The sequence below is a fragment of the Qipengyuania sp. ASV99 genome, from assembly GCF_047872805.1.
GTDB lineage: Bacteria > Pseudomonadota > Alphaproteobacteria > Sphingomonadales > Sphingomonadaceae > Erythrobacter.
Map to the genome: position 1 here is coordinate 1 of NZ_JBLQUK010000004.1, position 56,929 is coordinate 56,929.

Annotated in this window: 50 protein-coding genes and 1 tRNA gene (1 of these 51 cut by a window edge); 15 read left to right on the plus strand and 36 right to left on the minus strand. The window is 60.7% G+C overall.

All coding sequences use genetic code 11. The annotated features are described in order from the left end of the window. Positions 1-231: 231 nt before the first annotated feature. The gene (locus tag ACM64M_RS06530) at positions 232-453 is read left to right on the plus strand and encodes a hypothetical protein (RefSeq protein ID WP_416227869.1); all 222 of its coding nucleotides are present in this window, start codon (positions 232-234) and stop codon (positions 451-453) included. A gap of 1,227 nt (positions 454-1,680) precedes the next feature. On the opposite strand, the gene ACM64M_RS06535 is transcribed toward ACM64M_RS06530, so the two are convergent. Together ACM64M_RS06535 and ACM64M_RS06540 are read right to left on the minus strand one after the other, a co-directional pair. Beyond that, on the minus strand, positions 1,681-2,253 hold the full coding sequence (locus ACM64M_RS06535) for a septal ring lytic transglycosylase RlpA family protein (protein WP_416227870.1): 573 nt from the start codon (positions 2,251-2,253) through the stop codon (positions 1,681-1,683). A gap of 1,053 nt (positions 2,254-3,306) precedes the next feature. After that, entirely contained in the window at positions 3,307-4,530 is a 1,224-nt protein-coding gene (locus ACM64M_RS06540) for an argininosuccinate synthase (RefSeq protein WP_416227871.1), read from the minus strand. Between the two features lie 154 nt (positions 4,531-4,684). Here ACM64M_RS06540 and ACM64M_RS06545 point away from each other — a divergent pair, with 154 nt between their 5' ends. Continuing rightward, on the plus strand, positions 4,685-6,052 hold the full coding sequence (locus tag ACM64M_RS06545) for an acyltransferase family protein (RefSeq protein WP_416227872.1): 1,368 nt from the start codon (positions 4,685-4,687) through the stop codon (positions 6,050-6,052). Between the two features lie 6 nt (positions 6,053-6,058). On the opposite strand, the gene ACM64M_RS06550 is transcribed toward ACM64M_RS06545, so the two are convergent. Then, positions 6,059-7,363 (minus strand): class I SAM-dependent methyltransferase, encoded by a 1,305-nt coding sequence (locus ACM64M_RS06550; protein ID WP_416227873.1) that lies wholly within the window; start codon positions 7,361-7,363, stop codon positions 6,059-6,061. A 92-nt stretch (positions 7,364-7,455) separates the two neighbouring features. On the opposite strand from ACM64M_RS06550, the gene ACM64M_RS06555 reads away from it, so the two are divergent. Then, positions 7,456-7,908 (plus strand): DUF1801 domain-containing protein, encoded by a 453-nt coding sequence (locus ACM64M_RS06555; protein WP_416227874.1) that lies wholly within the window; start codon positions 7,456-7,458, stop codon positions 7,906-7,908. A 6-nt stretch (positions 7,909-7,914) separates the two neighbouring features. Here the strand turns inward: ACM64M_RS06555 and ACM64M_RS06560 are convergent, their stop codons facing one another. The 13 genes from ACM64M_RS06560 to ACM64M_RS06620 all read right to left on the minus strand — a co-directional run bounded on the left by ACM64M_RS06560 (position 7,915) and on the right by ACM64M_RS06620 (position 18,300). Continuing rightward, positions 7,915-8,664, minus strand: coding sequence for a molybdopterin-dependent oxidoreductase (locus ACM64M_RS06560; protein ID WP_416227875.1), 750 nt, complete (start codon positions 8,662-8,664; stop codon positions 7,915-7,917). Further along, entirely contained in the window at positions 8,651-9,337 is a 687-nt protein-coding gene (locus ACM64M_RS06565; protein ID WP_416227876.1) for a cytochrome b/b6 domain-containing protein, read from the minus strand. The genes ACM64M_RS06560 and ACM64M_RS06565 overlap by 14 nt, the downstream gene beginning before the upstream one ends. Next, positions 9,334-10,125 carry an SDR family oxidoreductase gene (locus ACM64M_RS06570; RefSeq protein ID WP_416227877.1) on the minus strand — a complete coding sequence of 264 codons (792 nt, stop codon included), beginning with the start codon at positions 10,123-10,125 and terminating at the stop codon, positions 9,334-9,336. The genes ACM64M_RS06565 and ACM64M_RS06570 overlap by 4 nt, the downstream gene beginning before the upstream one ends. A gap of 108 nt (positions 10,126-10,233) precedes the next feature. Next, on the minus strand, positions 10,234-10,749 hold the full coding sequence (locus ACM64M_RS06575; protein WP_416227878.1) for a glycine zipper 2TM domain-containing protein: 516 nt from the start codon (positions 10,747-10,749) through the stop codon (positions 10,234-10,236). Between the two features lie 153 nt (positions 10,750-10,902). Further along, positions 10,903-11,541, minus strand: coding sequence for an MOSC domain-containing protein (locus tag ACM64M_RS06580; RefSeq protein ID WP_416227879.1), 639 nt, complete (start codon positions 11,539-11,541; stop codon positions 10,903-10,905). Positions 11,542-11,713: 172 nt separating this feature from the next. Further along, a complete protein-coding gene (locus tag ACM64M_RS06585; protein ID WP_416227880.1) occupies positions 11,714-12,331 on the minus strand; it encodes a class I SAM-dependent methyltransferase in 618 nt (205 codons plus the stop codon). Next, positions 12,328-13,035 (minus strand): hypothetical protein, encoded by a 708-nt coding sequence (locus ACM64M_RS06590; RefSeq protein WP_416227881.1) that lies wholly within the window; start codon positions 13,033-13,035, stop codon positions 12,328-12,330. Before ACM64M_RS06590 ends, ACM64M_RS06585 begins: the two co-directional genes overlap by 4 nt. Then, the gene (locus tag ACM64M_RS06595; RefSeq protein ID WP_416227882.1) at positions 13,032-13,604 is read right to left on the minus strand and encodes a hypothetical protein; all 573 of its coding nucleotides are present in this window, start codon (positions 13,602-13,604) and stop codon (positions 13,032-13,034) included. The genes ACM64M_RS06590 and ACM64M_RS06595 overlap by 4 nt, the downstream gene beginning before the upstream one ends. Before the next feature lie 68 nt (positions 13,605-13,672). Further along, complete coding sequence (gene rlmN / locus ACM64M_RS06600; protein ID WP_416227883.1) at positions 13,673-14,920, minus strand: 23S rRNA (adenine(2503)-C(2))-methyltransferase RlmN; 1,248 nt, start codon at positions 14,918-14,920, stop codon at positions 13,673-13,675. A gap of 53 nt (positions 14,921-14,973) precedes the next feature. Beyond that, positions 14,974-15,375, minus strand: a complete 402-nt coding sequence (locus ACM64M_RS06605) for a VOC family protein (RefSeq protein ID WP_416227884.1) — start codon at positions 15,373-15,375, stop codon at positions 14,974-14,976. Next, the gene (locus ACM64M_RS06610; RefSeq protein ID WP_416227885.1) at positions 15,372-15,848 is read right to left on the minus strand and encodes an invasion associated locus B family protein; all 477 of its coding nucleotides are present in this window, start codon (positions 15,846-15,848) and stop codon (positions 15,372-15,374) included. Before ACM64M_RS06610 ends, ACM64M_RS06605 begins: the two co-directional genes overlap by 4 nt. Beyond that, complete coding sequence (locus ACM64M_RS06615; RefSeq protein ID WP_416227886.1) at positions 15,841-16,335, minus strand: GreA/GreB family elongation factor; 495 nt, start codon at positions 16,333-16,335, stop codon at positions 15,841-15,843. Before ACM64M_RS06615 ends, ACM64M_RS06610 begins: the two co-directional genes overlap by 8 nt. Positions 16,336-16,344: 9 nt before the next feature. Then, positions 16,345-18,300: a lytic transglycosylase domain-containing protein gene (locus ACM64M_RS06620; protein WP_416227887.1), complete on the minus strand. Its 1,956-nt coding sequence runs from the start codon at positions 18,298-18,300 to the stop codon at positions 16,345-16,347. A 105-nt stretch (positions 18,301-18,405) separates the two neighbouring features. Between ACM64M_RS06620 and dapA the strand changes: the two genes are divergently transcribed. Then, complete coding sequence (gene dapA, locus ACM64M_RS06625; protein ID WP_416227888.1) at positions 18,406-19,287, plus strand: 4-hydroxy-tetrahydrodipicolinate synthase; 882 nt, start codon at positions 18,406-18,408, stop codon at positions 19,285-19,287. A gap of 414 nt (positions 19,288-19,701) precedes the next feature. Here dapA and ACM64M_RS06630 read toward each other — a convergent pair whose 3' ends face one another. Both ACM64M_RS06630 and ACM64M_RS06635 read right to left on the minus strand, forming a co-directional pair. Continuing rightward, on the minus strand, positions 19,702-20,772 hold the full coding sequence (locus ACM64M_RS06630; RefSeq protein ID WP_416227889.1) for a succinylglutamate desuccinylase/aspartoacylase family protein: 1,071 nt from the start codon (positions 20,770-20,772) through the stop codon (positions 19,702-19,704). Positions 20,773-20,897: 125 nt separating this feature from the next. After that, positions 20,898-22,871 (minus strand): alpha/beta hydrolase family protein, encoded by a 1,974-nt coding sequence (locus tag ACM64M_RS06635; RefSeq protein ID WP_416227890.1) that lies wholly within the window; start codon positions 22,869-22,871, stop codon positions 20,898-20,900. 154 nt (positions 22,872-23,025) lie between these two features. Here ACM64M_RS06635 and smpB point away from each other — a divergent pair, with 154 nt between their 5' ends. The 6 genes from smpB (at position 23,026) to ACM64M_RS06665 (ending at position 31,675) form a co-directional block, all read left to right on the plus strand. After that, a complete protein-coding gene (smpB, locus tag ACM64M_RS06640) occupies positions 23,026-23,508 on the plus strand; it encodes an SsrA-binding protein SmpB (RefSeq protein ID WP_416227891.1) in 483 nt (160 codons plus the stop codon). A 254-nt stretch (positions 23,509-23,762) separates the two neighbouring features. Continuing rightward, complete coding sequence (locus ACM64M_RS06645; RefSeq protein ID WP_416227892.1) at positions 23,763-24,296, plus strand: DUF2062 domain-containing protein; 534 nt, start codon at positions 23,763-23,765, stop codon at positions 24,294-24,296. 129 nt (positions 24,297-24,425) lie between these two features. Continuing rightward, positions 24,426-26,861 (plus strand): response regulator, encoded by a 2,436-nt coding sequence (locus ACM64M_RS06650; protein WP_416228058.1) that lies wholly within the window; start codon positions 24,426-24,428, stop codon positions 26,859-26,861. Positions 26,862-27,009: 148 nt separating this feature from the next. Further along, the gene (gene recA, locus ACM64M_RS06655) at positions 27,010-28,074 is read left to right on the plus strand and encodes a recombinase RecA (RefSeq protein ID WP_416227893.1); all 1,065 of its coding nucleotides are present in this window, start codon (positions 27,010-27,012) and stop codon (positions 28,072-28,074) included. Positions 28,075-28,250: 176 nt separating this feature from the next. After that, complete coding sequence (alaS, locus tag ACM64M_RS06660) at positions 28,251-30,905, plus strand: alanine--tRNA ligase (protein ID WP_416227894.1); 2,655 nt, start codon at positions 28,251-28,253, stop codon at positions 30,903-30,905. Between the two features lie 116 nt (positions 30,906-31,021). Further along, positions 31,022-31,675, plus strand: a complete 654-nt coding sequence (locus ACM64M_RS06665) for a hypothetical protein (RefSeq protein WP_416227895.1) — start codon at positions 31,022-31,024, stop codon at positions 31,673-31,675. Positions 31,676-31,690: 15 nt separating this feature from the next. Here the strand turns inward: ACM64M_RS06665 and ACM64M_RS06670 are convergent, their stop codons facing one another. From ACM64M_RS06670 to cpdR, 5 genes are all read right to left on the minus strand, one after another. Next, positions 31,691-33,454: a cation:proton antiporter gene (locus ACM64M_RS06670; protein WP_416227896.1), complete on the minus strand. Its 1,764-nt coding sequence runs from the start codon at positions 33,452-33,454 to the stop codon at positions 31,691-31,693. 31 nt (positions 33,455-33,485) lie between these two features. Then, on the minus strand, positions 33,486-35,126 hold the full coding sequence (locus ACM64M_RS06675) for a GNAT family N-acetyltransferase (protein WP_416227897.1): 1,641 nt from the start codon (positions 35,124-35,126) through the stop codon (positions 33,486-33,488). A gap of 23 nt (positions 35,127-35,149) precedes the next feature. Next, positions 35,150-36,370: an NADP-dependent isocitrate dehydrogenase gene (locus ACM64M_RS06680; RefSeq protein ID WP_416227898.1), complete on the minus strand. Its 1,221-nt coding sequence runs from the start codon at positions 36,368-36,370 to the stop codon at positions 35,150-35,152. A gap of 298 nt (positions 36,371-36,668) precedes the next feature. Continuing rightward, a tRNA-Val gene (locus tag ACM64M_RS06685) sits at positions 36,669-36,743 on the minus strand. Positions 36,744-36,883: 140 nt separating this feature from the next. After that, complete coding sequence (gene cpdR / locus ACM64M_RS06690) at positions 36,884-37,273, minus strand: cell cycle two-component system response regulator CpdR (RefSeq protein WP_416227899.1); 390 nt, start codon at positions 37,271-37,273, stop codon at positions 36,884-36,886. Positions 37,274-37,409: 136 nt separating this feature from the next. On the opposite strand from cpdR, the gene ACM64M_RS06695 reads away from it, so the two are divergent. After that, positions 37,410-38,456: an N-formylglutamate amidohydrolase gene (locus ACM64M_RS06695; RefSeq protein ID WP_416227900.1), complete on the plus strand. Its 1,047-nt coding sequence runs from the start codon at positions 37,410-37,412 to the stop codon at positions 38,454-38,456. Between the two features lie 230 nt (positions 38,457-38,686). Here ACM64M_RS06695 and ACM64M_RS06700 read toward each other — a convergent pair whose 3' ends face one another. Together ACM64M_RS06700 and ACM64M_RS06705 are read right to left on the minus strand one after the other, a co-directional pair. Beyond that, the gene (locus ACM64M_RS06700; RefSeq protein WP_416228059.1) at positions 38,687-39,484 is read right to left on the minus strand and encodes a SapC family protein; all 798 of its coding nucleotides are present in this window, start codon (positions 39,482-39,484) and stop codon (positions 38,687-38,689) included. 134 nt (positions 39,485-39,618) lie between these two features. Then, positions 39,619-41,067 (minus strand): FAD-binding oxidoreductase, encoded by a 1,449-nt coding sequence (locus ACM64M_RS06705; RefSeq protein ID WP_416227901.1) that lies wholly within the window; start codon positions 41,065-41,067, stop codon positions 39,619-39,621. Positions 41,068-41,236: 169 nt separating this feature from the next. Between ACM64M_RS06705 and ACM64M_RS06710 the strand changes: the two genes are divergently transcribed. Next, entirely contained in the window at positions 41,237-41,848 is a 612-nt protein-coding gene (locus tag ACM64M_RS06710) for a hypothetical protein (RefSeq protein ID WP_416227902.1), read from the plus strand. Positions 41,849-42,005: 157 nt separating this feature from the next. Then, positions 42,006-43,517 carry a DEAD/DEAH box helicase gene (locus ACM64M_RS06715; RefSeq protein ID WP_416227903.1) on the plus strand — a complete coding sequence of 504 codons (1,512 nt, stop codon included), beginning with the start codon at positions 42,006-42,008 and terminating at the stop codon, positions 43,515-43,517. On the opposite strand, the gene ACM64M_RS06720 is transcribed toward ACM64M_RS06715, so the two are convergent. Both ACM64M_RS06720 and ACM64M_RS06725 read right to left on the minus strand, forming a co-directional pair. Further along, positions 43,514-44,932 carry a serine hydrolase domain-containing protein gene (locus ACM64M_RS06720; protein ID WP_416227904.1) on the minus strand — a complete coding sequence of 473 codons (1,419 nt, stop codon included), beginning with the start codon at positions 44,930-44,932 and terminating at the stop codon, positions 43,514-43,516. The two genes, ACM64M_RS06715 and ACM64M_RS06720, sit on opposite strands and share 4 nt — an antisense overlap. A gap of 24 nt (positions 44,933-44,956) precedes the next feature. Beyond that, positions 44,957-47,263, minus strand: coding sequence for an ATP-dependent helicase (locus ACM64M_RS06725; RefSeq protein ID WP_416227905.1), 2,307 nt, complete (start codon positions 47,261-47,263; stop codon positions 44,957-44,959). Between the two features lie 294 nt (positions 47,264-47,557). Here ACM64M_RS06725 and ACM64M_RS06730 point away from each other — a divergent pair, with 294 nt between their 5' ends. Then, positions 47,558-47,920 carry a hypothetical protein gene (locus ACM64M_RS06730; protein ID WP_416227906.1) on the plus strand — a complete coding sequence of 121 codons (363 nt, stop codon included), beginning with the start codon at positions 47,558-47,560 and terminating at the stop codon, positions 47,918-47,920. 57 nt (positions 47,921-47,977) lie between these two features. Here ACM64M_RS06730 and rsmD read toward each other — a convergent pair whose 3' ends face one another. Genes rsmD through ACM64M_RS06745 form a run of 3 tightly spaced genes read right to left on the minus strand, consistent with a single transcriptional unit; the run spans position 47,978 to position 50,506 of the window. Further along, positions 47,978-48,538 carry a 16S rRNA (guanine(966)-N(2))-methyltransferase RsmD gene (gene rsmD, locus ACM64M_RS06735; protein ID WP_416227907.1) on the minus strand — a complete coding sequence of 187 codons (561 nt, stop codon included), beginning with the start codon at positions 48,536-48,538 and terminating at the stop codon, positions 47,978-47,980. Further along, positions 48,538-49,341: a pseudouridine synthase gene (locus ACM64M_RS06740; RefSeq protein ID WP_416227908.1), complete on the minus strand. Its 804-nt coding sequence runs from the start codon at positions 49,339-49,341 to the stop codon at positions 48,538-48,540. Before ACM64M_RS06740 ends, rsmD begins: the two co-directional genes overlap by 1 nt. Before the next feature lie 10 nt (positions 49,342-49,351). Then, positions 49,352-50,506, minus strand: coding sequence for an aromatic ring-hydroxylating oxygenase subunit alpha (locus ACM64M_RS06745; protein WP_416227909.1), 1,155 nt, complete (start codon positions 50,504-50,506; stop codon positions 49,352-49,354). 73 nt (positions 50,507-50,579) lie between these two features. On the opposite strand from ACM64M_RS06745, the gene ACM64M_RS06750 reads away from it, so the two are divergent. Further along, entirely contained in the window at positions 50,580-51,905 is a 1,326-nt protein-coding gene (locus ACM64M_RS06750; RefSeq protein ID WP_416227910.1) for an AmpG family muropeptide MFS transporter, read from the plus strand. Here the strand turns inward: ACM64M_RS06750 and ACM64M_RS06755 are convergent. The 6 genes in view from ACM64M_RS06755 to ACM64M_RS06780 are tightly spaced (at most 14 nt apart) and all read right to left on the minus strand, a layout consistent with a single transcriptional unit that may run on beyond the window. Then, complete coding sequence (locus ACM64M_RS06755; protein ID WP_416227911.1) at positions 51,902-53,236, minus strand: bifunctional folylpolyglutamate synthase/dihydrofolate synthase; 1,335 nt, start codon at positions 53,234-53,236, stop codon at positions 51,902-51,904. The two genes, ACM64M_RS06750 and ACM64M_RS06755, sit on opposite strands and share 4 nt — an antisense overlap. Before the next feature lie 14 nt (positions 53,237-53,250). Beyond that, a complete protein-coding gene (gene accD / locus ACM64M_RS06760) occupies positions 53,251-54,102 on the minus strand; it encodes an acetyl-CoA carboxylase, carboxyltransferase subunit beta (protein ID WP_416227912.1) in 852 nt (283 codons plus the stop codon). Further along, positions 54,099-54,893, minus strand: coding sequence for a tryptophan synthase subunit alpha (trpA, locus tag ACM64M_RS06765; RefSeq protein WP_416227913.1), 795 nt, complete (start codon positions 54,891-54,893; stop codon positions 54,099-54,101). The genes accD and trpA overlap by 4 nt, the downstream gene beginning before the upstream one ends. Beyond that, a complete protein-coding gene (locus tag ACM64M_RS06770; protein WP_416227914.1) occupies positions 54,890-55,087 on the minus strand; it encodes a hypothetical protein in 198 nt (65 codons plus the stop codon). Before ACM64M_RS06770 ends, trpA begins: the two co-directional genes overlap by 4 nt. Further along, entirely contained in the window at positions 55,084-56,298 is a 1,215-nt protein-coding gene (gene trpB / locus ACM64M_RS06775; protein WP_416227915.1) for a tryptophan synthase subunit beta, read from the minus strand. Before trpB ends, ACM64M_RS06770 begins: the two co-directional genes overlap by 4 nt. After that, positions 56,295-56,929, minus strand: the 3' portion of a protein-coding gene (locus tag ACM64M_RS06780; RefSeq protein ID WP_416227916.1) for a phosphoribosylanthranilate isomerase. 1 nt of this gene lie beyond the right edge of the window; 635 of the gene's 636 nt are visible here — the last part of the coding sequence; the start codon is cut by the window's right edge — 2 of its three bases fall inside, at positions 56,928-56,929; the stop codon is at positions 56,295-56,297. Before ACM64M_RS06780 ends, trpB begins: the two co-directional genes overlap by 4 nt.

Genomic DNA, 56,929 nt, shown 5'->3' on the forward strand with positions numbered 1-56,929 from the left:
AACTTGTTCGTTGTCTTGCTCATAAGGACTCCATCTACTCAAGAGTTGGAGCCTCCGACAATCCCGGGGCGGTTCACTCCTCATCCTGCCATACATACCCCGGCTCATGTGTTTGTAGCGCCTCAGGCGCCAGCGTTCGCATCCGCTCACTTGGCTTGCGCGCCAGTGGGCGCGGCGGCTGGTCAGCCTTGCGGTCGCTGCGCGTCCGACAACCCCCACAGGAGCTTCCCCATGCCCAAATCCCCTGCGCAGCAGCAAATCCCGCTTGGCAATTCGCTGGTTTCCGAGAAGTTCGATCCGCGTGATCCGGCTTGGAAGGCGTGGGGAGTAAGGGTGGACCACGGCCTGATCGGTTCGCGGCCTGTCATGACTTTCGAAAACCGGCTGCGGCATATGCGCAACGAGATCGCGCTGTTCGGGCGGGTGGTCACGCGGGAACTGGAACAGTTTTGATATTCGTCATCCCAGCGCAAGCTGGGATCTAGAGCGGATAGGGGCGGTGCTTTGTGGCCCTAGGCCCCTGCCTGCGCTTGGGTGACGCTTGGGGCGCTCCGGGGGAGGTCAAGCCCACCCCGCTGCGACTAAGCCTCACCTGCGGTTCGGCAGGTGGCCTTTGGCCGTCTACGCTTCGCTTCGACTCCTCGTTCCCCTCCCGCTTGCGGGAGGGGTTGGGGGTGGGCGCGGCTAGGGCGGTGCTTTGCGGCCCTGGACCCCGGCCTGCGCTGGGGTGACGGTAAGGGGTGAAAACCGCGTCTCTGCGAGGATCGCACCGCTCCCGCATTTTCCTACTCGCGCTTTCCCGTATAAATGGCTCGGTTCCGTTGTCCCAATCACAGGTGAACCATGAACGCCCCCTCCACCGCAATCCTCCCCCACGAAACCTTTACCGACACCACAGCGACATCATCGCTTGGTCATCACACCATCTTCACCGCCAACCGTCAGGCGGAATTTCTCAAGCATTTGCAGCTGTTCGGCAATGTCCGCTTGGCCTGTGGGCGGGCGGGCGTCTCGGCGCAGACGGCCTATCGCGGGCGGCGGGCTTCTCGCGGATTTGCGCTGGCGTGGGATGCGGCGCTGGTCGCGGCGCGGACCCATGCCGAGGCGACGCTGGCGGACCGTGCGATCAACGGGGTGGAGGAGCCGGTGTTCTACCACGGCGAGGAAATCGCGCGGCGGCGGCGGTATGATTCGCGGCTGCTGCTGGCGCATATCGCGCGGCTTGACCGGCTGGAGGAGAATGCGACGGTAAGCGCGGCACTGCCGCTGCTCGATGCGTGTATCGACGCGCTGATTGAGGGGGCGGATATTGACGATCTGATGCTGCGCGGCGCGGGCACCGGGCACAATGCGGCGAGGGCAGAAAATATCGCTCAGGACCGTGTTCCACCTGTTCCATCGTGTAGGAATGACGAGGAGCCGGAAGGGGATGCGCTGCCGGAGACGGAGGCGCGCTTGCAGGCGATGGAGGCGGCGCGGCCTGCGGATGCTCCGGCGCTCAAGGACCAGGTCACCGGGGTGCTCTCGATGGGAGAGATCGAGGCGCTGCAACTCGCCGCGTTCGGCGCGGGGGTGGTGGAGTGGTGGAACGTCACCGATCCGCAAGCGCTGAGGGCGGGGCAGGCGGCGGGGCGGGCAGAGGGGCAGGCGGCACGGGGTGCGCGGGACAGCGGTGGCGGCTCAGGGGCCGAGGAGCTCAAGTTCGACCTGCCCGTGGCCTGCGGCGACGATGCCGATCTGCTCGGCAGCGGCGCGGCTGAGGTCGATCAGCCGCCCGCCCGTGAAGGGGCCGCGGTCGTTGATGCGCACGGTGACCGAGCGCCCGTTGCGCGGGTTGGTGACCCGCACAAGGCTGCCGAACGGCAGCGTGCGGTGCGCGGCGGTCAGGGCGGTCATGTCAAACCGCTCTCCGCTGGCGGTGGGGCGGCCATGGAAACGGCGGCCGTAATATGAGGCGATTCCAGCACCCAGCGGGCGCGCCGCCTCGCGCTGCTCAACCGGCGGGTCAAAGCTGCTGAGATCGACGGAAGAGGGCGGGGCGACCGGGTCGATGGTGCCAAGGTCCGGGGCGAGCGGCTCGATGATGCCCTCAAAATGGGTGTCAAAGGGCAAAGCGGCGGTGGGCGCGGTTTGTGCGGAGGAAGCCTGGAGCGGAAGCGCGACCATAGTGCAGAGCCATGCCGCGCGGACTGCGCGTTGGGCAAAGCGCCGATTGCGATGCTGCGCGGGCAAGAGGCCGATTGAAGGGCGCATGGTCGCATTGGCCTACACCCGGCCAGGGCGCTTGTGCAAATCGCCAAGCTGCGACGCGGCGGGCGGAAAGGGCGGTTTGGCGCGAAGCGGGGCGAATCTGCGATGGGGCGAAGGTGCAGGAAATGGCGAAAAGCCCCCCGGGGAACGGCACTTGCATGTGGCAAGCGCGAGGGCGGCAAAGCTGGGAAGGGGCGATGGGAGATGGGAGATGAGGGCGCCGGTGATCGGGGCGCCGGTCATGGGGGCCGCGGTGTGCGCGGAAATGCAAATGGGGCCGGCATTGCTGCCGACCCCACTCTCACCAGCGCGTGGTCGCTGCGGTGTTGCAAGAGCTTCGGCGGGCCGTCCCTCTTGCTCATCCTGCAGCGCGCTTGGCGCCCGATGTCCTTGCCGCGTCCGGCCGTGCAGCCCAGCTTTCGCTACTCTGCACCGCCTTGCTTCGCGGTTTGTCACCGGCGCTCGCACCGGCATCCGGCCTTGCTTCCCGGCCCGCTTGCCCAGTTCACGCCGAAGCGCTCCCTATGGCTGCCAAGCCCTTGGCAAAACCGAGACCGAGACCCTTTTGGCTGGTGGTTCAGACACTCAGATCCGGATTACGAGAACCCTTCGCTACAGCTATCACCAACCGGTATCGCGGCCTTCACCGATGACGAAGCTTCGCACTTTCCTCAAACAAGCAGTCTTGCATTCGGCCGAAACCTTATGCAGTCCTCCTCTAAGATCGCGCGTGGACAGTCGCCACCGCATCTACGCTACATAAATCCCTTGAAATTCATAACCTTGCGGCCTTCTTTCCCAAGTTTTTGTGTCCCGAAGACAGTTAGAAACTGCGCTCGAATCCGCGTTTGGGCAAGGCCGACAAGAGTGAGTTTTCCACTTTTGACCGGATCACCTGTGGACGGGGGTGGACAAGTCAACCGTTCGTCGCATTTGACGGCTTGTTTTGGGAACCTTGCGGCTCTCGCCTAACTCGCGATGTTCAATCCTGAACACGCGGCTTTTCAGATATTACAAGTATGTGAAACACGCTTAGGCGACACGCCGAAAGATGGTTCAAATGCCTTGCGAATCGCGCTTTGCGAGCAGTCGCAGGCGCAGGGCGTTGAGCTTTATGAACCCTTCCGCATCGTGCTGATCATAGGCGCCCGCATCGTCTTCAAAGGTGACATGCGCTTCGGAATAGAGCGAATGCGGGCTCTTGCGCCCGACAACGCTGACCATGCCCTTATACAGTTTCAGCCGCACGGTGCCGGTGACGCGTTGCTGACTAAGGTCAATTGCGGCCTGCAACATTTCGCGTTCGGGTGCGAACCAGAAACCATTGTAGATGAGCTCTGCATATTTAGGCATCAGTTCATCTTTGAGATGCGCCGCGCCGCGGTCCAGCGTGATCTGCTCTATACCGCGGTGCGCGCGGGCGTAGATCTCGCCGCCGGGGGTTTCATACATGCCGCGGCTCTTCATGCCGACAAAGCGGTTCTCGACCAGATCGAGCCGACCGATCCCATGCGTGCGTCCCAGTTCGTTCAAAGCAGCAAGCAGTGTCGCCGGGGTCATTGCCTTTCCATTGAGCGACACGCCGTCACCGCGCTCAAATCCGATCTCGATATATTCGGGAGCGTCGGGCGCATCCTCGGGATGATTGGTGCGCGAATAGACATAATCGGGAGTTTCCTCCCACGGATCCTCAAGCACTTTGCCTTCGGAAGAGGTGTGCAGCAAGTTGGCGTCGGTCGAGAACGGCGCTTCCCCGCGCTTATCTACCGGAACCGCAATCTGATGCGCTTCTGCCCAAGCGATCAGCGCGGTGCGGCTGGTCAAGTCCCATTCGCGCCAGGGAGCAATCACTTCGATATTCGGGTCGAGTGCATAGGCCGACAATTCAAAGCGCACCTGATCGTTGCCCTTGCCGGTTGCCCCATGCGCAATGGCATCTGCGCCCGTTTCATGGGCAATTTCCACCAGGCGTTTGGATATGAGCGGGCGCGCGATGCTGGTGCCGAGCAGATAGTCGCCTTCGTACCGGGCATTGGCGCGCATCATCGGAAAGACGAAATCACGCACAAACTCTTCGCGCAAATCTTCGATAAAGATATGCGCATCAGGGATGCCCATCGCGCGGGCTTTTGCGCGGGCGGGTTCGATCTCTTCACCTTGACCAAGATCGGCGGTGAAGGTGACAACCTCCAGACCGCGCTCAACGCTAAGCCATTTGGCGATGACGCTGGTATCGAGACCGCCCGAATAGGCGAGGACGACTTTCTTGATGTCGGACATGTTGGCGTTGCTCCTGAATTTGCTGCGCCCCATGCCGACAAACGCAGGTTTAGGAAAGGGGCAGGCAACCCTTTCCTAAGTATTTCGAGCCTCTATAAGGCGAAAAGCGCTTGCCCTGCATCCTTGGCGGCGCGGCGTGCGGGGAACACACTGAATGCTGACAATGTGGAGCAAGGCGCGCGAGCTGGCGGAAATGACCCCGCCAGAACGCAATCGCTGGGTCGATTTCCTGCGTGCGATCTCGATCCTCGCGGTGGTGTTTGGCCATTGGCTGATGGCGGGGCTATATGTCGATGAAGCTGGGGAATTGCAGCGCGGCGATCTGCTTAGCGTTGCGCCTTGGGCCCATTGGCTGACCTGGGGTTTTCAGGTGATGCCGGTGTTCTTCCTCGTCGGCGGATATTCCAACGGAGTGAGCTGGGATGCGACCACCGGCAAGGCTCAGCCGGGGCAGACGGGCGTCTATCGCGACTGGCTGGCGAGCCGCGTGCAGCGCCTGATTGCGCCGACGTTCCCCGTCCTTCTGCTATGGGGCGTGCTGGCGGTCGTCATGACTCAGCTGGGTCTTGATCGCGGACAGATTCGAGATGCGACCGAGGCTGCGCTGATCCCGGTCTGGTTCCTTGCCGTCTATCTGATCGTTACGGCATGCACACCCCTGACGCACAAAGCGTGGGAGCGATTTGGCTGGCTCAGTTTTGCGGTCTATGTCCCGCTTGCCATTGGGACGGACTGGCTGACATTCTCCGTCGGTGTGCCATACGTCAATTTCACCAACTTCCTTTGGGTCTTTCTGGCGATCCACCAATTGGGATTTGCATGGCGCGCTGGCCGGTTTGATAATCGCCTGTTTGCACTGGCGTGGTTTGCGGTTTCGCTGGGGATACTGGTTTCAATCACGGTTTATGGCTTTTACCCGGTAGCAATGGTGTCTGCACCGGGAGGTTTTTCAAATTCACTTCCGCCCACGCTGGCTTTGTTCGCGCTGGGTGCGGCGCAGGTCGGGATGGTGTTGGCTCTGGAGCCTGCGGGGCGCAAGATGCTGGACAATGTCCGCATCTGGACCGCCACTGTGCTGATGAATGGCATGATAATGACTGTCTATCTGTGGCACCTCACTGCCTTTGTGCTGGTGATGACTGTGGTCTGGCTTGGGCTTGGCGGGGCCGGGCTGGACTCGGTTCCCGGTACCGCCGCGTGGTGGGCGACGCGTCCGCTGTGGCTGGGCATCTATATCCTGGCGCTGCTGCCGCTAATAGCGATCTTTGCCCGTAATGAACGAAGCTTTGGCCCGATCAGAGGCGGACGTACGGTGCCCAAGGCGCGGGTGGTGGCAGGTGTGTTCCTGATTTGCGCCGGGCTTGCTGCGACAGCGGGCGTAACAATCGCCAGTCCCGATAGCTGGACGGGCATTCGGATTTCAGTGGTGGCGGCTCCGTTCATAGGAGCCGCATTGCTGGGCTTCGGTCCGATCTATGACATGATCACGCGCCGCCGAACCAAGCTGGATTCGGCGGCCTAGGACCGACTATTCCGCCGCTTCCTTAAGGCTGTCAGCAAACCGCCATGTTGGCACTTCGCCCAAGTCGCGCAGGCGCGCGCTTTCATTGTGCATATATTCGCGGGTCATCGGGATTGCAGAGCGGTCTTTCACATATTGCAGTTGCCAGTTGATCATTCCGCCGTTGCGGAAACTCTGTTCAGCGCCGGCGAGGTAGAAGAGCCACATGCGGTAAAAGACCTCATCATACATTTGCGTAATTTCCTCGCGGTGCATGACTGTGCGGTTGAACCATTCCTCCAAAGTGTGACTGTAATGGAACCGCATGGCCTCGACATCGGTGACCTCGAAGCCATGTTTCTCGCTTTCCTTCACCAATTCCGAGAGCGCTGGGATGTATCCGCCCGGGAAGATGTATTTGCGCGTCCATGCGTCGGTTGATCCCGGCGGGCCCGCGCGTCCGCAACAATGCGAGATCATCACTCCGTCATCTTTCAGGATGCGGTTGGTGTGCTCAAAGAATTGCGGGTAATGCAGCGTGCCGACATGTTCGAGCAGACCCACACTGGAAATGCGGTCAAACTGCCCTTGGACATCGCGGTAATCGAGCAATTCGAACTTTACCTTGTCCGCGACCCCGGCGGCTTCGGCGCGCTCATTGCAAAACTTGATCTGATCAGGGGCGAGCGCCACGCCGAGCACTTCGACGCCGTACATCTTGTTGAGATAAAGGCCAAACCCGCCCCACCCGCAGCCAATGTCGAGCACGCGCATCCCTTCGGCTTTGCCTGGCTCAAGATAGAGCTTGGCGGCAAGGTGCGCCTTCTTGTCCATCTGTGCTTTTTCAAGACTGGTCTGGCTGGGGTCTTCCTCGCGGTAATAGGCCATCGTGTACTGCCGGTCCTCGTCGAGGAAACGTTCATACAACTCGCGCGTCAGATTATAGGTGTGTTCGGCATTGGAGCGGGCGCTGGCGCGCAAGTTGATACCATCAAGGGCGGCACCAAACTTTTGTGCGAGCTTTTTGACAGGGCCTTGCGCCTGGATCGCCTTGTCACCGATCCGTTTGGTCTGCGCGGTCACAAACAGCAATAGGTCGCGAATGTCGTGCGGTTCTTCGACCACGAGCCAGCCCCACATAAAGGCCTCACCCGCGCCCATCTGCGGATAGCGAGCGATGTGATTGGCTGCTTTCTTGTTCGTCAACCGGATCTTGAGCGGCTCACCCGCCGCTGCGGTGTCACCATAGTCATAGATCTTGCCGTCATAATCAGTGACGATCAACCGACCTTCGCGGATGACTCTGCCGAGAAATTTATCGAGTAGCCACATGAATTTGCTTTGTCCCCTAAGCAAGCTGATACGAAAGTGCCTACAATTGACGCGGAGTGTATCAGAGTGTCAATGTCACTTTGCGCAACTGAATGAAAGCAAACCCTGTGACCGAAACCAAGACGCAAGTTAGTGACGCTTCTGCGGCGGACTTTATCGCCAAGGTTGAACCCATGGCTAGGCGTGACGATGCTCGCACTCTGCTTGCCTTGTTCGAGAGGGTGACTGGGGCCGAAGCGCGAATGTGGGGCGATTCAATAGTCGGATTTGGTGAATATCGTACGACCTATGCCAGTGGCCGCAATGTTCATTGGATGCGTAGCGGATTTTCACCGCGCAAAGCGAAAATCTCCCTCTATCTAATGGGAGGTTACTGCGATGAGGGCGCTGGCGAAAAGCGTGCGGCGGCGCTGGCGCGGCTCGGAAAACACAAAACCGGCGCAAGCTGTCTGTATATCAACCAGCTGGCTGATATCGATTTATGTGTGCTCGAACGCATGATCGCCGATGACTGGGCGGCGATGCAGCGGATATATCCAGACTGACGCGCATTAAATCCCGGCATACCATTGGTAATCGCCGACATCCTCCCAGAACCCGCCTTTGCCGCCGTGGATATCGTCAAAACTGGCGACAGCTTCGATGGCGGTAAGGTATTTGGGATGTTTGTACCCAAGCTGCCGTTCAATCCGCATACGCAGAGGCGCGCCGTTTTTCTCGGGCAGCGGCTGTCCGTTTAGTTGATGCGCAACAATGGTTTGCGGGTGATAGGCATCGACCATATCGATGCTTTCATAATAGTCCCGGCCATAAAGCGTGTCGGCGCAGCGAAAGACGATGAAATTCGCTTCTTCGCGGACCCGCGCCATGTCGAGCAGTTCGGAGAGCTGCGGCCCGCTCCATTCGGCGATTGCGCTCCATCCCTCAACACAATCATGCCGGGTGATCTGGATGCGTTGCGGCAAGGCGCGCAACTCGGCAAGGGTAAGGCTGAGTGGATTTGTCACCAGCCCTCGCACCTCGATCCGCCAATCGGCAAAACCACTGGCTTTGTGCGCGCGGTATTCGTCCGTGTCGACCGTTAGAGACCCATTGCCGCGGATGTCAAGAGAGCGCTCTTCTGGCGCATATTCCGGGGCAAGCGCCTGTCTGCTGGCAAGCGTCCGATGGGCGGCGCGGTGCCAATTCTCCGCTGTATCAAACAGGTCGCCCGCCGGTCCGGTCTGAGCAAGGTCGGTGCAAGCTGCCGCAGGCAACGCCGCCAGCCCGGCCAGCAATGCACGGCGTTCAATCTCTGCCATCTGAATTCTCCCGCTGCGGCCCTCCGGTGATCATCTGGCTGATTTGTCTGACCGGGTTCGATAGGAGCACCATGACCAGATGCAGGACGACAAAGGCAAACAGCCCCCACGCAAAAATGAAATGCAGACTCCTCGCGCTTTGCCTACCGCCCAGCAGGTCGACCAGCCAAGGCGCGATCACCTCAAAACCCGGACTGATCGCAAGGCCGGTGAACACCATCATCGGCAGGAATATTCCAAGCACGATACCGTAGATGATTTTCTGAACCGGATTGTAGGCATCGCTTTCGCGTTCTGCCTTTGCACTCAGATGGCCGCGAATGGACATCAGCAGCGCTGACGGTGACCAATCATGCGGACCAGTGGCAATATCACGCCAGAAATGCCGATTGATGAGGCTTGCCCCCCACATCACCAACAAACTGGCCGCAAAGACCCATGCGAAAGTGTTGTGCCAATCGCGTGCCTCGGCAAGGTCATAGCGCTGCGGGATGGTGGCCCATGCGGGAAACCGGATCACATTGAGCCAGGCATCCGCCGGATCAAAACCGTAATTGCCCCAATAGAGATACCGGTGGGCGTTGGAGATATTCAAGCCCGACATGAACAGCACGACCAGCGCCAGCGCGTTGACCCAGTGCCATAGCCGGGTGACCAGAGCGTGCCGCTTCATGGGCAAGCCGCTGATTTCTGCCGAGCAAGATAGATAACGTCACGGTCCTGAGAAAGCAGATGTTGGCCGCTATCGATGAACAAAGTGGAACCGCTGCGCAAGACGCCGGTGGAAAGGAACAACGCGGCCTCAACGATTTCCTGCGGCTGGGTCTTGCGCTTTAGCAGGTTGAGTCTGTGCGACACTTCGGTTTCGCCTTCGGATTGGTCGTGACTTGCCAGGATCGCACCCGGCGCAATGCCATAAACACGCGCCCGCTCCCACTTTGCCGAGCGTGCGTGGACCGCAAACATGGCATTGGTCGCCGCCAGCGCATGTTTGGACATTGTGTAGCTGAAAAAGTCAGGATTGGGGTTTTCCAGCTTCATATCCGTAATATTGATCACACAGTGCGTTCCGGCCCCTTTTATGTTCTCTAGAAAACTCTTTGCCATCAATGCGGGCGCGCGCGCGTTGATCTGCATTGCCTCCCGGTTCGTATCCGGGTTGAGCGAGGTTACATCGTCATAGCGGAATACCGATGCGGAATTGATCAGGCAGCGCCAATCGGCAAGTCGCGCGGCCAATGCCTCAACCATTTCGGTGGCGGCGGCAATGTCGGCCAGATCGCAGCAGAATGTTTCGGCCGAGGGCAGGGCGGCGGCCAATGCTTCTGCATCCATGCCAGAGCTGCGATAATGGATGACCACGTGCCATCCGTTTGCAGCGAAACCTTTGGCGATTTCTGCGCCAATACGTGTGGCGCCTCCGGTAACAAGGACTGCTGGAAGGGGCTCGGGCTCTGGCATGCTCTCGCCCTAACAGCGCCCGCTGCGCGCATCAATCGCGCGCACAAAGGCAGAGCGCCGCCGGTCATTGCTGACCCGCGGCGCCCGCAACAGTGAGTTTCTTCAAGATTAGCGGCAACGCAGTTCATTGCGGTCTATCTCCCGGCCCAGCAGGCCCCCCGCTAGCGCGCCCAGCAATGTGCCGACGGTGCGATCACCGCGAGTATCAATCGCACGACCGGCCAGCGCGCCCAATCCTGCGCCAATCACCAGTCCGGTTGTGCCATTGTCCCGCTCGCAGTAATAATTGCCATCGCGCCCGCGCCAGACTCGGTCGCGGTGACCAATGCGGCGCGGCTCATGGTACCGGCCCCGGCGGTCATAGATCCGGTCATCATCATAGCGGTCATCATCGTATCCGCGACCACGATAACGGTCACCGCGCCGATAGCGGCGATTATCGTCATAACGGTCATCGGCATATTGAGATCGTGTGCCAAAATCAAAGCCGCCAAAGGAGGCAGCGTTTTGCGCCGAGGCATTTTCCTGCCAAGCCAAGGCTGGCGATCCAATTTCGGCGGCGCTGGCCGGGGCGGTTACCGCAGCGAGTGAACCCATTGCGGCAATCAAAGCGATCGTTTTCATGTGAAGTTCCTTTCCGACCCGATCAGCGGGTGATCCCCATTTCGTTCATTGTAAACGAACGTAACATGAATGAATTGTTGTTATTGGTCCGATTATGGCAAAATGCCGGTTGTCTGCGATGAAACGCAAGGAAAGCGAGGCCAAACCAAGCCATCAGCCCAGTTTGGCGCGGGCCCGATCGCGCATCTTTGGCGCAAGCGCGGGCATATCAGCCAGTTCAGCCCAATCGTCGCGGCTCCCTTTTCCGGCAACGAGCGTCTTGAACGCTCGGGATACGCTCCAATTGCGTTCCCCGACGCTGACGCGCTCCAGATAATCGCCCGCCTGCACTTCGCCGATTTCCAGCACGCGGAAATACCATCCGCAGCGCCCCGTCTCGATAATGGCGGCAACCATGCCCTTGGCCCCAGAGCGGTGCTCGATCTTCCAGCACGGCTGGCGCGGCTGGCTGATCTCGATCAGCGCGCTGCCAAGGCGGAACCGGTCACCAATATGCACCAGGGCTTCATCGAGATTGCGCACCGCTAGGTTTGATCCGAACGCGCCGGGTTCATCGAGCAGCGACGGATCGGGCACCTTGTCTCGCCAGAACACGTGATGATCGAGAGGGTACAGATGCAGCGCCATTTCCGGCCCCCCATGCACTCGGCGGTCTGCCTGTTCATCAGGGGCGAGCCCTTCGATCAGCACCTGCACCGCCTCTTCGCGCGGACGCTTGGCAATGGCGCTCAGTTCAGCGCCATTGAACGGGCGCGCAGTGCCGGTGCAAATCGCTTCAACAGCCCATTTCATATCGGCCTTCATACCGGCGTCTTTCCTACAGGATGGAACACATGGAACACAGTCCTGACGGGAAAAACTTCACCCGCGCGCGCACCGCGAAAGTCCGGTTCAGGGCGAGAAGGAAGCAGCGTCATCATCTGGCTGTTTCAGCACAATCATGCCGGGTAGGAAAGCGCGTGGTTCAACGTGCTCTGCGAACCGTCAGAGCCATCCAGTCGCGCTGCGTGCCGTCAGAACCCATTCCCGCAAACACTTGCTCCTCGACAATTTCGAACATCGCGGCGCGATAGGTGTCGCGCAGCCATTGCGCGGCAGGGAAATTGTGCAGGCGGCCAAGCAGATCGCGCCCTTCGCCTGTTCCCAGTTTGTAGCTGGCATAATGCCACCCTTGCGGCCTGAGTGCGCGATGCACCGAAGCCAGCACATCGGGCAATTGCGCGCGCGGACAATGAAGCAGGCAAGCGTGCGCCCAGACCGCGTCATATTCCTGCACGGCGGCCAATTGGTCAAAGCGCATTAGCCGCGCATTGATGGCGTGGCGTTCATTCGCTTTGGCGACCATCGCGGGAATGCCGTCGGTCGCATCCAGATCAAATCCGCGTTCCAATATCCGCGCAGAATCCCGGCCGGCCCCGCACCCCAATTCCAGCACGCGCGCACCGGGTTTCAGCCGGTCCAGAAACCCATCAAGGTGGCGGCTGGTTCCAATGGCCGAGCAAAAGGAATAGAACGGAGCTTCGCTCTGGTAGAAATCATAGGTCGCCGGGTCGATGTGCGTATCAGCGGCTTGATCGCTCACTGCGATCCGTTCGAAACGTTGTATTCGCGCACTTCGGCCTGTGTCAGACAATATCGCGTGCTGGGGTCATCCTCATTGCCCACCGCCTGCTGTTGATACATCACATCGGTCAGCAATTTGCGGCTGATCCCCATGCGGATCAGGAAATCGTTGTCCTCGGTCGCGAGCAGGGCAGAGGATTGTTCGATGCTGGCAATCAATTCAGTGGTGGCTTCGCTGCCGTCAATCACCGCGTCGTCGATGATCCAGCGATCGGCGGTGTGGGTGAACATATGCACCATGAAAACGCCGCCCTGATCCACGAAGCGCGGGTTTCCACCCATGAAAATGAAATTGCAGGCGGAAAAACAGGTCCACCCCGCCGGGATGCGGGTGGGCAGACCCGGATAGGACCGGATGATCCGGCCCGCTTCATTGCCCGCAATTGCGTTTCCGCCCTGCGAACGCAGCCAGACCTCGGCAATCATTGGGTCGCTGTCGAGCGTCTGTTTCAGCCTTGCGGGCAGGCTCGCGTCGATGCGCCCCTCGGCCAGCAGGACTTTCATCCCGTCGCGCTCCACCGTGGTAAGCTTCATCGGCTCGGGTGATGCCCAGTTCGGTTCAGCTGGGCAGGTTGGGTTTTCAGGATCGCGTTCGCTGGCACCAGCCAGCAGAGAGAGACTGGCGACGGTGACAAAGGCTTTGGAGACAAATGCCCGGTTCACGCGACAATTGTGTAGCGCGGCGACCCGGCAAGGCGGCACATTCGTTTGTCCGCGCGGGTTTCTTCGCCTTCGACAATGATGACATCGGTAACGGTGATGCAGTCGTTGTCTCCAGAACTGGCATCGCGGGCGGTTACCGTTGATGTCCCGCTTACATTCCTGCGCGTGTCCGAAGTCCATGCTGCTGTCTGACCAACCGGCGGGCCGCCGGTGCCATCTTCGTCGATACTGCGGGTGGCCTCCAAAGTCGCATCAGCAGCCTGTTTCTGCTCTTCGGGATCGAGTTTACAGGCGATTTCCTTCGATATCTGGTCGGTGAATTCGGACAGAGGCACAAATTGGCCAAGCCCCGCACGCTGCGCCGTGCGGCCCGCAGCACCGCTCAGCAACCCGCCGATAACTCCGCGTGCGGTGTCTCCTGATGAGCCCTTCTCGCAGCCCTCGGCCGCTTGCGCACCGCGCTGTGCGTCGCGGAACATGCCGCCCAATTGGGCCTGCGCCGGAAACGCTGAAAAAGCGAAGGCTGCCGCAGCAGACGTGAGCGAAATTGTCCTGATTGTCTTGATCATGACCCCTACCTCTCTGGCGACACTCTACGCGGTTTTGACCGTCACGCCAAGGACGATGGGCGCGGATCTTAACCGGCTGATGCGGTTTCGCGGTCGCGTTCGGCTCGGCTTTTCTTGTGGGCCGAGGTTTTCAGCTGACCGCAGGCGGCATCAATATCGCGCCCGCGCGGCGTGCGCACCGGGGCACTGATGCCCCCGGCAAACACGATGTCGCTGAATGCCCTGATTCGATCGGGCGCGGAACATTCATACCCTGCACCCGGCCAGGGATTGAACGGTATCAGATTGACCTTGGCAGGCAAATCGAATTTGCGCAGCAAGCGCACCAGTTCGCGCGCATCGTCGTCGCTGTCGTTCTTGTCCTTCAGCATCACATATTCAAAGGTGATGCGCCGGGCATTGGAGGCTTTGGGATAGTCGGCGCAGGCTTGCAGCAAGTCCTCAATGCCGTATTTCCGGTTGAGCGGCACGATTTCATCGCGCACTTCCTTGCGCACCGCGTGAAGCGATACGGCGAGATTGACGCCGATTTCCTCGCCGCAGCGTTTCATCATCGGGATGACGCCGCTGGTCGAAAGGGTGATCCGGCGTTTTGACAGGGCGAGGCCATCGCCGTCCATCACCAGGTTCAGCGCATCGCGCACATGGTCGAAATTATACAGCGGCTCACCCATGCCCATCATCACGATATTGGTGAGCAGGCGCCCGTCGGCGGTGTAATGCGCGGCGCTTTCTTCGCTCTCGTCATCCGCAAAGGCGAAATCCATCTTGCCCTTTGGCCATTCCCCCAATGCGTCACGCGCGAGCATCACCTGACCGACGATTTCGCCGGGAGTCAGATTGCGCACCAGTCGCATCGTTCCGGTGTGACAGAATGTGCAATTCAATGTGCAGCCCACTTGGCTGGAGACGCACAATGTGCCGCGGTCTGCATCGGGGATGAAAACCATCTCGAAATCGTGGCCATCGTCGGTTTGCAGCAACCATTTGCGCGTGCCGTCGCTGCTGTGCTGTGCCTCGACCACGTTGGGGCGGCCAATCACAAAGCGTTCTGTCAGCCACGGTCGCATGGTCTTGGCGATGTCGCTCATTGCCGCAAAATCAGTGACCCCGCGGTGATAGAGCCAGTGGAACACCTGTTTGGCGCGCAATTTGGCCTGACGCGCGTCAAGCCCGGCTTCTTCGAACAATTCGCGGATGCGCGCAGCGGAAAGGCCGATCAGGTCAATACGGCCATCATCGCGCGGCGTTATGTCACGCGCGACGGGAACCGGGTCCACTTGCCCGGGGATTGTCATGAGGGTCGTATCTGGCATGATTGGCGGGGCCTATAGTCCCAAATTTGACGATATGCCAGCGGCGCAATGTGTCAGCTGATCGGGTGGGCCACCAAATCCTGCCCGAACATGACGCGGTGTCCGTCTGGCGTCCGCACCGCAAATTCGCGCATGTCCCATTCTTCGGTGGTGGGCGGCTTGATTATGGCCGCCTTGCTTTGGTCAATTTCATCAAAATAGGCATCGATGTCATCAAACTCGATATAACCAAAATATTGGTGATCGCCCAATTCCCTGGGGGCAATGGCGTCGGGACACGAACCCAACATGATCACGCATGGGCCGCGCTTGACAAAGACCCAGCCGCCCAGATCGCGCAGGCTGTCGAACTTCATGACATCGATCCAGAACCGTGCAGTTTGCATCGCGTCAGGCACAGCGAGCACATAATTCATCGCAGTGATGGCGGGGGAAAGAGGCTGTCTGTCGGTCATGATGCGCATCCTACGACTGCGGCGTCGATTGCGGTCGCCGCCCCGGTGAGATCATATTGATCGGTGAAGCGTGCGCCGGAGCTGTCACGAGCGGAGATGGTCATCCGGGTGGCGGATCGCAAGGCGGCGACCACGGCTGCATCCATACGCGCGTCTCGGGCCCAGGCATCTTTGCCGTTTGCAGCGAGTTCAAAGCGGCGATCTGCGATGGTGAGCACCGTATCTGAATCTGCCCGGACATCGCGTGACAATCTGATGTGCAATTGCCCCCGGATGTTTTGTGCGGGCCAATTGGCGATGCTGGCAAAGGCGCCGGGGCTGCGACTGCGCTGCGGTTTGGCAATGGCATAGCAGCGCGCGGGGCTGGCGTCTCGAAAGGCGGCCCAATTGGCATAGACGCCCAGATTGTCCTTCGCCGCGAGCGGTGCGGCGATTGCGGTGCAGAGGGCCAGGGACAGAGCAAGTCTAGTCATAGCGGATTGCCATTACCTCCCATTCCTTGACCCCCGATGGCAGCCGGACCTTGCGCAGATCGCCCACGGCCGCTCCTTTCAGCGCCTTTGCCATGGGCGAATTCCAGCCTATCCGGCCAACGCCTGCGTCCTGTTCATCATCGCCGACAAGCTGGACAATCTTGCGCTGGTCATCATCATCCGCCAGTTCGACCGTCGCACCAAAGAAGGCGCGGCTGCGGTCTGGTTGATGGGCCGGATCGACCACCCGAAGCGCCTTCATCCGCCGGGCTAGATAGCCCAGTTCGCGGTCGATCTCGCGCATCCGCTTGCGCCCATACAGGTAATCGCCATTTTCGCTGCGGTCGCCATTGCCCGCTGCCCAGCTGACAATCTCAACGATCTCCGGGCGCTCCTTGCCCAGCAGATGGTCATAGCGCGCCTTGAGCGCGGCCATGCCCGAAGGCGTGATCGGCGGCGCGCCTGCTGTCTTTGGCTGAGCCGTCATTCGGACGGGCTATGGCAGAAATGTATCGATCGGGCGAGCCAGGCCCGCCTCTTGCGGATACATGTGTGAATAGCTCACCGCATTGCCGAGCACGCGCATGATGTAATAACGGGTTTCGAAATTGGCGGGGATCTTCTCCACCCAGGTTACCCAGTCGATTTCGCCTCGGCGCGGGTCGCCGTTGAGCCGCAGCCACTGATTTACCCGGCCCGGCCCGGCATTGTAGGCTCCAACCGCAAGCGGATAGGCGCCGCCGTAATAGTCCATCATCCGGGCAAAATAGGCGTCGCCCAAACGGATGTTATACGAAGGATCGTCAAACAGACTGGCCGACATATATTGCACGCCCAGCATCCCGGCCTGTTCCCGCGCGGTGCCCGGCATCAATTGCATTACTCCGCGAGCGCCCGCGTGGCTTTGGCGAGTGCGGTCAAATTCGCTTTCCTGACGACTGATTGCGTGAACCATCGTCCAGTCATTGACGACCGGCGTGGGATAGGTCGGGAATCCGATCCGCTCAAATCCTGCAAGCCCGTTGGCGCCCGCTTCCATTCCGACGACCACAGCCATTTCTGGCAGTCTGGTTTCAGCCGCAAGCTGTGCAACCATGGCGAGCTCTGCGGGTGTATCGGCACCTGCGCCAATCGCCTGAAAGAAGCGCCGCTCTGTGCGCCAGTCGCGCCGGTTTGCGGCCAGATTGCGGATTGCGCGGACCAGCGGGCGGGCTTCAAACTCGGCGCGAATTGGCGCATCAATCTGCACCACAGGCAGCGGGGCAAAGGCGGGCATTGGGCGATTCAGCGCGCTGATCGACAATTGCCCGTAATAATAATGCGGGTATTGCGCCGCCATTTCGAAATAGCGCGTCGCATCGGCGTGCAGCCCTGCCTGACGCGCGGCTCGGCCCGCCCAATAAAAGCCCTTTGACCGGGTGAGCGGTGTCTGCGCCGCATTGCCATAGCGCAGAAACAAGGGCGCTGCTGCCGCCCCATCGCCCAAGCGCCACAGCGCATTGGTGCCGCCCATCCACATCAAATCGGTGTAGCGGTCGCGCAAGGCAAACGAACCTTGCGAAATATCGGTATCAGGCGCGAACAGATCGTCGATCCGGCTCGCAATCTGCACCGTGGTGGCCGCGCCTGCAGCCTCTGCCACCGCGAGCATATCCCCGACCAATTGTTCTGGCTCAAACGCCGGAACTGCAAAGGTGGGGCGATTGGCGAGCAGGTTTATCGCAGCCTCAGTATTGCGGCGCGAGCGATAAAAATTGACCAGATTGTAGACATAGCCCGCGTCACGCACTGCATCGGCGGGAACCGGAATACCGGCATCCTCCGGCATCGAACCTCGCACCAGCGCCAGCCGCGCCAACGCCAATGCGCGGTCCGCCGGGGCAAGGTTTATCAACTGGCGTTCCGCCGCGTCTGCCTCTTCCTGCCATAACAGCGCATCCATGCGTGCGGCGTGATCTTCGGCGGTGAAGCGGCTGCCGTATAGCCCGATCAGATAGGCTTCGGCTGGCCCGCTCATCGTGCCGCCGCGCCATGCCTGACGCGCAACCGCAAAAGCTTCCTCGCGCTGCGCCCCGGCCAGCGACAACGCATAGCGCGCCCGTGCGGAGTTTGAGAGCGGGGGCAGGGCGTCGAAAAATGCAAGAATCTCTGCCTGTGAAGGGGCCTCCACATCGAGCGAGCGCTCTGCTTTCGCGCGGATCAATTCATTGCGCGGGAATTCGTAATAGGTGGTCGCAAAGCTCGCATAGTCACCGAAACGATACTGCCCATTGCCTTGCAGCATTTCCCAGCGGGCGATTGCCGCGCCGATCTGACCGGGTTGCTGCGCCACCATATGGGTGCCACCAGATTGCCCGTCCATCCGCGCCGAAGAAGGCGCGGAAACCGCGCCAAAGACGGCGGCAGCAAATGCAGCAATAGCGACAGGACGGGTAAGCAAATTTCTGGCCATGCTGGACATTGTGCCGATAGGCTCCTTATCAGGCGCTTAACAAGAGGATGGGCTGACTGTGAATCCGCCATCCCGACATTTATTGTAAGAGGCAGGATAAAAGCAATGTTCAGCGGTTCCATTCCCGCTCTGGTGACTCCTTTCCGCGACGGGTCGTTTGACGAGCGCGCATTTCGCAAACTTGTCGACTGGCAGATCGAGCAAGGCAGCGCCGCATTGGTGCCTTGCGGAACCACCGGAGAGGCATCGACGCTGTCCAACGCCGAACACCACAGGGTGATTGAGGTGTGCATCGAACAGGCCGCCGGGCGCGTGCCAGTGATCGCCGGATGCGGCAGCAACGACACCCGCAACGCCGCGCTGCATATGACATTTGCGCATAAGGCGGGCGCGGCAGCGGGGCTGTGCGTTGCGCCCTATTACAACCGCCCAAGTCAGGCTGGGCTGATTGCCCATTTCAGCTACCTTGCCGAAACCTGCGAATTGCCCATCGTGCTTTACAATGTGCCGGGCCGCACTGTCACCGATATTGAGGATGAGACGGTCGTGGCATTGGTGCGCAAATATCCCGACCGGATCGTGGCGATAAAGGACGCAAGCGGGGATCTGTCGCGTGTGGCGGATCACCGGATGGGGATCGGCCGCGAATTCTGCCAGCTATCGGGGAATGACGAATTGTGGCTGCCACATTCGGCGGCCGGGGGCAGGGGAGCAATTTCGGTCACCGCCAATGTCGCCCCGGCGCTGTGCGCAGAATTTCACAATGCGATTGCCGCCAATGAGCTGAAAAAGGCGCGGGAGCTTAACGACCGGCTGTTTCCGCTGCATTATGCGATGTTTTCCGACGCCAGCCCGGCGCCGGTCAAATATGCGCTGAGCCGGGTGCACGACTGGATCGAGCCAACGGTGCGGCTGCCGATCATCGAAGCGAGCGACGAATCGCGCCGCGCTGTTGACGAAGCGCTGGAGCACGCGGGGCTGATTTAGCACTCGATCCTGTGCTCGATCGTTCTTCGGTCGCGGCTCTGGAATGAATAGTGCTGTTCCCAGTCTCGGTCTCTGAAAGCGACCATCAATTTATCGCTGTCTGAACAAGCCTTAGGCTGAATCTCGAGCAAATAGGCCCTAACCCAACGGCGAAATTGTATGTCCCGTGTCGTCAACTGGTGTTCGACGGTGACCTGTTTTTCATTGCAGTTGACATGCACGGTTCGCGAAGAGACTGGCCGCCCTGCCTTGCCTGGCGGACCGGCTTGGCCAGTGGCGTAGCGCACCACGTCACAAAAATGCTCGTCGCTCAGTTGCGAAAGTTCCGGGTCGACCGGCGGGGTCAGAAGTAGCAACGCTAAAGCACTGTAAAACAAAGACTATCCTTCTTTCAAAGTGCCACGCGAACGGCAGTCAGATCACTTCGTCTTCGTCCAGCAGGGTTTCTGCCGGGCCTTCGGGTTCGCTGGCGTAGATCGCATCGGCGAGGCTTTCGATCCGTGCGCCGACCCGTTCAGGGTGGGCAATGCGCGCAATATGGAACAGCGCTTCGCCCTGATGGACGACTGGAAGGGTTGCGTGTCCGATGATGATCCCGTCGATCGGGCTGATGATTTGCAGCGGGTCTTCGCCAAACACTCCGCCGACCACCGCTAGAAGATCGCCTTTCTTCACCGCGTCGCCCGATTTGCGTGTTCGGTGCGTTACGCCTCCGCGCGGGGACCGGACCCATTGAGTCTTGTTGGCGCGCGCAGGGATACCGACTTCGGTAAGGCCATCATCGGCCTCAATCATCTCCATATGAGCGAGCACGCGCATCACCCCGTTTACGCCTGTTTCAACCGAAAACCGATCGAACCGCAGCGCCTCTCCGGTTTCCATCAGCAGCATCTCGACACCCGCTGTCTTGGCCAGTTCGCGCAAGGAGCCTTCGCGCAAGGGGCTTTCGATGATGACCGGCGCGCCAAATGCCATTGCGAGTTCGACCAGCCGCTTGTTCCCGGCGTCGATGCGGATTTGCGGCAGGTTGAAGCGGTGCACAGCAGCGGTGTGGATATCGATGCCCAGCGAAGCCCGGCGCACGACTTCACTGAAGAACACATGCGCGACCTGTCCGGCAAGCGAGCCGTTCGGGCTTCCTGGAAAACAGCGATTGAGGTCGCGCCGGTCGGGCAGATAGCGGGTGTGGCTCATGAACCCGAACAGGTTGACGACCGGCACCAACATCAGCGTGCCCGAAAGGTTTTCGGGTTCGATGGCGGCGGCGATCCTCTGGATGATTGCCGTGCCGACGATTTCATCGCCGTGGATTGCGGCGCTGATGAACACGGTTGGTCCCGGCTTTGCTCCGTGTAGGACACGAACCGCGAGCTGCGAGGAATATCCGGTGACCAGTGTGGTTGTCGGCAGGCCAACCTCGGCCCAGCTTCCCGGCGCGATAGTCGTGTCGCCAATAACGAATGGTTGCGATTGCGTCTGCGACATGTCCCGGCCCCCCCGCCGCGCGCAACGCAAAAGCGACTGCGCAAGCGATTGTGATTATTCCACTACAGCGCCTTCGTCGAGAGTATCTTTTGTTCTGTCAGCAGCGGACCGGCATGGGCCGGGTCTCAGCGTGCCGGTGGATTGTGGCGTTCGACAAATTCCACCGCCGCTTCGAGCATCTGCCGCCGCGTCTGCGAGCGTGAGAGCCAGTGATCTTCGCCGTCGAGCGTGACGAATTCGTGTGGCTTGCCCGCGTCTTTCAGCGCATCCGCCATGCGGGTCGAATGGCTATAGGGAACAACCACGTCATCGCGCCCATGGATCAACATGATCGGTGCCGAGGCGCGGCTGGCGGCGCGCAGCGGGGAAACCTCATTCCAGCCCTCGCGCGGTCCCAATTGATCGAGCAGCGACGCACGGGTTGTGGCCTCGCGGCCGGACGCGCGATAGTCTTCGCGGTACATATTGCCAATATCGCTGACCGGGGCGACGGCCACGGCGCAACGATAGATATCCTGTTGCAGTGTGACGCCCGCGAGCGCAGCATAACCGCCATAGCTCGCGCCGACGATGCAAACGCGCGCGGGGTCCACGATGCCCTGCTGCACCAGTGCTGTCAGTCCATCGGATTTGTCGGTCTGCATCAGACGCCCCCATTGGCCATAACCCGCCGACCGGAATTCACCGGACCGATTGGTTGAGCCGCGAAAGTTGGGCTGAAACACGGCGTATCCGCGAGAGGCAAAGGCCTGCGCCCACCAATCGAAGCTTTTGGTATCATGGCTATGCGGGCCGCCATGCGGCATGACGATGGCTGGCAGCCCGCGCGGATCACGGCCCGGCGGCAGGGTGAGAATACCGTCCATCTCCAACCCGTCGCTGGCGGTGTATTGCACCACTGAGATCGGTCCAACCTGATCGGGGCCAATTGCGGTGCGTTCATAGGCGACTGCGTTGGCGCGCAGGCTGGCAAGATCGACTGCAAACCAGGTGCCGCTGTCGAAATTGCCGCTGGTGCGCACCACAACATCGCCGAAATCGCGAGTCCAGTCGACCATACGCATGTCGGAATCTGCAAAGGCGCGGCGCACTTTGCGCGCAGCATCCTGATGCGCTGGGTCCTGCAGCACAGGTCGGGGTGAAGCTCCTCCTTCGAGATACCCCATCAGATGTCCGCTCAGGTCGTCAAAATACAGCCGGTCGACATCGACCTCGCGCAGAAATGGCTGCAATGTCCCGCCTGCAAGCGGAATCTCATACCATTCGATGCCATCTTCATTTCGTTCCGAAAGGAGCGCGCTTGTCCCGTCATAGCCCAGACCGATCAAACCGATCCGCCCCAGCGGATTGGTGCCTTGGGCGATGGTCTGGCTTTCTCCATTGCGCAATTTCCACGATCCGGTGGTGTTGCTGACTTCGAGCGTCGCAGCCAGATTGCCATCCGCATCCACCAACCAATCGGAATCCTGCCCTTCGGGTGCAGCATTGGCGATGCGCCTGGCCGTAAAATCCTGCAAATCGACCCGGTAAAGGAATGGGCGGCCGTGATCGAAGGAATACTCCATTCGGCCCCGGCGTTCGAGTTCGAGTGCGCCGAAAAAGCCATACCAGCGCCCGTCGATCTGGCGGATGCCGTAATTGCCCATGATCGCCCCAAAAAGATCGCGGCGATTTGCGAAGATTACCCCGCCTTCGGTGCCCTCGGTAATTGGAAGAATTGTCCCGATGTAAAATTCTGCTTTGTCGGTGGTGAAGGAATAGCCAAGATCCTGCGTCATGCTGGACACCAGCAGAATGCGATCATCGCCGATCCATTCAAAGTACCGAACTTTCATATCGCCAATGGCAAAGGAGCTGGCCAGTCTGGTCTGGTCTTCGATCACCAACAGGGCGCGCGTCCCTTGCACCGTCGTCAAGACCGCGATCCGGTTCCCCGAAACGGACAGCGACGCATCCTCTACATCGGGCAATTCGCCGTATTCTTCCAATGCCACTGGCAGCGGGGTGGGCGCATCCGCTTGCTGTGCCGAGGCAGGCGGACCTGCAAAGATGCAAAAGCCGACCGCTGCGGCGACGACAGCGCGGAAAACTGAACGCATGAATTTTGACCCCGTAAATTCTGGCGTCAGGCGGCACCAGTCTGCGATGTGCGATCTAGAACCGATTAGCAGAGCCGAATCAACCTTTTTGCACAGGCTGTTGGCGCACGCAGGGCTTTGCGAAGCGCGCATTCGTGCCTATCTGCAAGGCACTATGGCACGGCCCAAACCAGAAACATTCGACAAGCATAAATCGGTCGCTGAAAATCGCCGCGCGCGCTTTGACTATTATATCGAGGACAAGTTCGAAGCGGGGCTCGCGCTGCAAGGGACGGAGGTCAAGGCCTTGCGCGCGGGCGAAGCGACAATTGCTGAAAGCTATGCCGAGGTCCGTGGCGGGGAAGTGTGGCTGATCAATGCCAATATTCCCGAATACAGCCACGGCAACCGGCTCAATCATGAACCGCGCCGCCCGCGAAAGCTGTTGTTGAACAGCCGCGAGATCAACAAATTGTTCGCCGCGGTGGAGAAAAAGGGCATGACGGTTGTGCCCCTGTCGATTTATTTCAACAAAACCGGGCGCGCGAAAGTTGAACTGGCGCTTGCCAAGGGGAAACAGGCGCATGACAAGCGCGCCACCATCAAGGATCGCGACTGGCAGCGCGACAAGGCGCGCCTCATGCGGGAGCGCGGATAAAGTGCGGCGGTTTTTTAATGTGGACAGGCGCAGCGCCGGGTTAACCCACTGGTCAGGCCTCGCGGCTTACCCATATCAGCGATGATGGTGGCAAGGCTGACATATATTGCAATTGCAGAACGGCGCGGGCCGGGGTCAGAGCCGCGCTGTGCGCGTGCCGTTAATCGGCGGAAGCGCGGCCTACCATGTTGAAAAAGCGCCCACCCCTTTCGTTTGGCAGCAACACTTGGGGTTCTGACCTCATCCGCAAATATATGCCCAAACGCGATGAGATGGCGCGCAATAAGTATTTGCGTCCTATTGCGCACCGGTTTCTGACCCCAGAGCTGTGGCGCTTTACGCGCCGTTCGGTGCCGCGCGGGGTGGCCTTGGGCCTGTTTGCGGCGTTCATTATTCCGGTTGGACAAATATTCCTTGCGGCCTTTCTGGCTCTGCCGGCCCGCGCCAATGTGCCGCTGGCGGCACTTTCGACCTTTATCACCAACCCCTTCACATTGGCGTTCTGGCTGGTGATTGCCAATCAAGTCGGGCAATTCACCTTGCGGCTGGATGCAGCGACCGCCGGGGTGGCGACTGAGCAGCTGGAAAGCGGCGCATGGCAATGGTTCATCGATGCCTTTGAAGTCGCAGGGGTTACGGTCGTCGGCTTCCTTGTGCTTGCGGTCGTTTCGTCGGCGGTCGGCTATCTCGTTTCGGGCGCAATCTGGCGCGTCATGGTTGCGCGTCGGCGGGCAAAACGTCTCAAACACATGGAAGAGCGGCTCGACCAGAGGCTCAACGCGAATTAGAGCAGGTGATTGGGGGGCGCAAATGCCAGAATATGCCCGGCGAGAAGCCTCCGTTGTAAAACCATGACAAGCGCAAACACCGAAATTGCTGAGAAAACTGGCACCGTGGCAGCGATCGCGACCGCCCCGATGCTGGCGGGCGTTGCCGGTGCATTGCTGTTGAGCGCCGGGATCCTGTTTTTTGCCACGTCCGATTGGATGCTGAGCGCGGCCTATGCGGTGGGCCTTGCGGTGTTACTGGCGGGTTTTCTGGCGTTTGAACGGATGCATGGGCGGCCTGTGCCAATCGGGCTTGCAGCGCCGGATTGGTCGGTCACGGTGGCCGCAATAGAAGAGCAAGGCGAAGCTGTAGCGATCACCGACCGCGCCAACCGCCTTGTCTGCGCCAACTCTGCCTTTGTCGACGGTTTTGGCGCTGGCAGTGCACCGCCGGCGCTTGCACTGGAGCGCGCTGATCTTGAAGCGCTGACCAAGCTGGCCCGTGAAAGCTGGCGCGATGGCGCGGGCAAGCTCGATATTTTTCACGATCGGCAGGGCGGAGAATGGGCCGCCTTTGCAGTGCGCGCGGGCAGGGGCGAAGATCACCTGATCTGGCGTTTCAGGCGCGCAATCGCGGCGGCGCCTGACATTCTTGCCAATGTTGACCTTGCCGGACCGTTTGGTGCGATGCTCAGCCGCGCAGGGATCGAAGCCGCCATAACCGGGCCAGACGGCGCAATTCGCAGCGTCAGCGCAGGCTTTGCAGAGCGCGCTTCGGGCGATGAAGCTGCGACCTTGGCGGGGCAGGACTTTGCCGGATTGCTGCGCGCTGATGACCGGGATCGGATATTCTTTGCGCGCGAAGGCCGCGCGGGGACGCCGCAGACCTTGATCGACGTGCCGCTGGGTGAACCGCCGCAATCGGGCACCGCGCCCGGCCCCAACGATGGGGCTACGTTGATGCTGATGGTGGATAGCGGGGTCGGGATCGGCAGCGGATGGGACGGGACAGCTCAGGCGGGCGTTGCTCAGCTGGAGGCTCTGCTTGCGCAATTGCCATTGGGTCTGGCGATGACCGATCGCGACGGTCGTTTCCTGTTCGCCAATGATGCCTTTCTCCGTTCGGTCGGGCGGGCAGAACGCGGGCTTCCCGCTTTTCCCACTGATCTGGTCACCCGCGAAGACAAGGCCGCGCTGTCCGATGCGGTGCGCCGCCACGGGCGCGGACCTGCGACCAGCGGCGATATGGCGGTGCGTCTTGTTTCGCAGCCCGAAGAGCCCGTCTCCATCGGCCTTTCCGGTGTGCGCGGTCTGGGGGAGGCTTCGGTGCTGCTTAGCCTCGCCGATTCGAGCGAAGAAACGCAGCTTAAACGGCAGGTGGCGCAGGCGACCAAGATGCAGGCGGTCGGCCAGCTCGCGGGCGGGGTGGCGCATGATTTCAACAATGTGCTCACCGCAGTCATTGGCACCTGTGATCTGATGTTGCTGCGCCACACGCCGGGCGACAGCGATTATGACGATATTCAGCAGATTCGCGCCAATTCAAACCGTGCCGCTTCGCTGACGCGGCAATTGCTCGCCTTTTCGCGTCAGCAGACCCTGCGGCCCGAAATCCTGCAATTGCCCGATGTGGTGAGCGAGGTTGGCCTATTGATCAAGCGTCTGCTGGGCGAAAAGATCGGCTTTTACGTTCAGCACGATCGCAATCTGGGTGCCGTGCGCGCTGACCCGCAGCAGCTTGAACAGGTCATCATGAACCTTGCCGTCAACGCCCGCGATGCGATCAACGCCCATGGCGCGCATGGCGGATCGGGCACGGCAAAGGCGGAAGGGCGCATTTCGTTGCTCACCCGCAGCGTCAAATCGCAGCAAGTCGTCAAGCTGGGCTCAGAAATCCTGCCGGCGGCGGATTACACCGTGCTGATCGTGCAGGACAATGGCGGCGGCATTCCCGACCATGTCCTGCCAAAACTGTTCGAACCCTTTTTCACCACCAAGGAAATGGGCAAGGGCACGGGGCTGGGCCTGTCGACCGTTTACGGCATCGTCAAACAATCGGGCGGGTTCATCTTTGCCGATAATGTGACCGACACTGGCGGGCGGACGATTGGCGCTCGCTTCACCATCTATTTCCCGGTTCATCACGGGGAGGCGCCGCGCCGTCCCGCCGCGCCAGAGCCTGCCGGTTCTTCGGAATGGTCGAAAGGCGGCCGCATCCTGCTGGTCGAGGATGAAGATATGGTCCGCGCCGTTGCCGAACGCGCACTTGCACGCGCTGGCTATCAGATCACCGCCTGCCCGGGCGGTGAAGAGGGACTTGCTGCCATTACGGAGGGCGGCGAGTTCGACATGGTTTTGAGCGACGTGGTCATGCCGGGAATGGACGGCCCGGCGATGGTTCGCGCGATCCGCCAGCTGCGCCCCGAAATCCCGGTGTTGTTCATGTCGGGCTACGCCGAGGAAGCCCTGCGCAGCGAAATCGATATTCCCGATATGCACTTTATCGCCAAGCCGTTCAGCGTGGCAGAAATCGGCGAGAAAGTTCACAGCGTAATGCTCCAGGCAAAGACCCGGCAGAGCGCGTAGAGGGCGGCTCGAAAAAATTTTGTTCCGCTCTTGTTCTATTAGAACAAACCCGATACATGAGTCCCTTGACGGGGCGGCAAACGGGCCGTTCCATTGGACCCGGTTAAAATTCGCTAACCGGGCCTAGGCAATCGAAGGAGCGCGTGCGATGGCTACTCAACTCAAGCTGGTAGACAAGGAAAAGTCAGTGGACCGTCAAAAAGCGCTCGACGCCGCACTCGCTCAGATTGATCGCGCCTTTGGCAAAGGTTCAGCGATGAAGCTGGGTTCGAAAGAGGCGATGGAGGTCGAAGCGATTTCAACCGGCTCGCTCGGCCTTGATATTGCGCTCGGAATTGGCGGGTTGCCCAAAGGGCGCGTGATTGAGGTTTACGGTCCGGAAAGTTCGGGCAAGACGACGCTGGCGCTGCATGTCATCGCCGAGGCGCAAAAGGCGGGCGGTACTGCGGCCTTTGTGGACGCGGAACACGCGCTTGACCCGGTTTATGCGCGAAAGCTGGGGGTGGATATTGACGAACTTATCGTTTCTCAGCCGGACACCGGGGAGCAGGCGCTTGAAATTACCGATACGCTGGTGCGGTCTAACGCCATCGATGTGCTGGTGATCGATTCGGTTGCAGCGCTGGTCCCTCGCGCTGAAATCGAAGGCGAGATGGGCGATTCGCACGTTGGACTTCAGGCGCGGCTCATGTCTCAATCCTTGCGCAAATTGACGGGTTCGATCAGCCGTTCGAAATGCATGGTGATCTTCATCAACCAGCTGCGCATGAAGATCGGTGTCATGTATGGCAATCCAGAGACTACGACTGGCGGCAATGCGCTCAAATTCTACGCTTCTGTGCGGCTCGACATTCGCCGGACCGGTCAGATCAAGGACCGCGATGAAGTGATTGGCAACACGACCCGCGTCAAGGTTGTGAAGAACAAGGTCGCCCCGCCTTTCAAGCAGGTCGAGTTCGATATCATGTATGGTGAGGGCATTTCCAAGATCGGCGAGATCCTTGATCTTGGGGTCAAGGCGGGCATCGTCGAGAAATCGGGGAGCTGGTATTCCTATGACAGCGTCCGCATTGGCCAGGGGCGTGAGAACGCGAAGACGTTCCTCGCAGAAAATGCGGAAACTTGCGACAAGTTGGAGGCAGCCATTCGCGGCAGGACGGACAAAGTCGCCGAGGAAATGATGGCGGGGCCGGACGAAGAACCCGAAGACTGAGCATGAATGGGCGTTCGGGAAGGTCACGACTGGCTTTCACGAACGCTCTGATCGGGCGCTGTTTTGCCCGGATGTCGCGGCAGAGGCGGGCCGTGCAGCCACAGCGACAGGCTGAACCGTGAGTTTGCTGTCGCTTTGGCTTGTCCCGGCCCTGCGCATTGCCTAACTGCGAAAACATGACTTCGACCAATGACATCCGCCGTTCCTTCCTCGACTTCTTCGGGGGGCAGGATCATGTGCAGGTGCAAAGCGCTCCGCTTGTGCCCTACAACGATCCCACATTGATGTTCGTGAATGCGGGCATGGTGCCGTTCAAGAACGTCTTTACCGGCCTCGAAACTCCGCCCGCGCCGCGCGCTGCCTCTTCGCAAAAATGCGTTCGCGCCGGCGGCAAGCACAACGATCTCGACAATGTAGGCTATACTGCCCGGCATCACACTTTCTTTGAAATGCTCGGCAATTTTTCGTTCGGCGATTATTTCAAGGAGCAGGCGATCCTCAATGCATGGACGCTTTTGACCCGCGAATGGGGTTTGCCTGCCGACCGGCTGACCGCAACCGTCTATCATGACGATGACGAAGCGTTTGATTTGTGGCGCAAGATTGCGGGACTGCCCGAGGAGCGGATTATTCGCATCGCCACCAGCGACAATTTCTGGTCCATGGGCGAAACCGGACCATGCGGCCCGTGTTCGGAAATTTTCTACGATCACGGCGACCATATTCCCGGCGGCCCGCCCGGCAGCCCGGATGAGGACGGCGACCGCTTTATCGAGATATGGAATCTCGTCTTCATGCAATTCGACCAGAGCGCCGATGGCACCCGCCGCGCTTTGCCCAGCCCGTCGATTGACACCGGCATGGGGCTCGAACGCATCGCTGCGGTCATGCAGGGGGTGCATGACAATTACGACACCGATACTTTCAAGGCGTTGATCGCTGCATCGCAAAGCCACACAGGCGTGCCGGTGACGGGTGAAAACGCCAGCTCGCACCGCGTTATCGCCGATCATTTGCGCTCCACTTCGTTTCTGATGGCGGACGGTGTTCTGCCTTCGAATGAAGGGCGCGGATATGTCCTGCGCCGGATCATGCGGCGCGCCATGCGGCATGCACACTTGCTCGGTGCGGCAGAGCCGCTGATGCACCGTCTGGTCCCCGCGCTCGTTACCGAAATGGGTCAGGCCTATCCCGAATTGCAGCGCGGCCAGGCGTTGATCGAGGAAGTGCTGCTGCGCGAGGAAACGCAGTTTCGAAGGACACTCGACAAAGGGTTGAAGCTGCTCGACGAAGCAACCGGCGATATGGCGAGCGGCGGCGAACTTGATGGCGAGACCGCGTTCAAGCTCTACGACACTTTCGGTTTCCCCTATGACCTGACCGAAGACGCGCTGCGCGCCCGCGGAATCAGCGTCGATCGGGCGGGCTTCGATGGCGCGATGCAGCGCCAGAAAATCGCTGCGCGCGCCGCGTGGAAGGGTTCGGGCGATGCCGCATCGGGCGAAATTTGGTTCGACATTGCCGAACGCGAAGGCGCAAGCGAATTCACCGGATATACGTCGACTTCGGGCGAGGGCAGAGTGGTTGCCATCGTCAAGGAAGGCGCCGAAGTGGAATGCGCGCGCGCAGGGGACAATGTGGTTGTCTTGACCAATCAGACCCCGTTCTATGGCGAAAGCGGTGGTCAGACCGGCGATCGGGGCACCATCACCACGCCAGCGGGTTTGCATGGTCTGGTTACGGAAACAAGCAAACCGCTCGGGCGGTTGCACGCTCATCACCTGCACATCGAAACGGGTACCGTATCTATTGGTGACAATGTCCAGTTGGAGGTTGATACCGCGCGCCGGAGCCAGATCCGTGCCAACCATTCAGCCACGCATTTGCTACATGCAGCTTTGCGCAACCAGCTGGGTGCGCATGTGACGCAGAAAGGGTCGCTGGTGGCCGAAGACCGTCTGCGTTTCGACTTCTCCCATCCCAGGCCGTTGAGCGCGAGCGAGATTGCCGCAGTCGAAGCAGAGGTGAATGCCGAAATCCTCGCCAATGAACCTGTGTCGACCCGATTGATGAGCCCCGATGACGCGGTCGAAGCCGGTGCCTTGGCGCTGTTCGGTGAAAAGTACGGCGATGAGGTGCGGGTGTTGTCCATGGGGCGCAAGGGATCGCACGGGACAAATTACTCGGTCGAGCTGTGCGGCGGCACGCATGTCAGGGCGACCGGAGATATTGGGCTGTTCCGGATTGTTTCGGAAAGCGCGGTATCATCTGGTGTTCGCCGGATCGAGGCGCTGACCGGAAACGCCGCGCGCAACTGGCTTGTCGCACGCGAAGAGGCGTTGAAGGAAGCGGCAAGTGTCATCCGTGCGGCACCTGAAGACGTGCCGTCCCGGATCGGCGCCCTGCTTGAAGAACGCAAGCGGCTCGAAAAGGAGCTTGCGGAGGCAAGGCGGGCACTGGCATTGGGCGGAGGATCGGGCGCGCCTGCGCCTGCGGCTGACGAAGATGTCGACGGCGTTGCCTTTAGCGGACAAATTCTGGAAGGCCTCGACCCCAAGGAACTGCGCCCCTTGCTTGATGAAGCCAAAGCGCGGTTAGGAAGCGGAGTGGCAGCAATTGTCGCGGTCAATGACGGCAAGGCAAGCATCGCCGCTGCGGTCACCGATGATCTGACCGAGCGGCTAAGCGCGGTCGACCTGGTGCGCGCAGGCGTCGAAGCGCTCGGCGGCAAGGGCGGCGGCGGCCGTCCCGATATGGCGCAGGGCGGCGGTCCCGATGGTACAAAGGCGGCAGACGCGATTGAGGCTGTTAAGGCTGTGTTGGCCGGGTGACCGTGCGGCGGCTGCGTTTGGGTACCATAGCGCAGACCTTGTTTGCTTTGGTTGGCTTTGCGCTTGCCGCGCCTGCGGTTGCGCAGGGGCCCTCGGCCATCGAATTCCGCGGTTCCGTGTTTGACGTTACTGGAGCAGGTCAGCTCGAACTGGGCGATATTAATAGTTTCCTACGCCCTTTCCGTCGTCATTTCCGCGAAGTCAGCGATACGCTTGAACTTGAGGTCATTGTCGACCGCGAAGGCGCAATTCTCCATTGCCGGAACGAAAGCTCTCACAGGCTGGAGGCTGCCGGAATAGCGCTTTGCCAACATGCAATGGGTAGCGGGCGCTTTGTGCCGTTCCCCCAAATCTTGCTCGACTTCACACAGGCCACATACCGGATAAGCGTTGGCAGCAGCGGCAACAATTCCGCCGGGCGCGCTGAGTTAATTCAGACCCGCGTGGGATATCCGCTGGAAGGTTCGGCCATCCGCTTTGGCACTTTCATGATCCCTCCTTTGGATCAACGCCTCACCCTTTCGGATGTTAATGCAAAGCCGATGCGATATCCCATTGGAGCTTTGCGCCGGGCCATCGAAGCGCGTGTAACGGTGGCCATTACTTTCGGCGAGGATGGCAGAGTCGTATCCTGCCGCCCGATCTATTCAAGCAACACTTCAAGAATGGCTTATGATACTTGCCTTGAAGCGAGGAAGGCCTTTACGTTGCTGCGCACGCCTGATCCACGGCCCTTTGTTTGGAGCACAGTCTGGTTGATAGGTGAATAAGCGTGCGTTGCCGATCTAAGCTTCGGCGGTGGAGGTGCGCAGTTGCGGCTTTTCGCTAAGCCCGCCATCGCGTTCCAGTTGTTCACGAAATTCGTCCCGCTTGGCATGGATTGAGGCGATCACCGGCCCCATGGCGACCCCGATATCGACCAGCACTGCTTCGGAAAGTTGAAGCGAGCTTTCAAGCGTTTCGGGAACCGCGTGGCTTGCCCCTGCGCGGTAAAGCGCGGCGGCATGATCGGTGTCGCGCGCGCGTGCAACGATCAGCAGGTCGGGGTGTTCGCCGCGCAATTTGCCCACCAGACGCTGCGCCAACACCGGCTCGTCCATGGTCAGAACCACTGCAGGTGCTCTGTCTACGCCCAACCGCGACAGCGCTTCTCCTCTGGCAGCATCACCAAAGGTCGTGCGGTAACCATCTCGCTTTGCGCGGTCGACCAGATCCGGATCAGAATCAATCAAGACGTAATGCTGATCATGCGCCACCAACATGTCGGCGATCAATCGGCCCACGCGCCCGCCTCCGATGATAATGGTGCGCGGTTCGCCAGTGTCCTCTTCGGGCAATTCGGGCACCGCTTCGACCCTCCGGGCAATCACGCGCCCAAGCCGTGCGAGGAGCGGGGTCACTGTCAGCCCAATAGCGATCACGATCTGCCAGAATTGTGCTGTTTCCAAATCGATCACCAGCGCGCTGGTTGCCGCTGCGAGCACGATCAGCGAGGTTTCGCTGGGGCTGGCCATCAACACCCCGGTTTCGGTAGCGGTGCTGCGCCGCGCGCCCATCATGCGCAGCAGGACGCCGGTGATGATCGCCTTGAACACCAGCACCCCAACCACGGCGGCGGCAATCTCTCCCAGACTAGCCCAGACTAGCATCAGATCGATGCTCATCCCGATGGTGATAAGGAACACGCCCAAAGCGAGGCCTTTGAACGGTTCCATGATCGTTTCGACTTCGCTGTGATACTCAGTTTCTGCGATCAGAAGCCCGGCAATCAGCGCGCCGACGATCGGGGAAAGTCCGGTAGCCGAAGTGGCGAGGCTCGCTCCGATTACGACGAGTAGCGATGCGGCAAGGAACAATTCGGGATTCTTGGTCCGCGCGGCCTGGCTAAATAGACGCGGCAGAGCAAACCGGCCAATGACCAACAGGGCCAGAATCACCAACCCGCCCTGAACCAAGGTCGTGGTCAATCCCGCCATACCGCCCGATTGCGCATTGGGGGCCAGCGCGCCGAGGATGAAGATGATCGGAACGATCATGATATCCTCAAACAGCAGCATTGACAGCGCCGCCCGTCCGACCGGTGTGCGCGTCCCGGAAATCGGGAGCACAATGGCAGTAGAGGAGAACGCCAAGGCAAACCCCAGAGCCAGCGCTGCGGTGCTGTTCATGCCGCTGTAATAGCCAAAAAATGCCGCCGAAATGCTGCCTATGATCAGCAGCTCCAGACTGCCTAGGCCAAACACCAGCCTGCGCATTTCCCATAATCGGTTGAACGACAGTTCCAGACCGATCGCAAACAGCAGCAGGATGATCCCGAAATCAGCAAAGGGCGTTAATCCCCCCGGGTCCGAGATAGTGATGTAGGTCAGCCATGGGACTTCATCGACCAAGGAGCCGAGTCCAAACGGGCCAACCAGAATGCCGATCAGAATGAAGCCAATGATGGGCGTGATGCGAAACCGCGCGAACACCGGAATCACGATGCCTGCTGACCCGAGAATCACCAGTGCATCGGACATTACCGGGGAAAGTGTGAGTTCGCCTGCCATAGTTCCGGATTAGCGCGCGGGCGCAGGCAAGTCACCCACCGCCATGGCCCTTCGCTCCGCTGGATCGCGCAGCGGGGAAGCTCGCCTGTTCATCCAGCGGATCGGAAATGTTGCCCACCCGCTTGTCCCATTCGATCCGATAGAGATCAAACCGGCGATCAGCGAGATTCTGCACCGTGCCTTCGGCGCGGGCCCATTGCAGATCGGCAAGGTTCACGTCGCTGATGGTGAGCGTTTCCACATTCTCCGATGCCTCGGCGGCGATACCGTCACGGGCAAAGGGGAAATCGCAAGGCGTGAGTATGCAGCTTTGTGCGTATTGGATGTCCATATTGGCGACGTTGGGCAAATTGCCGACATTACCGCTCATGACGACATAGCACTGGTTTTCGATTGCTCTGGCCTGCGCGCAATACCGCACTCGCATGTAGCCTTGTCGGCTGTCGGTGCAAAACGGCACGAAGATGATCCGCGCGCCTTCGTCGACCAGCCGCCGGGCAAGTTCGGGAAACTCGCTATCGTAGCAAATCAAAACGCCAATCGGGCCGCAATCGGTGGGAATGGCGTCAATGGTGTCGCCGCCCTTGATGTTCCACCAATAGGCTTCGTTGGGCGTGGGATGGATCTTTTCCTGCGCAAAGATTGATCCGTCGCGCAGGCAGACATAGGCGACATTGTGAATATCGCCGTCGGGCATCCGCGTCGGATGCGATCCGCCAATGATGTTGATGTTGTAGGACAGCGCCATTTCAGACAATCGCTGGCGAATGCGCGGGGTGTAATCACTTAAAGCTTCGATGGCCTCAATTGCACTGAGCTCGCGTTCTTCTGCGCTGAGCAGCATGAGCGTGAAAAGCTCTGGAAAAACGATGAAGTCACTTTCATAATCTGATGCAACATCAATGAAGTATTCCACATGCTTCATAAATTCATCAAAGTTTGAAACGGCCCGTGCCTGAAGCTGGCAGGTGGCAATCCGGACGCCTTCGACATCGCGCGGCAGGCGGTGCTTGGGCGGGGCATCGGCATCGACATAGGGGTTGCGCCACACCATACGAACCGCATTGCCGCGCGACGCTTTGTCCTCGGGCAGGTATTTGGGCAGCACCCCTGAAGGTTCGAACCCGTTGGCAAGCTGAAACCGCAAGACGGGATCGTGGACTTTGCCTTCAAGTATCAGGTCCAGATATTCTTGCGGGCTATCGGCCCGGTTGGACTTGCGCCGCTTCGCCCGCGCATAACCGGGCATCCGGCCGCCGAACACGATGCCGGTCAGGTCCAGCCGCTCTGCGAGCGCACGGCGTTCCTCGTATAGCCTGCGCCCAAGCCTTGTGCCCCGAACTTGCGGATCGACGCAGAGCTCATAGCCATAAAGCCAGTCGCCAGTCGGATCATGGCGCGAGCCAAAACCGTTGCCGGTTACCTCGTCCCAGGTGTGATCGGACAGGGCGACCCGCTCATCCAACCGCATCGAGGCGCAATAACCGACGATCTTGCCGTCCAGCTTGGCTACAAAGCAGCCCTCGGCGTAATTGTTGATCTGCCCGCGTATCTCGCCCTGAGTGTAGGCAGGCAGATCGTCATAGGCGCGCCGGACCAGATCACCGATGGCGCGCACATCCTTTAGCTTGGCCTGCCGGATTTCAAGCCGGGCCTGCGATCCGCTTGCCATGGCTTACGCGGCCTCCTTCGGGCTCATGCCCAGCTCTGCATTTCCTTTTCGAGGTTCTGCACGATTGCTTCAAAGAATTGCTCGGTCGTCAGCCAGTTCTGGCTTGGGCCAATCAGCAGCGCCAGATCCTTGGTCATCTTGCCGTCTTCGACCGTTTCGATGCAGACTCGTTCCAGCGTCTCGGCGAATTTGACCACATCGGGGGTGTCGTCGAACTTGCCGCGATAGATCAGCCCGCGCGTCCAGGCGAAGATGCTGGCAATCGGGTTGGTGGAGGTCGCCTTGCCCTGTTGATGCTGACGGTAATGGCGGGTGACAGTGCCATGCGCGGCTTCGGCTTCGATGGTCTTGCCATCGGGAGTCATCAGCACCGATGTCATCAGGCCCAATGAGCCAAAGCCCTGCGCCACGGTATCCGACTGCACATCGCCATCGTAATTCTTGCAGGCCCAGACGAATTTGCCCGACCATTTCAGCGCAGAGGCAACCATGTCGTCAATCAGGCGGTGTTCGTAAGTGATGCCCGCAGCTTCGAAACGGTCCTTGAATTCGGCCTGAAACACCTCTTCAAACAGATCCTTGAAACGGCCATCATAGGCTTTCATGATCGTGTTCTTGGTCGACAGATACACCGGCCATTTGCGGTCGAGCCCGTAATTCAGGCTGGCGCGGGCGAAATCGCGGATCGAATCGTCCAGATTGTACATCGCCATCGCTACCCCGGCGGATGGGTAGTCAAAAACATTGAGGTCGATTTCGGTGCCGTCATCGCCATGAAAGACCATTCGCAGCTTGCCGGGGCCGGGGATCAGCGTGTCGGTCGCGCGATATTGGTCGCCAAAGGCATGACGCCCGACCACGATCGGATCGGTCCAGCCCGGCACCAGCCGCGGCACATTGTCGATCACGATCGGTTCGCGGAACACCACCCCGCCAAGGATATTGCGGATTGTGCCGTTGGGCGATTTCCACATTTTCTTGAGGCTGAATTCCTCGACCCGCTGTTCATCGGGAGTGATCGTGGCGCATTTGACGCCGACGCCGTGCTCCTTGATCGCATTGGCCGCGTCGATAGTGATCTGATCGTCGGTTTCGTCGCGCTTCTCGATCGAGAGATCGTAATACTTCAGATCAATGTCGAGATAGGGCAGGATCAGCTGTTCACGGATCCATTGCCAGATGATCCGCGTCATCTCATCGCCGTCTAGTTCGACTACCGGGTTTTTGACCTGAATTTTCTGCATGGCTAGCGCCTCATCCCTTTGGAGTGAATGTACACAACAGCGATGTCTGATGTGATCCCAGAACCGGGCTCTAGCAGAGGCGCAGACGGGCGCAAGGGGAGGGGTGGCACGCGCCTTGCGGTCACAACCCTGACACACCTGACACACTGTCCAGAGAGTGAAATGCCAATGGCGAAAACTGCCCCCACGCCCCGTTTACTCAGAGGAATCGCAGCGCCATTCATAGCGGGCAGTTAATCGCAAATCAGCGCTGTAGGAAAGGCGCAAATCGGGCCAATGCGGGCACGGATTGCGGCGATGGTGGGCGTAGAGAGAGTTGAACTCCCGGCCCCTGCGATGTCAACACAGTGCTCTACCACTGAGCTATACGCCCACGCGTCGCCAAAAACCGCTTTGACCGGAGCAACGGGGCAGATGCTGCCTGCGCGGTCCCGATATGTCAAAGCGAAGCGGCGCGGTAGCGAAGCGCTGCGCTGTGTGCAAGCGATTCGCGCGCGCCTGTAGCAAATATCGTCAGACCGACGCCTGCCGCTGGTCTTCGAACACCCGTTCCACTTCGAGCACCAGATCGCGCAAGTGAAACGGCTTTGACAGCACCTTGGCATGCGGCTGTTCGCGGCTGGCGCGCAAGGATACGGCGGCAAAGCCGGTGATGAACATTACCTTGGTGCGTGGGCTGACCTCGCCGCAGCGCTGCGCCAGTTCGATCCCGTCCATTTCCGGCATGACGATGTCGGACAACAGCAGGTCGAAGGTTTCCCTTTCCAGCAAGGGCAAGGCATCGGTGCCCCGGTCCACGCTGCAAACCTCATACCCTGCATTGGTCAGGGCACGCTCCAGATAGGTGCGCATGGCTTCGTCATCTTCGGCAAGAAGGATTCGCGGGGCAGGGGTTGCTGTCATGACGGGCGTGATACAGGCTTTCGCTTAAGAAATCTTTCCCGGATTGCACGCCTGACCTGCTTTGAGACGCCGGCGCAGCGCACCCCGGCGCTTACGGCTTTGACTCAGGCGTCCAAACCGGGCAGCAAACCAGACTATGCCGAACCTCCCTCCAGAACCGCTTGCCTCGCCCGGAAGGCGTCCGGCGCATGGGATCGGCAACGGCGATCTGGTCTCCTTGCGCGGCGGTTCCATTGGCGGGAATGGCAACGGGCAGGGGGGGGACGCCGCCTTTGTCCATATTGCGCCGCGTTCCATGCCAATGCCGGTGTTGATCGCGGTTCCGCATGCAGGCCGCGCCTATCCGGGCGAGACGCTGGCGCAGATGCGCGACCCCGGGCTTAGCCAGCTGCGTCTGGAAGACCGCTACATTGATAAAGTGGCGGTAGAGATTGCCCGCGCGACCGGCACCGGCCTGCTGGTCGCGCATGCCCCGCGCGCCGTGCTCGATCTCAACCGCGCGGCCGATGATGTCGATTGGGACATGGTTGAACAGCCGCGTGCTGGTGCGGGCACGAATCGAAATGCCCGCAATCCGGCAGGCGCGACGCGAAACGGCAATGCCCGTGCGCGCAGCGGGCTGGGGCTGGTGCCGCGCCGTTTGCCGGGATTTGGCGAGATTTGGCGGAGCAAATTGCCGCGCGCTGAGCTCGTCCGGCGGATTGACTGCATTCATCGCCCCTATCACGAATTTCTGGAGCACGAACTGGCGCGCATCCGCGATGCATGGGGCGCGGCGCTGCTGATCGACCTGCATTCCATGCCGCCGCTGCGCCGCCAGAATGCGGGCAGCAATGGCGAAGAAGCCGCACCGCAAATTGTGCTGGGCGACCGGTTTGGCACGTCCTGCAATCATGCGGTGGTCGCCCGCGCCTTCCAGTATCTCGAAGCGCGCGGCTGCCCGGCGGCGCACAACCGGCCCTATTCGGGCGGCTATGTGCTGGACCGCCACGCCTCACCGGCGCGCGGCATACATGCGGTGCAAGTCGAAGTGTGCCGTGCTGCCTATCTTGATGATGCGCTGTCGCAGCCAACCGCTGCGGCGGGACCTTTGGCGAAGTTGTTGGCCGGGCTGGTGCGTGAATTGGGCGCAGAAACTGCGGGGCTGGGCGCGGGTGGTCAGTTGGCGCAGGCTGCGGAGTAACGTCGCACAGAAAAATGCCACCCCGTGCAGATCACCGATGGCGAGGCACGAGGTGGCCAGGTTCAGGGAGGGAAACGCCCCGGGGGCGAGGCGCTTCCGGCAGGCGGCCAATGAGGGGGCGACCACCTGCAAACCATACATAGGAAACGGGTCAGCCGCGTTCAAGACGCAGCTGACCCGCATTCATTTCCGTCGGTCAATCGCCAGTGCGGCGATGTTCGAAAGGCGATTTACACGGTGCCGTTCGGAACCGCAGGCGCTCCGGTGTTCTTGAGCGGAACCTTGCCTTGCAAGGATTGGCGTTCGAACAGCGTGCGCATCAGGTTCATCGAAAACAGATGCGCATGGATCAGCATCAACATGCCGTTCTTGTTGAGCGCTTCCACGGTTTCGGTGGGAATTTCGCGCAGCTTTTTCTCATCGACCATCTGGAACCCGCGATAGACGAATGGGGTGTCGGGCATGTCGTTGCGGGTGATCGCAATTTCGCCATCCATCAGAATGTCGAGTTTCTTGAGCTCGGTCAGGAAAGACCGGGTGCGCTGACCCGATTCTTCGAAACGCTTGCAGAAATCGAGCACGCTGTTGGTGTATTCGGTCGGATTGGTGCCATCGAACAGCGCCTGACCATCGGCGCTTTTGCCAACCACACCGGCGGTTGGGTCAAAGCACAGCGACATGTCATCGCTATCCTTGCTCAGCTTGGCCAGAATGAAGGGATAGCGGCGGATATAGGCGGGAACATACAGACCCGCTTCGAGCTTGCCATCATCAGCGATGTAGGTGTTGACCCCTTCGTTCAGGCCCATCAGCGCAATCGGTAGCGGGTTTTCACCGGCGGTGAACACGATCGGATAATCGCGCTGCGCATCGACAAATTCGTCCACTGTCAGCGGGATTGCGTGGGAGCTGGCGAGGAAACCGGCATCCTCGAAAGTGCCAACTTTCCAGTCCGCATGATCGCGGCTGTTGAGCGGAAGCAGGTCTTTATAAAACAGCGGAAGTTGCGGCTGCGGCGCGGTGGCCATGGGAATCTCTCCGAAGAATTGCGGCTGAAAACTGATGTCGTGCGGCGCGTTTACGGGGATCACAATTGCGCTCCCCCAACGCCGGATGGCGGCGCTTTAGGCGTTGATCCCGCACGGCGCAAGGCCGCTGCGGTTCAGGGCTGCGCAGCGGGGATCAATTTGCCCGGATTGAGTATGCCCAGCGGGTCGAGCGCTTGCTTTACGCTGCGCATGATCGACAGCGCCGCCGGATCGCCGAGCCGCCCCAGCTCATCGACCTTCATCTGCCCGATGCCATGTTCGGCGCTGATCGAACCTCCCCATTTGGTGACGAGGTCATGGACGCGCGCGCTGATCTGTTTGCCTTGCGTCTCCTCCCATTTGCCGGGAACCGCGCCAGGCGGGGCGAGCACGTGGAAATGGACATTGCCATCGCCAAGATGGCCAAAGGCGGCGGCGTGCGTGCCCGGAAACTCCTCTTCGATCGCGGGCGATGCGGCGAGGATAAACTCGGGCATCTGATCCACGGGCACCGAAATGTCGTGCTGCATCGCCGGGCCCAGCGCGCGTTCGGCGGCGGAGATCGAATCGCGCAAGGTCCAGAAATCTTCCGCCTGCCGTTCGTTGGCGGCAATCACTGCATCGCTCAGCAACCCTGCCTCAGCCGCATCCGCCAGCACGTTTTCGAGTCGTTCGCGCAAGGCGGCATCGTCGCCTTCCACGCCCACACATTCGATCAGCGCGTTCCAATCGTGCCGATTAGTCAGGGGTGCGCGCGCATCGGGAAGATGGGCCAGCACGCTGTCGAGGCAATGTGCGGGCACCACTTCGAACCCCTCCAACGTATCGCCCAGCGCCCGGTCCACCTGGCGCAGCAGGTTGCGCGCATTGGTGATCGAAGGCAGCCCGGCCCATGCCGTGACCCGGGCGCGCGGCGCGGGCAGCAACCGCAAAGTGGCCGCGGTGACGATCCCCAAGGTGCCCTCTGACCCGATCAGCAATTGTTTGAGATCGAAGCCGCGATTGTCTTTCTTGAGCACGGTCAGCGCATCGAACACCTGCCCATCGGCCAGCACCGCTTCGATCCCCAGCACCTGCGCGCGCATCGTGCCGTGGCGCAGCACCTGTGTGCCGCCCGCATTGGTTGAGATCAGCCCGCCGATGGTCGCCGAACCCTTGCCCCCCAACGTCAGCGGAAAGCGCATGCCCTCCGCTGCTGCCGCTTCGTGAAAGCTTTGCAGGATGACGCCCGCGTCGCAGATTGCTTGTCCGGTGTCGGGGTTGATGGTGCGGATGCTGTTCATCCGCCGCAGCGACAGCAGGATCGCCGCGCCACTGGCATCTGGGGTCGCGCCGCCCGCCATACCGCTGTTGCCGCCTTGCGGAACGATCGGAACGCGATGCGCGGCGCACAAATTGACAAGCGCGGCGACTTCGGCGGTCGAAGCGGGTGAGGCCAGCCCCCGCGCCCGCCCGGTGTAGCGTCCGCGCCAATCGGTCAGCCATGCCGACAAATCCTCAGGGTCGGTCGAAAACCCCTTTGGCCCCAGTAGATTGGCGGCCTCGGTCAGAAACGGATCGAGCTGGTTTGCGCTGTGAGTCATTGTTGCCCCTATGCCACACAGCGCCGCTAATGCGCCAGCACTTTGGCCCTATTCGCGTGTCTTGGGCGGTGCAGTTAAGCCAGCGTTCAATCGCTGCCGCTAGCTCTTGCACCCTGTTTCGTTGGGCATGACGCCCGCATTGCCCTTGGGAAGGACGCCCTGAACCCTCATGCCGAGCTTGCTCGCCCTTACTGCGCCGCTTGCCCTGATCCTGCCGCTGCTGGGTCATGGCGCGGCGCTTGCGCCGCGGCTGGCGGAGGGGGGTGGCAGTGCCGATGCACCGCGCGCTTCGGCACCCGATTACGATGTCCCGCCTGACGGGCCTTATTCGCCTGCCTTTCCCTCGGCACGCCCTGCGACCAGCCCGCTCGATGCGTTTTACGGCGGACAGGTTGCGCGGCAGGTCCGCATTGAACAGCGGGTGATTATTCGCATTTCACCGCAGCGCCCCAGCAACACCAACAGCCTGCTCGCGCGGCTGCCTCAGCGCGGGCTCAGCACAAGGTATGAAGAGCGCGAGATGGATCGCTGCTTGCCGGTCGGCCGGATTTCGGGGGTGCAGACCGGTACGGGCAACCGGCTGCTGTTGTTCTTGAACGACGACAGGATTGTCAGCGTCAATCTGGAACGCGCGTGCCGGGCGCGCGATTTCTACTCTGGTTTCTACGTTGAACGCAGCGACGATGGCCAGCTTTGCAGCGGGCGTGACGAACTGCAATCGCGCAGCGGGGCAAAGTGCGAAGTGCAGGCGATGCGGCAATTGGTCGCCGTCAACGATTGAGCCGTTTCGCTACCACGGATCAGCACAGGCCCGCGCACGGCATTTCTTGACTTTTCGGGCATTTTTGGCCAATCGCGGTTTCGCTGACCGCAGGATTTCGTGTGCGGCATAAAAACCGGCAGCCTACGCTGCCCCTTACCCGGACATTTCGAACCGTATGACATTCGCCGATCTCGGCCTCTCACCGGAATTGCTCAAGGCCGTCGAAGACGCGGGCTACAGCGAGCCGACGCCTATTCAGGCAGAGGCAATTCCCGCAATTCTGATGATGAAGGACCTGATTGGCATTGCGCAGACCGGCACGGGCAAGACTGCGAGTTTCGTGCTGCCGATGATCGATGTCATGGCCTCGGGTCGCCGCCGCGCCTTGATGCCGCGTTCGCTGATCCTTGAACCCACGCGCGAATTGGCCGCGCAGGTGGCTGAGAATTTCGAGAAATATGGCAAGAACCATGATCTGAAAATGGCGCTGCTGATCGGCGGCGTGCAGATGGGCGATCAGGTCAAGGCGCTGAACGAAGGCGTTGACGTGCTGATCGCGACGCCGGGCCGGTTGATGGATTTGTTCGAACGCGGCAAGATCCTGCTTAATGGCTGCGAATTGCTGGTCATTGATGAAGCGGACCGGATGCTCGACATGGGCTTCATTCCCGATATCGAGTTTATTTGTTCCAAACTTCCCGAAACCCGCCAGACCATGCTGTTTTCGGCGACCATGCCGCCGCCGATTGCCAAACTGGCCAAGACTTTCCTCAGCAATCCCAAACGGATCGAGGTCAGCCGCGCGGCATCGACCAATCAGAATATCACCGCCTTCAAAGTGCCGGTGAAATCGCGGCAAAAACGCGAAACGCTCCGCTGGCTGTTGCAAAATGATCAGGTGGAAACCGCGATTATCTTTGCCAACCGCAAGACCACCGTGCGCGAGATCAACAAATATCTGCAGCAGAGCGGGTTTTCGAGCAGCGAAATCCACGGCGATATGGACCAGTCGAGCCGGATCAAGGAGCTTGAACGGTTCAAATCGGGTGCTGTAAACATTCTGGTCGCCAGCGATGTTGCGGCGCGCGGGCTGGACGTCAAGGGCGTCTCCCACGTCTTCAATTACGACACGCCGTGGCACCCCGATGATTACGTTCACCGCGTTGGCCGCACCGGCCGGGCCGGAGCGCTGGGCCGCGCGTTCACCTTGGTCTCCGAAGAAGACGCTGAGGCAATCGGCAATGTCGAAAAGCTGACCGGCGACAAAATCAAGGTGTTCGGTAAAGCCGACGTCCGCGTTGAACTGATTGATCCGGGCGCGAGCAGCGGTTCGCAGGGTGATGAGGGCGACGAACCACGCGAAGCAAGGCCTCGCCGTGAAGAATCTTCCCGGAGAGACGAGCCCAAACGTGCCCGCAGAAGCAAGCGCAGCGATTCCAGCGATGCGGGCGAGCCCGCTCCGAAATCCACCCCGGATGCCGAAAAGCGACCCCGCAAAGCTCGCAGCGAACGCGCGCCAAGGTCGGCACCCAGGTCAGAAGATCGGAATGAGCGCGCGAACGATCAGCCCGACCGCCGCCCCCGCGCAAACGACGCCCCCCGCCACCGCAACGAAGACGACGAACCCGTCCCCGCAGGCGAGTGGAACGGCCCGAAACCGGGGTTCCTGGATTTGAGTCTGGGTTAAAGCGCGATTGAACGATTGCGGGAATAGGCCAGAAATATTCGAAAACACGCCCATCCCAGGCCCAATATTGCTCCAATCGTCATCGCCGCACCGAAATCAGGCTGATAAAGTAAGATCGTGCCTATCGACCCCCCAAACATTTGCGGGACCAGCCAGAGCAGTACAAAGGCGAGAATCGTCATCATAAGCAGCGGGAACCACACGCTGAACATTCCCGCTAAACTGGTCCGCTTGGCTCGCAGCGCGCGCCGCTTGATCCATGCGAACACCATCGCACCCAAGTAGAACAGCGGCAGCAGCATGACTGAAAGATAAGTCAGCTTCTGGACCCACCGCGTTCCTTCCCCTGCATAGGGCAGGTCCAGCGCCATAGCGGTGGTTCCGTTGCGCAAGGCAGTGCTTTCACCGAAACCGATCCCCCCGTTAGTGTTGACAAGCACGACAACGGCCTTTTGTGCGTCGGGCATCATGGTCGCCAACGCTTCGCTTCCCGGCACAAGCCCACCGTGAAATACTGTTCCTGCCTCGGCGTCGAGAAACCAGCCGAGTCCGTAAAAGGATGCTATATCGCTGGCCGGTGCCAGCATTCGCGTTTTCGTCGCTGCGCTGACGATATCGTCTTCGCCATTCATCATCACCGCGAGATAGGTGGCAAGGTCCGTTGCGCTGAGGAGTATCCCACCCGCGGGGGCGTTAAGGCGGGAATCGCCATGATCGTCGAACGGACGGTGCCCCCCAAACCATGGCCTGTGCCCGATGGCAGCACCCAGCTGCGCGGCCTCGTAAGCGAATTGGCCTGAGGGAAGGCCAAGCGGAGTGAAAATCCGATCCTTGATATAGGTTTCATATGCGGTGCCGCTGACCGCCTCAATCACCGCACCAAGCAATTGGTAATTCGCGTTCGAGTATTCCCAGCGCGTGCCGGGTGGATAGGCCGGACCTTGGGCGAAAAGACGCGCGGCGAGCGCGGCGAGAGTGGCAGGTTGAGTGCCGGATGCGTCATGCAGCGCGTTGCCTTGGACTGTTGAAAATCCGCTGGTGTGGCTGAGCAATTGCCGGAGGGTGATGGGCTGCGCTGAGGTTTCGCTCTTAATCTCCAGATAAAGGCTAGCCGGGGCGTCAAGGTCAACCTTTCCAGCTTCAACCAGTTGCATGATCGCAATCGCGGTAAAGCTCTTGGTGATCGAACCGATCCGGAATGGCGTTTTGGGCGATACGGGAATATCGCCGCCCGATTGGGTAATTCCCAACGCGGCAGATTGGGTGGCATTGCCGTCGATCACGGCATAAGCCGCTCCTGGAGCGCCCGATTCCTCCCATGCCTCAGCGGCAAAGGCATGAATCGCCGCCATTCGGGCATTGGCAGGCGCCGCGACGCCGAACAGCACGGCCAGTAGGATTAGAAAATACTTCATCGAGCTACCCACATGGCTCTCGCTCTATCCCACCACCGTCACAAAACTGTCGATCACGCGTTTTTCGCCTGCATCCTCAAACTGAATGGTCAGTTTGTTGCCTTCCTGATCGATCACGCAGCCGGTGCCGAATTTGGCGTGGTTGACCATGACGCCGATGGTGATGTCTGAACGGGGTTTGGCGGCGAAGCTGGCGGCGCTGCGGCCCGGTTCGGCGAGGCGCTTTTGCTGCGTTTCATAGCCGCTGGCGACCGCGCGCCGCCAACCGGGGCCGCGTGTCTCGGCGCGACCCGGACGGTCACGCGCGACATGGGCAAAGGGGTCTTCGTTTTCCGACCAGTTGGCCTGCCACAGCGATGCGCCGCCGGTCAGCGTGGTTTCCTGATCGATATGCTCCGGCGGCAATTCTTCGATAAACCGGCTGGGGATGCTGCTGGTCCACTGGCCGTAAATCCGCCGGTTCGCGGCGTGCAGGATGATGCAGCGCCGGCGCGCGCGGGTAATCGCGACATAGGCGAGGCGGCGCTCTTCTTCGAGCGATGCCAGCCCCCCTTCGTCAATCGCGCGCTGCGAAGGGAACACGCCTTCTTCCCAGCCGACGCAGAACACATGGTCGAATTCGAGCCCCTTGGCGGCGTGGATGGTCATGATCGTGATGGTTTCCTCCGCATCGCTGCGGTCATTGTCCATCACCAGGCTGACATGTTCGAGGAAATCGCCGAGTGTTTCGTAATCCTCCATCGCGCGCGCGAGTTCGGAGAGGTTTTCGGCGCGTCCGGCGCTTTCGGCGCTGCGATCCTTGGCGAGCATGTCGTTATACCCGCTCTCATCCAGCACAAGCCGCTGCAGGTCGGCGGGCGACATCACCTCCGCCGCTTCGCGCCAGGCCAGGAACAGCCGCAGCAGCCCGCCAATCGTATTCGCCGCGCGCGCGGGCAATTCGTCGCTATCGGCCAGTTGCAGCGCCGCCGCCGCCAGTGGCAAGTTCACCGCGCGCGCATGGCTGTGCATTTTTTCGAGCGTCTTTGAGCCGAGCCCGCGTTTGGGCTGATTGTAGATCCGTTCAAACGCCAGATCATCCTGCGGCTGAGCAATGACCCGAAGATAGGCGAGCGCGTCGCGGATTTCTGCTCGCTCGTAGAACCGAAAGCCGCCGATGATGCGGTAATTGATCCCGATCTGGATAAAGCGGTCTTCGAATTCGCGGGTCTGATATTGCGCGCGTACAAGGATTGCGACCCGGTCCAGCGGCGCGCCTTCGCGCTCAAGCCGCTCGATCTCTTCGCCCACGCGCCGCGCCTCTTCGGGGGCGTCCCACACGCCGATGACCCGGACTTTGTCACCGCCATTGACCTCGGTCCAGAGCGTCTTTTCATGGCGCTGGCTGTTGGCGCGGATCAACCCCGATGCTGCGCCAAGGATATGCGGAGTGGAGCGGTAATTCTGTTCCAGCCGGACCACATGCGTTCCGGGAAAATCCTTTTCAAACCGCAGGATATTGGCGACCTCTGCGCCGCGCCACGAATAGATCGATTGATCATCATCGCCCACAACGCAGATGTTCTTATGCGCCTGCGCCAGCAGTCTGAGCCACAGATACTGGACCGCATTGGTATCCTGATATTCGTCGACAAGGATATATTTGAAGCGCTGCTGATATTCGGCAAGCACGTCGCCATGCGCGCGGAAGATGTTGAGCATATGCAGCATCAGATCACCGAAATCGCAGGCGTTGAGCGCCTTCATCCGGTCCTGATACAACTGATACAGCGCCGCGCCGCGCCCGTTGGCATAGGCTTCGCTTTCGCCTGCATCGAGGTCAGCGGGGTTCAGCCCGCGGTTCTTCCAGCGGTCGATAAGCCCCGCCAGCTGGCGCGCAGGCCAACGTTTTTCATCCAGATCATTTTCATTGATAAGCTGCTTGAGCAGCCGCAGTTGATCATCGGTGTCAATGATCGTGTAATTGCTCTGCAAACCCGCCAGTTCGGCATGACGGCGCAGCATTTTCGCACAGATCGAATGGAACGTGCCGAGCCACGGAATCCCCTCTGCGCCCGCACCCAGATGCCGGGCAACGCGCTCCCGCATTTCGCGCGCGGCTTTGTTGGTGAAGGTGACGCAGAGGATTTGCGAGGGATAGGCGCGCCGGGTCGCCACCAGATGCGCCAGCCGCGCGGTCAGCGCCGCAGTCTTGCCCGTACCTGCTCCCGCCAGCATCAGCACCGGGCCTTCGGTCGTCAGCACCGCCTCACGCTGCGGCGGGTTGAGCTGCGCGGCATAGGCGGGGACATTGGCGTCGGGGCCGGGTGAATGGGTGGCAGGTTTGGTCATAGATGAGCGGAACAGATATAGAACATAAATTGGTCACGCAAGGTCGCATATTTGCCGGTTGAATGCATCAGGCGCGCCTTGGTCGTCCCCCAAAATCGCCTTGGCCCGTTTCTGCAACAGCGCTCGCTAATCCGTGTGAGGTCCGGGACGTGCAGCGGGCCGGGCGCTTCGCATCGGCATAATATCGATGTAAATCAGACATATCCGATGTGCCAAGCAATCAGCCTTCGGATCGTGATGCGTTCGTTCAAATCCGGGGGTGAACACAAGGGTAATGTCCCGAAGGAGAATTCCATGCGTAAATCCCACATGCATCTTGCCGCTATTGCGATCGTAACAGTCGGATTCGTTGCCGCATCGCCCGGAGCGTCAGCCAATCCCGGCGCGCTCGCGGCGATCGCTCAGACCTCACCAGACCTGACCGCCGAGCAACAGGCCGAGTTTGACGGTTGGACCGCCGAGCAACAGGCTGCCTATCGGATATGGCCCGCTGAGACGCAGGCCTATTACTGGGAATTGTCAGCGCAAAGGCAAGGGTTGTTCTGGAGGCTGACCGATCAGGACAAGGTTGCGCTTACCTTAATGACCGGGCCCGAACGCGATACGGCATGGACCCGCATTGAGGCCCGCGCATCGGGCAATCCCGAGACGAATTGACCGGCCCAATCCAATGACCGGTGGCGGGTAACAAGGGTAAAACGCCAGCGCCCGTTATTATGCTGGTTCGCAGGCAGGCTCGCGCCGAAACAGCGTGAGCCTGCCTTTGCCCACCTTGCGCGAGGTTTCGATGGTGAGACCGGCGATCTCCGGCTCTTCGTTGAACGCGGTTTCAAGCGCGATCCAGGTTGCATCCCCGATCCAGCCGAGACGGAGCAAGCGGTCCAGCGCCACTTCGCCCGCGCCCGTGCGATAGGGCGGGTCGAGCATGATAAGGTCGAGCGGTTCGCGCGCGGCGCGCAGTCCCATCACCGATCCGCTCTCAATCGCGGTGCGCATTCCAGCATCCAGCGCGGCCACGTTGCTGCGGATGGTTGAAGCTGCATCCCGGTCCTGTTCGACGAACAGGCAATGCGCCGCGCCGCGCGACAAGGCTTCGAGCCCCAGCGCCCCTGAGCCGGCAAACAGGTCCGCAACCCGCAGTTCTTCAAAACTGCCGAGCCGGCTGGTGAGCATCGAAAATAACGTTTCACGCGTGCGGTCGGCGGTCGGGCGGGTCGCGTCGCCCTTTGGCGAGGTTAGCTTGCGCCCGCGCCACTCGCCCGAAATGATCCGCATCAGCCCGCGCTTTCCGGCTTGCGGCCGCGTTTCAGCGTGCTGACAAATTTGTCGAGATCACCCTTGCGGATACGCACTGCCTGTCCGCGCGGCAGATCAGCGAGTTCGAAGGGACCATAGGAGGTGCGGATCAGTCGGTTCACCTTGAGCCCGAGATATTCCAGCACGCGGCGCACTTCGCGGTTCTTGCCTTCGGTGATGGTCATCTCGATCCACTGGTTTTTTACGCCCTGACCGCTCGCGCCGCGTTCCAGATTGGCGTTGATTGACCCATAGCGCACGCCGTCGATCTCCACCCCCTCGATCAGTCCTTCAAGTTGTTCCTGCGACACCCCCCCAAACGCGCGCGCGCGGTAGGTGCGCGGAATACCCGAGGATGGCAGTTCCATCATCCGTTTCAATTCGCCGTCATTGGTAAGCAGCAACAGCCCTTCGGTGTTGAGATCGAGTCGCCCGATTGGCATCAGCCGCGGCATATCCTTGGGCAGGGCATTGGCCAGCGCATCGTAAATCGTCGCCCGGCCCGAAAAATCGCGCTCTGCGGTGAGCAGGCCGGTGGGTTTGTGAAACGCGTAAAGCTGCGAAGGTTCGGGCGGGCCAACCGGCTTGCCATCAACGCTCACCCCCTTGAGGCTGGCGAGGAAGGTCGCCGGAGTTTCCACCGGATTGCCGTTCAGCGTGATCCGCCCATCGGCAATCATCCGTTCGATCTCGCGGCGGCTGGCGACGCCGGCGCGGGCGAGCAATTTGGCAATGCGGTCGCCTTCGGGGCGGTCTTCTGATTGTTTGGGATTGGTGGGCATGGAGCGCGCCTTAGGCGTTCAGCGCGTCCTGCACAATCGCGTCGAACCGCGCGATCCCGCCTTCGAGCGTGCCGAGCGTGATTTCGTTCACCGCGCCGCTTTCAAGCCCCTGTTGGCCCAGTTCGGCAGCGCGGAAATCCTCAGAGGCGAACACGCCGCCATCCAGCAGGTTCCAGCTGCGCTCCCAGTGATCGTGCGCCTTGTCTGTCGCGGGCGCTTCGGGGATCAGCATGAAATCCTCGACCAGAGTCAAATTATGTGCCTGCGGCATCAGCACCATCACATTCACGTAATCGGGGCTGGGAACGATCACGGTTCCGGGGAGCAATTGATAGGCGAAGGTAACGACGCGGCGCATCGCGGTCATATTGCTGAAATCGATGCCCTCCATTTCCTCCAGCCGTCCGACGGCGGAGCGCATATGCGGCCCGATCGAATCGCCACTGGTGATCCCGTCCTTGAAAAACGGTCCGATGGTCTTCGCGTGCAGGCGGGTGACATGATAGCTTTCAAGAAAAGCGTCCATGATCAGTTTCCAATTGCCTTTGACCGTGTGCGTCTTGCGCCGAAACAGGTGCGCATCAGGCATTCCGAAAGCGGCGAAGTCTTCGCCCAAGGTGGTCGCCTCGGAGAAATCGGCATTTTTGTTCGGTGAGAACCAGATCAGCCCGCCCGCCTCGACGCTTGGCAATTCGGCAAGACCATGGTCGCGCTTGTCCATGCCGGGAAAGGTTTCGGGGCGGGGCAGGGCAAGCAGCTTGCCATCAAGCCGGTAAGTCCAGGCGTGATAGGGGCAGACCAGCCGCTTGGCGCATTGCACCTCCTCCCCTTCGACGAGCCGGGTGCCGCGATGCTTGCACACGTTGAGGAACACATGCGCCTTGCCATCGGCATCGCGGGTGATCAGGAGCGGCCGTCCGGTGGCGTCGTGAGGGACCGCCATGCCGGGATTGGGCAACAGCGCAGAGGGCGCGATGACCTGCGGCAACCGCCCGAACAATCCGGCCTTTTCCCGCTCGAAATGCGCCGGGTCGGTGTAACGGCTGACGGGCACGCTTTCGATCCGGTCTGTGACGCGCGTCTTGCCTTCACGGATCGCCTCGGCCAGCGCGAGTTGACCCGGCGTGGCGCGCAAGTGGGGTAAATCTGTAGTGGCTGCGTTCATCGCGGCTTTCCTATTCCTGCCATCCGTGCGTAGTGTTGCACGAAATTTGCCGATTACAAAAGGACATGGGAGCATGAACGAGGTTGGGGCAGCCGCAGAGCGGAACCTGTGGGGCGCGATCAAACCCTATCTCGAAAAGGAATCGCTGGCGGCGTTCTTTCTCGGCGTGTCCTCTGGCTTTCCCTATGCGTTGATCGGCGCGACTTTGACCTCTCGACTGGCACAGGACGGGATCGACAAGAAAACCGTTACGGCTTTCACCTTGGTGTTCCTTGCGTATAATTTCAAATTCCTTTGGGCGTGGGTCATTGATGGGGTGCGCTTGCCGGTAATCGGACGGCTGGGACAGCGTGTGTCATGGATGCTGCTGACCGGGGTGCTGGTGATTGCGGCGGTGTCAAATCTGGCAATGGTCGATCCCGCGGCGAATATCGGCTGGGTCGCTACCTCTGCGATCCTTGTCGGGATAGCCGGGGCGACATTTGATATTGTCATTGATGCTTACCGGATTGAAACGCTGAAACCCGAACAACTTGGCGTTGGATCGGGGATGACCCAATATGGCTGGCGGATCGGGGCAGCGGCGGCGGGCGCGCTGGCGCTGGTGCTGGCAGCGCGAGTGGGATGGGAGATCGCCTATATCGCCTGCGCGGCGTTCGCATTGCCTGCGATGCTGACCGCGCTGGTGATGGGAGAACCGGCAAGACGGCAAATCCCGGCGCGAACCAAGGGCGTGCGCGAGGCGTTTCGCGCCATCTATGGCCCCTTCACTGAATTCTTCATGCGCAAGGGTGCGCTGTTGGTGCTGCTGTTCATCCTGTTGCACAAGATCGGCGACACACTGGCGAACCTGACAGCGCGGCTGCTGCTCGACGACAAGGGATATTCGAACGATGAGATCGCCATTTACGATGTCGGCGTCGGGTTCTGGGCGTTTCTGATCGGGATTTTCGTGGGCGGGGTGCTCTATTCGCGGCTCGGGATGAAACGGTCGGTGCTGCTCAGCCTTGTGCTGATGGGGGTGTCGAACCTCAGCTTTGCGCTGCTTGCGGCGGTGGACAAGACCAATCTGGGGTTGGCGGCGACCTTCACCTTTGAGAATTTCGCCAGCGGTATCGGCGGAGTGACCGTCGTGGCGTATTTCGCTGCGCTCACTGACCTGCGCTTCACCGCGTCGCAATATGCGCTGATCTCGGCGGCAGCGAGCATCGTCGGGCGAGTGCTGACCGGGACCACGGCAGGTGCGCTGGTGGAGGCGTTTGGCTATGTGAATTTCTACCTGTTCACCACGGCGGCGGCGCTGCCGGGGATCGTATTGTTCTGGCTGATGATGCGCGCCGGGTTGATCGACGCCTCGATCGGCACGGCGGGCACCGAACCCGCGCCGGAGAGCGGTTAGTCAGGCACTTCATCGTTCAGCCGCAATGCCTCGCCCGCGAGGTAGAGCGATCCGGCGATCAGGATAGGGTAGCCGTCGTCGGGCATGTTGAGCAGGGCGTCTTCAAGATTGCTCGCGGTGCGGGCATCTGGTCCAAATGCTTCGACCGGGTGCGACGGATGGCCCGGCACGGGGACGACCGTCAGCGTACGAACCCGATCGCCCAGCGGGCCAATGATTGCGCCGGGTTCCTTGCCTTCGATCATCCCGATCACGAGATGCAGTGACTGCGTATCATCCGGCAAGGCATCGGCGATGACCTGACCGGCGCTGGGGTTATGACCGCCGTCCAGAATGACTTTCGGACTGGATGTGAGCGCAGTCAGCGGCCCTTCGCCAAGCGTTTGCAGGCGGGCAGGCCACTTGGCGCTCAGGATGCCAGCTTTTGTTGCGGTGATCGAAACTGGAATCTTGTCCTGCGACTTGATCATTGCGATGGCGAGTGCAGCGTTGCGCGCCTGATGTGCGCCGGGAATCATCGGGAATGGGAAGTCCTGTCCAACACCAGATTCGGAGTAATCGAACATGTAGAGGCGACCGCCCTCGGCTGAGTCGCAAATCCAGCCATGGCCAAACTCCGACAGCGGTGCGCCAACCGGCCCCGCAACATCATGGATCGCGGCCTGCGCTTCGCTGGGGTAGAGGGTGCCGAGGGTCACCAGCGGCACGCCGCGCTTTGCGATCCCCGCCTTTTCAAACGCGATCCGCGCCATCGGCTCAGTCGGCACCCCTTCCTCTGGTGCCAGCAGGAAGCGTTCGTGATCCAGCCCCAGCGCCGCGATCCCGCAGGCCGCCAGCACGTCAGGCTCCAGTACGTTGGTCGCATCAAACCGCCCACCCATGCCAACCTCGACCACGCAGGCATCCGCCGGGGTGCGGCTGAAGGCGAGGAACGCGGCGGCGATAGTGACTTCGAAGAAGCTGGGGGCGAGGTCAGCGCCCGTATCCAGCACCTCCTCAAGCAGGTCGGCCAGCGGACCGTCTTCGATCAGCCTGCCTGCCAGCCGGATCCGTTCGTTGTAGCGCACCAGATGCGGCGAGGTGGTGACGTGGACGCGGTATCCTTCGGCCTCCAGCATCGCCCTCAGGAAAGCGCAGGTCGAACCCTTGCCATTGGTCCCCGCAACGTGGAAAACCGGGGGCAATCTGCGGTGCGGATTGCCGAGCCGCCCCATCATTGCGCGGATCGTGTCGAGGCCCAAGCGGCCCTGCGGCACGCTAAGCGCGCTCAGCCGATCAAGCTGAGCCTGCACCGCCGGGTCGTCAGAATGGCCGAAATCGAGCGACTTCACGGCAAGTCAGCGGATTACGCAGCCTTGCTCGGCGCGAGATAATCCAGCACATTTGCCAGCGTCGCTTTCAACTCACGTCGTGGCACAACCATATCGACCATGCCGTGTTTGTGCAGATATTCAGCGCGCTGGAACCCTTCGGGCAATTGCTCTCGGATTGTGTCCTGGATCACGCGCTGCCCCGCAAATCCGATCAGCGCGCCGGGTTCGGCAATGTGGATATCGCCGAGCATGGCATAGCTGGCGGTGACCCCTCCGGTCGTCGGGTCGGTCAGCACGACAATATAGGGCAGGCCCGCCGCTTTCAGCCGCCGGGTCATGACCGTCGCGCGCGGCATCTGCATCAGGCTGAGAATCCCCTCTTGCATCCGCGCGCCACCCGCTGCGGTGACGACGACATAGGGGCACTTGCGGGTTAGCGCGCGCTCTGCCCCGGCGCAAAAAGCCATGCCGACCGCCATGCCCATCGACCCGCCCATGAAGCTGAAATCCTGCACCCCGACGACTGCCTTGTGGCCGTCAATCGTGCCGGAGCCGACCACAAAGGCATCGTCATGCGGGTTTGCGGCACGCGCGGCCTTTATCCGGTCGCTGTATTTCTTGGTGTCCTTGAATTTCAGCGGGTCCTCTTCGACCTGCGGCTGCGGCAAGAGCTCGAACCCGGCATCGAGCAACAGCGCGAGGCGCGCATCCGCGCCAATCCGTCCGTGATATTCGCAGCGCGGGCAGACGCTGAGGTTTTCCTCATATTCGGCAACGAACAGCATTTCCTGACAGCTCTTGCATTTGATCCAGAGATCTTTCTCGGTGCTTTTCTTGTCGGCGCTGAAACCGAGCGAATTGCGGACGCGGGTGAACCAGTTCATTGTGCGGTCTCCTGTCGGGCGGCGTGGACGGCTGCAGCGAGCGCGGACGTCAACTCCCTTAGCTTGGCAGGAGCCTCTGCGCCATATTCGCCGACAATTTCCACCAATGCTGAGCCGACCACGACGCCATCTGCGACCTTGGCAATGGCGGCGGCCTGCTCTGGCGTGCGCACGCCGAAACCGACCGCGACGGGCAGATCGGTCGAAGCCTTCAATTGCGCCACGGCTTCCTCGATGCTGGCCTGCACGGCCTGCTGCTTGCCGGTGATCCCGGCGACCGAGACGTAGTAGATGAACCCGGCTGAGCCTTCGAGCACCTGCGGCAGGCGCGCGGCATCGGTGGTGGGGGTGGCGAGGCGGATCGGGGCGATGCCGTGCGCGCGCAAAGCTGGGCCGAGCGCGTCGTCTTCTTCTGGCGGGATATCGACGCAAATGACGCCGTCCACGCCCGCAGCGGCTGCGGCCTCGGCGAACCACTCCGGCCCGCGCCGCACCATCGGGTTGGCATAGCCCATCAGCACCAACGGCACGTTAGAGTGCCGGGCGCGAAAGGTGCTGGCGTAGCGCAGCACATCTGCGGTGGTCGTGCCTGCGCCGAGGCTCCGCAAGTTGGCGGCCTGAATCGCGGGGCCATCGGCCATCGGATCGGTGAAGGGCATGCCCAATTCGATCACATCCGCGCCGCCTTCCACCAGCGCATCGAGATTGGCCGCCGTGTCGCCATCGCCTGCGGTGATGAAGCAGACGAGCGCGGGGCGGGAGGCGGCGAAGGTGGTGGAGAGGCGGGTCATTTTGGGTGATTCTTCCAGCGCCGTAAATCCATAAGCGCGAGTATTGGCGATGCCAGAGTTACTCCGATCAAACCGCTTTTTGCCGCTTCCCAGCTGAAAGCACCATCTTTGAAATAGGTTACAGCAATGATCGTGAGCCAGAGCAGGATGAGATAAAGAGCCAGTTGCTTGATAAGATAGCCAAAGGAGGTCAAAGCTCCACCCCCAGCTTTTCCGCCACCGTAAAAATATCCTTATCCCCGCGCCCGCACAGATTCATCAGCACGATGCTGTCCTTGGGCATGGTCGGCGCGACCTTCGCCACAGCGGCAATCGCGTGAGCAGGCTCGAGCGCGGGAATGATCCCCTCGGTCCTGCAGAGCAGCTGGAAGCCCTCGAGAGCCTCGTCGTCGGTGACGGCAGTGTAATCGACGCGGCCTGATTCCTTCAGCCATGCGTGCTCTGGCCCAATACCGGGGTAGTCCAACCCTGCGCTGATCGAGTGGCCTTCGGTGATCTGGCCGTCCTCGTCCTGCAACAGATAGGTGCGGTTGCCGTGGAGCACGCCGGGCGATCCGCCGAGCAGGCTGGCGGCGTGTTGGTCACCGTCGAGGCCGTGGCCTGCCGCTTCGACACCGAGCATCTTTACGTCGGCATCGTCGAGGAACGGGTGAAACAGCCCCAGCGCATTCGACCCGCCGCCAATGCAGGCGACCAGCAGGTCAGGGAGGCGGCCCACGCGGTCCAGCATCTGCGCGCGGGCTTCCTTGCCGATCACGCTCTGGAAGTTGCGCACCATCTCCGGGTAGGGGTGCGGACCTGCGGCGGTGCCGATGATGTAGAAGGTGTCGTGGACATTCGCGACCCAGTCGCGCAGCCCCTCGTTCATCGCGTCCTTGAGCGTCGCCCCGCCGCTCGTGACGGGGATCACCTCGGCGCCGAGCAGCTTCATGCGGAACACGTTGGGCGATTGGCGCTTCACGTCCTCTGCCCCCATATAGATCACGCAAGGCAGGCCGAAGCGCGCGCAAACCGTAGCGGTCGCCACCCCGTGCTGCCCTGCGCCGGTCTCGGCGATGATGCGGGTCTTGCCCATCCGCATCGCCAGCAGGATCTGCCCGATGCAATTGTTGATCTTGTGCGCGCCGGTGTGATTGAGCTCGTCGCGCTTGAACCACACCTGCGCGCCCCCGAGTTCCTCGGTAAGGCGCGGCGCGAAATAGAGCGGGCTGGGGCGACCGACGTAATGCTCGAGCAGATCGTCGAACTCGGCCTGAAACGCCGGGTCGGCCCGCGCTTTGCGGTATTCACGCTCCAGATCCAGCACCAGCGGCATCAGCGTTTCGGCGACATAGCGCCCGCCGAACTGGCCGAAATGGCCGCGTTCGTCTGGTTGGGTGCGGAAGGAGTTAGGGTGCGTGTTCATAGCCGCGCGGCTTTGCAGAAGGCGGCGATTTTGTCCACGTCCTTGATACCGGGCGCGCTCTCGACCCCCGAAGATGTATCGACCAGCGGCGCACCAGTCAGTCTGATCGCGTCAGCGACATTGGCGGCGGTGAGCCCCCCTGCGAGGCCCCACGGCAGCGCGCCATTGTAGAGGCGGAGCAGCGACCAGTCGAATTGGTGCCCCATGCCGCCGGGCATCATTCCTTTGGGAGTCTTGGCATCGAACAGAATAAAATCTGCTGCCTGCGCGTAAAGATCGGCGCGCACGACATCCTCCGCACTTTCCACGCTCAGCACTTTCCACAGGGGCAAACCAAACCGCGCCCGAACCTCCGCCGCGCGTTCAGGGGTTTCGTGGCCGTGGAGCTGGATCGCATCGAGCTTTCCTGCGACCACTGCCAAGCTCAACAACTCGTCATCGGCATCGACGAACACGCCCGCCTTTCGGATCGCCGTGCCAGCAACATCGGCCAGCCGCGCTGCGATGTCGGATGAGACAAAGCGCGGGGATGGGCGATAGAAATTGAGCCCGCACCATTCGGCCCCGGCGGTGATCGACGCGCGGATCGCTTCAGGGCTGGAAACCCCGCAGATCTTGATCTGGGCAGCCA

Excerpts from the sequence above, each read along its gene's own strand:
- ACM64M_RS06620 (WP_416227887.1), bottom strand. The coding sequence starts at position 18,300 with ATGGCCAGAAATTTGCTTACCCGTCCTGTCGCTATTGCTGCATTTGCT.
- recA (WP_416227893.1), top strand. The coding sequence starts at position 27,010 with ATGGCTACTCAACTCAAGCTGGTAGACAAGGAAAAGTCAGTGGACCGT.
- ACM64M_RS06650 (WP_416228058.1), top strand. The coding sequence starts at position 24,426 with ATGCTGGCGGGCGTTGCCGGTGCATTGCTGTTGAGCGCCGGGATCCTG.
- ACM64M_RS06680 (WP_416227898.1), bottom strand. The coding sequence starts at position 36,370 with ATGCAGAAAATTCAGGTCAAAAACCCGGTAGTCGAACTAGACGGCGAT.
- ACM64M_RS06575 (WP_416227878.1), bottom strand. The coding sequence starts at position 10,749 with ATGAAAACGATCGCTTTGATTGCCGCAATGGGTTCACTCGCTGCGGTA.
- ACM64M_RS06580 (WP_416227879.1), bottom strand. The coding sequence starts at position 11,541 with ATGAAATGGGCTGTTGAAGCGATTTGCACCGGCACTGCGCGCCCGTTC.
- ACM64M_RS06725 (WP_416227905.1), bottom strand. The coding sequence starts at position 47,263 with ATGACCAAACCTGCCACCCATTCACCCGGCCCCGACGCCAATGTCCCC.
- rlmN (WP_416227883.1), bottom strand. The coding sequence starts at position 14,920 with ATGCCAGATACGACCCTCATGACAATCCCCGGGCAAGTGGACCCGGTT.
- ACM64M_RS06645 (WP_416227892.1), top strand. The coding sequence starts at position 23,763 with ATGCCCAAACGCGATGAGATGGCGCGCAATAAGTATTTGCGTCCTATT.
- trpA (WP_416227913.1), bottom strand. The coding sequence starts at position 54,893 with ATGACCCGCCTCTCCACCACCTTCGCCGCCTCCCGCCCCGCGCTCGTC.
- ACM64M_RS06715 (WP_416227903.1), top strand. The coding sequence starts at position 42,006 with ATGACATTCGCCGATCTCGGCCTCTCACCGGAATTGCTCAAGGCCGTC.
- ACM64M_RS06555 (WP_416227874.1), top strand. The coding sequence starts at position 7,456 with ATGAAAGCAAACCCTGTGACCGAAACCAAGACGCAAGTTAGTGACGCT.
- ACM64M_RS06635 (WP_416227890.1), bottom strand. The coding sequence starts at position 22,871 with ATGCGTTCAGTTTTCCGCGCTGTCGTCGCCGCAGCGGTCGGCTTTTGC.
- smpB (WP_416227891.1), top strand. The coding sequence starts at position 23,026 with ATGGCACGGCCCAAACCAGAAACATTCGACAAGCATAAATCGGTCGCT.
- alaS (WP_416227894.1), top strand. The coding sequence starts at position 28,251 with ATGACTTCGACCAATGACATCCGCCGTTCCTTCCTCGACTTCTTCGGG.
- ACM64M_RS06550 (WP_416227873.1), bottom strand. The coding sequence starts at position 7,363 with ATGTGGCTACTCGATAAATTTCTCGGCAGAGTCATCCGCGAAGGTCGG.
- ACM64M_RS06595 (WP_416227882.1), bottom strand. The coding sequence starts at position 13,604 with ATGATCAAGACAATCAGGACAATTTCGCTCACGTCTGCTGCGGCAGCC.
- ACM64M_RS06560 (WP_416227875.1), bottom strand. The coding sequence starts at position 8,664 with ATGGCAGAGATTGAACGCCGTGCATTGCTGGCCGGGCTGGCGGCGTTG.
- ACM64M_RS06745 (WP_416227909.1), bottom strand. The coding sequence starts at position 50,506 with ATGAACGCAGCCACTACAGATTTACCCCACTTGCGCGCCACGCCGGGT.
- ACM64M_RS06705 (WP_416227901.1), bottom strand. The coding sequence starts at position 41,067 with ATGACTCACAGCGCAAACCAGCTCGATCCGTTTCTGACCGAGGCCGCC.
- dapA (WP_416227888.1), top strand. The coding sequence starts at position 18,406 with ATGTTCAGCGGTTCCATTCCCGCTCTGGTGACTCCTTTCCGCGACGGG.
- trpB (WP_416227915.1), bottom strand. The coding sequence starts at position 56,298 with ATGAACACGCACCCTAACTCCTTCCGCACCCAACCAGACGAACGCGGC.
- ACM64M_RS06675 (WP_416227897.1), bottom strand. The coding sequence starts at position 35,126 with ATGGCAAGCGGATCGCAGGCCCGGCTTGAAATCCGGCAGGCCAAGCTA.
- ACM64M_RS06545 (WP_416227872.1), top strand. The coding sequence starts at position 4,685 with ATGCTGACAATGTGGAGCAAGGCGCGCGAGCTGGCGGAAATGACCCCG.
- ACM64M_RS06630 (WP_416227889.1), bottom strand. The coding sequence starts at position 20,772 with ATGTCGCAGACGCAATCGCAACCATTCGTTATTGGCGACACGACTATC.
- ACM64M_RS06730 (WP_416227906.1), top strand. The coding sequence starts at position 47,558 with ATGCGTAAATCCCACATGCATCTTGCCGCTATTGCGATCGTAACAGTC.
- ACM64M_RS06720 (WP_416227904.1), bottom strand. The coding sequence starts at position 44,932 with ATGAAGTATTTTCTAATCCTACTGGCCGTGCTGTTCGGCGTCGCGGCG.
- ACM64M_RS06670 (WP_416227896.1), bottom strand. The coding sequence starts at position 33,454 with ATGGCAGGCGAACTCACACTTTCCCCGGTAATGTCCGATGCACTGGTG.
- ACM64M_RS06535 (WP_416227870.1), bottom strand. The coding sequence starts at position 2,253 with ATGCGCCCTTCAATCGGCCTCTTGCCCGCGCAGCATCGCAATCGGCGC.
- ACM64M_RS06530 (WP_416227869.1), top strand. The coding sequence starts at position 232 with ATGCCCAAATCCCCTGCGCAGCAGCAAATCCCGCTTGGCAATTCGCTG.
- ACM64M_RS06610 (WP_416227885.1), bottom strand. The coding sequence starts at position 15,848 with ATGACTAGACTTGCTCTGTCCCTGGCCCTCTGCACCGCAATCGCCGCA.
- ACM64M_RS06570 (WP_416227877.1), bottom strand. The coding sequence starts at position 10,125 with ATGCCAGAGCCCGAGCCCCTTCCAGCAGTCCTTGTTACCGGAGGCGCC.
- ACM64M_RS06695 (WP_416227900.1), top strand. The coding sequence starts at position 37,410 with ATGCCGAACCTCCCTCCAGAACCGCTTGCCTCGCCCGGAAGGCGTCCG.
- ACM64M_RS06750 (WP_416227910.1), top strand. The coding sequence starts at position 50,580 with ATGAACGAGGTTGGGGCAGCCGCAGAGCGGAACCTGTGGGGCGCGATC.
- ACM64M_RS06710 (WP_416227902.1), top strand. The coding sequence starts at position 41,237 with ATGCCGAGCTTGCTCGCCCTTACTGCGCCGCTTGCCCTGATCCTGCCG.
- ACM64M_RS06605 (WP_416227884.1), bottom strand. The coding sequence starts at position 15,375 with ATGACCGACAGACAGCCTCTTTCCCCCGCCATCACTGCGATGAATTAT.
- ACM64M_RS06615 (WP_416227886.1), bottom strand. The coding sequence starts at position 16,335 with ATGACGGCTCAGCCAAAGACAGCAGGCGCGCCGCCGATCACGCCTTCG.
- rsmD (WP_416227907.1), bottom strand. The coding sequence starts at position 48,538 with ATGCGGATCATTTCGGGCGAGTGGCGCGGGCGCAAGCTAACCTCGCCA.
- ACM64M_RS06700 (WP_416228059.1), bottom strand. The coding sequence starts at position 39,484 with ATGGCCACCGCGCCGCAGCCGCAACTTCCGCTGTTTTATAAAGACCTG.
- accD (WP_416227912.1), bottom strand. The coding sequence starts at position 54,102 with ATGAACTGGTTCACCCGCGTCCGCAATTCGCTCGGTTTCAGCGCCGAC.
- cpdR (WP_416227899.1), bottom strand. The coding sequence starts at position 37,273 with ATGACAGCAACCCCTGCCCCGCGAATCCTTCTTGCCGAAGATGACGAA.
- ACM64M_RS06540 (WP_416227871.1), bottom strand. The coding sequence starts at position 4,530 with ATGTCCGACATCAAGAAAGTCGTCCTCGCCTATTCGGGCGGTCTCGAT.
- ACM64M_RS06565 (WP_416227876.1), bottom strand. The coding sequence starts at position 9,337 with ATGAAGCGGCACGCTCTGGTCACCCGGCTATGGCACTGGGTCAACGCG.
- ACM64M_RS06740 (WP_416227908.1), bottom strand. The coding sequence starts at position 49,341 with ATGCCCACCAATCCCAAACAATCAGAAGACCGCCCCGAAGGCGACCGC.